At 72.8% G+C, this 44,067-nt stretch carries 43 protein-coding genes; 25 read left to right on the forward strand and 18 right to left on the reverse strand.

Annotated elements, in window-relative coordinates; translation table 11 throughout:
- Positions 1–125: 125 nt before the first annotated feature.
- Entirely contained in the window at positions 126–767 is a 642-nt protein-coding gene (locus VGI02_RS02015; protein WP_331625564.1) for a TetR/AcrR family transcriptional regulator, read from the reverse strand.
- 147 nt (positions 768–914) lie between these two features.
- Between VGI02_RS02015 and VGI02_RS02020 the strand changes: the two genes are divergently transcribed.
- Positions 915–1,373, forward strand: coding sequence for an ester cyclase (locus VGI02_RS02020; protein ID WP_331625608.1), 459 nt, complete (start codon positions 915–917; stop codon positions 1,371–1,373).
- Between the two features lie 109 nt (positions 1,374–1,482).
- Here the strand turns inward: VGI02_RS02020 and VGI02_RS02025 are convergent, their stop codons facing one another.
- Positions 1,483–2,751 (reverse strand): alpha/beta hydrolase family protein, encoded by a 1,269-nt coding sequence (locus VGI02_RS02025; RefSeq protein WP_331625565.1) that lies wholly within the window; start codon positions 2,749–2,751, stop codon positions 1,483–1,485.
- Positions 2,752–2,885: 134 nt separating this feature from the next.
- Here VGI02_RS02025 and VGI02_RS02030 point away from each other — a divergent pair, with 134 nt between their 5' ends.
- Positions 2,886–4,238, forward strand: a complete 1,353-nt coding sequence (locus VGI02_RS02030; protein ID WP_331625566.1) for a sensor histidine kinase — start codon at positions 2,886–2,888, stop codon at positions 4,236–4,238.
- Positions 4,238–4,888, forward strand: coding sequence for a response regulator transcription factor (locus VGI02_RS02035; RefSeq protein WP_331625567.1), 651 nt, complete (start codon positions 4,238–4,240; stop codon positions 4,886–4,888). Before VGI02_RS02030 ends, VGI02_RS02035 begins: the two co-directional genes overlap by 1 nt.
- 42 nt (positions 4,889–4,930) lie before the next feature.
- On the opposite strand, the gene VGI02_RS02040 is transcribed toward VGI02_RS02035, so the two are convergent.
- The 6 genes from VGI02_RS02040 to VGI02_RS02065 all read right to left on the reverse strand — a co-directional run bounded on the left by VGI02_RS02040 (position 4,931) and on the right by VGI02_RS02065 (position 11,207).
- Positions 4,931–5,596, reverse strand: coding sequence for a class I SAM-dependent methyltransferase (locus VGI02_RS02040; RefSeq protein ID WP_331625568.1), 666 nt, complete (start codon positions 5,594–5,596; stop codon positions 4,931–4,933).
- A 62-nt stretch (positions 5,597–5,658) separates the two neighbouring features.
- Complete coding sequence (locus tag VGI02_RS02045) at positions 5,659–6,666, reverse strand: alpha/beta fold hydrolase (RefSeq protein WP_331625569.1); 1,008 nt, start codon at positions 6,664–6,666, stop codon at positions 5,659–5,661.
- Positions 6,667–6,700: 34 nt separating this feature from the next.
- Entirely contained in the window at positions 6,701–7,954 is a 1,254-nt protein-coding gene (locus VGI02_RS02050) for a right-handed parallel beta-helix repeat-containing protein (protein ID WP_331625570.1), read from the reverse strand.
- A 217-nt stretch (positions 7,955–8,171) separates the two neighbouring features.
- Entirely contained in the window at positions 8,172–8,792 is a 621-nt protein-coding gene (locus tag VGI02_RS02055) for a polysaccharide deacetylase family protein (RefSeq protein WP_331625571.1), read from the reverse strand.
- 243 nt (positions 8,793–9,035) lie between these two features.
- Positions 9,036–10,643 carry a Na+/H+ antiporter gene (locus VGI02_RS02060; protein ID WP_331625572.1) on the reverse strand — a complete coding sequence of 536 codons (1,608 nt, stop codon included), beginning with the start codon at positions 10,641–10,643 and terminating at the stop codon, positions 9,036–9,038.
- Positions 10,644–10,778: 135 nt separating this feature from the next.
- Positions 10,779–11,207 (reverse strand): DUF805 domain-containing protein, encoded by a 429-nt coding sequence (locus VGI02_RS02065; RefSeq protein WP_331625573.1) that lies wholly within the window; start codon positions 11,205–11,207, stop codon positions 10,779–10,781.
- Positions 11,208–11,425: 218 nt separating this feature from the next.
- On the opposite strand from VGI02_RS02065, the gene VGI02_RS02070 reads away from it, so the two are divergent.
- Positions 11,426–12,703 carry a cytochrome P450 gene (locus VGI02_RS02070; RefSeq protein WP_331625574.1) on the forward strand — a complete coding sequence of 426 codons (1,278 nt, stop codon included), beginning with the start codon at positions 11,426–11,428 and terminating at the stop codon, positions 12,701–12,703.
- A gap of 39 nt (positions 12,704–12,742) precedes the next feature.
- Here VGI02_RS02070 and VGI02_RS02075 read toward each other — a convergent pair whose 3' ends face one another.
- Positions 12,743–13,450, reverse strand: coding sequence for a FadR/GntR family transcriptional regulator (locus tag VGI02_RS02075; protein WP_331625575.1), 708 nt, complete (start codon positions 13,448–13,450; stop codon positions 12,743–12,745).
- 161 nt (positions 13,451–13,611) lie between these two features.
- Between VGI02_RS02075 and VGI02_RS02080 the strand changes: the two genes are divergently transcribed.
- The 12 genes from VGI02_RS02080 (at position 13,612) to VGI02_RS02135 (ending at position 24,742) form a co-directional block, all read left to right on the forward strand.
- Positions 13,612–14,652 carry an amidohydrolase family protein gene (locus VGI02_RS02080; RefSeq protein WP_331625577.1) on the forward strand — a complete coding sequence of 347 codons (1,041 nt, stop codon included), beginning with the start codon at positions 13,612–13,614 and terminating at the stop codon, positions 14,650–14,652.
- Positions 14,649–15,485, forward strand: coding sequence for an alpha/beta fold hydrolase (locus VGI02_RS02085; RefSeq protein WP_331625578.1), 837 nt, complete (start codon positions 14,649–14,651; stop codon positions 15,483–15,485). The genes VGI02_RS02080 and VGI02_RS02085 overlap by 4 nt, the downstream gene beginning before the upstream one ends.
- A gap of 4 nt (positions 15,486–15,489) precedes the next feature.
- Positions 15,490–16,785 carry an aromatic ring-hydroxylating oxygenase subunit alpha gene (locus VGI02_RS02090; protein ID WP_331625579.1) on the forward strand — a complete coding sequence of 432 codons (1,296 nt, stop codon included), beginning with the start codon at positions 15,490–15,492 and terminating at the stop codon, positions 16,783–16,785.
- Positions 16,782–17,300 carry an aromatic-ring-hydroxylating dioxygenase subunit beta gene (locus VGI02_RS02095; protein WP_331625580.1) on the forward strand — a complete coding sequence of 173 codons (519 nt, stop codon included), beginning with the start codon at positions 16,782–16,784 and terminating at the stop codon, positions 17,298–17,300. Before VGI02_RS02090 ends, VGI02_RS02095 begins: the two co-directional genes overlap by 4 nt.
- A complete protein-coding gene (locus VGI02_RS02100) occupies positions 17,300–18,079 on the forward strand; it encodes an SDR family NAD(P)-dependent oxidoreductase (protein WP_331625581.1) in 780 nt (259 codons plus the stop codon). Before VGI02_RS02095 ends, VGI02_RS02100 begins: the two co-directional genes overlap by 1 nt.
- A gap of 48 nt (positions 18,080–18,127) precedes the next feature.
- On the forward strand, positions 18,128–19,252 hold the full coding sequence (locus tag VGI02_RS02105; protein WP_331625582.1) for a DODA-type extradiol aromatic ring-opening family dioxygenase: 1,125 nt from the start codon (positions 18,128–18,130) through the stop codon (positions 19,250–19,252).
- The gene (locus VGI02_RS02110) at positions 19,249–20,070 is read left to right on the forward strand and encodes a 2-keto-4-pentenoate hydratase (protein WP_331625583.1); all 822 of its coding nucleotides are present in this window, start codon (positions 19,249–19,251) and stop codon (positions 20,068–20,070) included. The genes VGI02_RS02105 and VGI02_RS02110 overlap by 4 nt, the downstream gene beginning before the upstream one ends.
- Positions 20,067–21,029: an acetaldehyde dehydrogenase (acetylating) gene (locus VGI02_RS02115; protein WP_331625584.1), complete on the forward strand. Its 963-nt coding sequence runs from the start codon at positions 20,067–20,069 to the stop codon at positions 21,027–21,029. The genes VGI02_RS02110 and VGI02_RS02115 overlap by 4 nt, the downstream gene beginning before the upstream one ends.
- Positions 21,026–22,054: a 4-hydroxy-2-oxovalerate aldolase gene (gene dmpG / locus VGI02_RS02120; protein ID WP_331625585.1), complete on the forward strand. Its 1,029-nt coding sequence runs from the start codon at positions 21,026–21,028 to the stop codon at positions 22,052–22,054. The genes VGI02_RS02115 and dmpG overlap by 4 nt, the downstream gene beginning before the upstream one ends.
- 43 nt (positions 22,055–22,097) lie before the next feature.
- The gene (locus VGI02_RS02125) at positions 22,098–22,238 is read left to right on the forward strand and encodes a hypothetical protein (protein WP_331625587.1); all 141 of its coding nucleotides are present in this window, start codon (positions 22,098–22,100) and stop codon (positions 22,236–22,238) included.
- Positions 22,239–22,318: 80 nt separating this feature from the next.
- A complete protein-coding gene (locus VGI02_RS02130) occupies positions 22,319–23,476 on the forward strand; it encodes an adenylate/guanylate cyclase domain-containing protein (protein WP_331625588.1) in 1,158 nt (385 codons plus the stop codon).
- Positions 23,477–24,436: 960 nt separating this feature from the next.
- Positions 24,437–24,742: a hypothetical protein gene (locus tag VGI02_RS02135; RefSeq protein ID WP_331625589.1), complete on the forward strand. Its 306-nt coding sequence runs from the start codon at positions 24,437–24,439 to the stop codon at positions 24,740–24,742.
- Here the strand turns inward: VGI02_RS02135 and VGI02_RS02140 are convergent.
- Complete coding sequence (locus tag VGI02_RS02140) at positions 24,684–25,184, reverse strand: DUF2255 family protein (protein WP_331625590.1); 501 nt, start codon at positions 25,182–25,184, stop codon at positions 24,684–24,686. The two genes, VGI02_RS02135 and VGI02_RS02140, sit on opposite strands and share 59 nt — an antisense overlap.
- 144 nt (positions 25,185–25,328) lie before the next feature.
- Between VGI02_RS02140 and VGI02_RS02145 the strand changes: the two genes are divergently transcribed.
- The gene (locus VGI02_RS02145; protein WP_331625591.1) at positions 25,329–26,174 is read left to right on the forward strand and encodes a PaaX family transcriptional regulator; all 846 of its coding nucleotides are present in this window, start codon (positions 25,329–25,331) and stop codon (positions 26,172–26,174) included.
- A 6-nt stretch (positions 26,175–26,180) separates the two neighbouring features.
- On the opposite strand, the gene VGI02_RS02150 is transcribed toward VGI02_RS02145, so the two are convergent.
- Complete coding sequence (locus VGI02_RS02150) at positions 26,181–26,975, reverse strand: enoyl-CoA hydratase/isomerase family protein (protein ID WP_331625592.1); 795 nt, start codon at positions 26,973–26,975, stop codon at positions 26,181–26,183.
- Between the two features lie 59 nt (positions 26,976–27,034).
- Here VGI02_RS02150 and VGI02_RS02155 point away from each other — a divergent pair, with 59 nt between their 5' ends.
- The 4 genes from VGI02_RS02155 to VGI02_RS02170 all read left to right on the forward strand — a co-directional run bounded on the left by VGI02_RS02155 (position 27,035) and on the right by VGI02_RS02170 (position 32,043).
- Positions 27,035–28,741, forward strand: a complete 1,707-nt coding sequence (locus VGI02_RS02155) for a class I adenylate-forming enzyme family protein (protein WP_331625593.1) — start codon at positions 27,035–27,037, stop codon at positions 28,739–28,741.
- A gap of 10 nt (positions 28,742–28,751) precedes the next feature.
- Positions 28,752–29,897, forward strand: a complete 1,146-nt coding sequence (locus VGI02_RS02160) for an acyl-CoA dehydrogenase family protein (protein WP_331625594.1) — start codon at positions 28,752–28,754, stop codon at positions 29,895–29,897.
- Between the two features lie 90 nt (positions 29,898–29,987).
- Positions 29,988–31,562 (forward strand): HD domain-containing phosphohydrolase, encoded by a 1,575-nt coding sequence (locus VGI02_RS02165; RefSeq protein ID WP_331625595.1) that lies wholly within the window; start codon positions 29,988–29,990, stop codon positions 31,560–31,562.
- A gap of 115 nt (positions 31,563–31,677) precedes the next feature.
- Positions 31,678–32,043, forward strand: coding sequence for a DsrE family protein (locus tag VGI02_RS02170; protein ID WP_331625596.1), 366 nt, complete (start codon positions 31,678–31,680; stop codon positions 32,041–32,043).
- On the opposite strand, the gene VGI02_RS02175 is transcribed toward VGI02_RS02170, so the two are convergent.
- Entirely contained in the window at positions 32,033–33,403 is a 1,371-nt protein-coding gene (locus VGI02_RS02175; protein ID WP_331625598.1) for an FAD-binding oxidoreductase, read from the reverse strand. The genes VGI02_RS02170 and VGI02_RS02175 overlap by 11 nt on opposite strands.
- Before the next feature lie 24 nt (positions 33,404–33,427).
- Positions 33,428–36,190, reverse strand: a complete 2,763-nt coding sequence (locus VGI02_RS02180; protein ID WP_331625599.1) for an ATP-binding protein — start codon at positions 36,188–36,190, stop codon at positions 33,428–33,430.
- Positions 36,191–36,290: 100 nt separating this feature from the next.
- Between VGI02_RS02180 and VGI02_RS02185 the strand changes: the two genes are divergently transcribed.
- Positions 36,291–36,890 (forward strand): TetR/AcrR family transcriptional regulator, encoded by a 600-nt coding sequence (locus VGI02_RS02185; RefSeq protein ID WP_331625600.1) that lies wholly within the window; start codon positions 36,291–36,293, stop codon positions 36,888–36,890.
- 77 nt (positions 36,891–36,967) lie between these two features.
- Positions 36,968–37,843, forward strand: a complete 876-nt coding sequence (locus VGI02_RS02190) for a sterol desaturase family protein (RefSeq protein ID WP_331625601.1) — start codon at positions 36,968–36,970, stop codon at positions 37,841–37,843.
- A 6-nt stretch (positions 37,844–37,849) separates the two neighbouring features.
- On the opposite strand, the gene VGI02_RS02195 is transcribed toward VGI02_RS02190, so the two are convergent.
- From VGI02_RS02195 to VGI02_RS02210, 4 genes are all read right to left on the reverse strand, one after another.
- On the reverse strand, positions 37,850–38,473 hold the full coding sequence (locus tag VGI02_RS02195; RefSeq protein WP_331625609.1) for a ribonuclease H family protein: 624 nt from the start codon (positions 38,471–38,473) through the stop codon (positions 37,850–37,852).
- Between the two features lie 107 nt (positions 38,474–38,580).
- Positions 38,581–40,713 (reverse strand): DEAD/DEAH box helicase, encoded by a 2,133-nt coding sequence (locus VGI02_RS02200; protein ID WP_331625602.1) that lies wholly within the window; start codon positions 40,711–40,713, stop codon positions 38,581–38,583.
- 369 nt (positions 40,714–41,082) lie between these two features.
- Positions 41,083–41,466 (reverse strand): PPOX class F420-dependent oxidoreductase, encoded by a 384-nt coding sequence (locus VGI02_RS02205; protein WP_331625603.1) that lies wholly within the window; start codon positions 41,464–41,466, stop codon positions 41,083–41,085.
- Positions 41,467–41,507: 41 nt separating this feature from the next.
- Positions 41,508–42,104 carry a dihydrofolate reductase family protein gene (locus VGI02_RS02210; RefSeq protein ID WP_331625604.1) on the reverse strand — a complete coding sequence of 199 codons (597 nt, stop codon included), beginning with the start codon at positions 42,102–42,104 and terminating at the stop codon, positions 41,508–41,510.
- Positions 42,105–42,194: 90 nt separating this feature from the next.
- Between VGI02_RS02210 and VGI02_RS02215 the strand changes: the two genes are divergently transcribed.
- Both VGI02_RS02215 and VGI02_RS02220 read left to right on the forward strand, forming a co-directional pair.
- A complete protein-coding gene (locus VGI02_RS02215; protein WP_331625605.1) occupies positions 42,195–42,647 on the forward strand; it encodes a winged helix-turn-helix transcriptional regulator in 453 nt (150 codons plus the stop codon).
- A gap of 99 nt (positions 42,648–42,746) precedes the next feature.
- On the forward strand, positions 42,747–43,691 hold the full coding sequence (locus tag VGI02_RS02220) for a hypothetical protein (RefSeq protein ID WP_331625606.1): 945 nt from the start codon (positions 42,747–42,749) through the stop codon (positions 43,689–43,691).
- 60 nt (positions 43,692–43,751) lie between these two features.
- Here the strand turns inward: VGI02_RS02220 and VGI02_RS02225 are convergent, their stop codons facing one another.
- Positions 43,752–43,976 (reverse strand): hypothetical protein, encoded by a 225-nt coding sequence (locus tag VGI02_RS02225; protein WP_331625607.1) that lies wholly within the window; start codon positions 43,974–43,976, stop codon positions 43,752–43,754.
- Positions 43,977–44,067 lie beyond the last annotated feature (91 nt).

The following is a 44,067-nucleotide window of genomic DNA, read 5'->3' on the forward strand; positions in this document are numbered from 1 at the left end:
CACGGCGCGTCGCAGCGGGGGTCCGCCGAGCACCGCCACGGAATGACCGCGCGCGACGAGTCGCCGGACGACGGCCAGCTCCGGGGGCACGCTCCCTCCGGCGTCCCAGACGGTGACGAGATACCTCATGGTGGTGTGCCCTTCTGATGGTTCTGACCGGTCCGGCGGTCGGTCTCGCCGTGGTCGGGCGACGTGGCCGTGGTGACGGAGTCGACGAGCGCGCCGCGGACGAGGCGTTCCATCACCCGGGTCGTCTCGGCGAGCGAGGCCCGCAGATCGCGGCGCAGCACCTTCCACAGGTAGACGTCGGTGGCGGCGTAGAGGGCGTGCACCGTGGTCCGCCGTGCGGCGCGTCCCGTGGGCAGCTCGTCGGCGAAGATCTGTTCGAGCCAGGCCTGATGGTTGATCCGGCCGGTGTGTGAGATCTCGGCGAGAGCGGGGAGGCGATGCTCGAGCTCGAGAGCCCGCACGTTGAGGTCGCCCATCAGCTCGTACTGGCGCAGCACGACTCGCACCACCGCGCGGACATCACCAGGCCGTGCGGTCGCTCGGAGGGCGTCGATCTCGGGAATGAATTCGGCGGCGAACGCCAGAAAGAGATCCTCCTTGGTCCCGAACTGATTGAGCACCGTCTGTGTGCTCACCCCGGCGTCCGCTGCGATCCCGGCGAGGGTCACATCGTCGTAGGGCGCGTCGAGGAACCGCTCCCGGGCTGCCGACACGATGCGGGCGCGGGTCTGCCCGGCGGCCTCGGCGCGCGCGGACATCCGGTACGAACGCTTCTCTTTCATTGGGATGGCAGTCAAGCGATCGCTTGGACACAAGTCAAGTCAAAGCTTGACCCCGGCGGTGCTCCGCTGTCTGATGGTGCAGGTCAGCGACGGCCCGGCGGGCCATGAGGGGGATGAGTGACGATGCAGATATCACCCGATGTCACCGATGCTGCACGCGAGGTGAACAAGAGGGCAGCTCGCCGCTTCGCGAGTGAAGTGCTCAGTCAGCACGACATGGCCGTTCTCTCGGAGCTGGTCGCGGAGGACTTCCTCGAGCAGAATCCACCGCCCGGTCAGGGACCGGGTCGGGACGGACTGCGGGATTTCCTCGGGGCGATGTTCGACGCGTTCCCCGATCTTGAATGGCATCCTCAGGAGATGGTGGCCGAAGATGATCGGGTGGCTACCTGGTCCGTCTGGAGCGGCACCCACGCGGGGGCCTTCTTCGGTGTCCCGGCGACCGGTAGGCATGTGTCGGTCGAGGCCTGGACACTCGACCGCTTCCGTGACGGGGTGATGATCGAGAGCCGGATCATCATGGACGTCATGGGGTTGATGCAGCAGCTCGGTGCCGTACCGGCACCCCCGACCGCTTCGTGAGTGAACCCGTGGGCCCGCGTCACCGATAGGTCGGATGGCCAGGCGGCCCCGCGAACCGGTTCGAGGGGCCGCCACGGCCGCGGATCAGCGGTGGGACGGAGTGCCGGGGTCAGTGCACGGCGAGCGAGGCGAACCAGGTGCGGATCACCGGCAGCGCGGCGATCGCCGTCCCGACGTGGTCGACGTCGCCCATGTCGGCGATCGTGGCCTCACCACCGTGCGCGAGGATCTGTGCGCGACAGTGCTGGGCGTTGGCGAAGACCACGTCGCGATCCGCGCGCCCGGCGAACAACTCCGTCGGCACACGGGGTGCCCATTCGCACACGTCATTGGCACTCAGGGCGGCTGCCAGCGGACCGGTCGGGTGCGCGATCAACGCCAGATACGCGGGTTGGAAGAGTTGCTGCGGCGCGGGCAGTTCGCCGGCGATCTCCGTGAACTCGTGGGTGCCGTCGAAGAGCGCGTCGATCCTGCCCGCGTACGGCGCGGTGAACACCTGTCCGGGGTCGGAATAGAGAGGGTAGAGCGTGTTCCACTCGATCGACAGGTACGCGAGATAGGCCGACGCCCGGTGGGGATCGACCGCCGCGGGATTCGTGATCGCGGGCAGTTCGGCCGCGCCGAGATCGTAGGGACCGGCCATCGGGGCCAGGGCCCGTAACCGCCACGGTCCGTTCTCCTGCTGCAGCGCCTCCCCGACCGCCATCGCCGCGGCGCCGCCCTGGGAGTGCCCTGAGAGGAGAACATCGTGCGAGAGGCGGACGCCCAGGCCGGCGGCGGCCCGATCGGCGGCGGGCAGCAGGTCGAGTGTCGCGGAGGCCTCCGACGCTGCGTGCATGAACGGGTGCGGGCCGGGTGAGGCGCCGAGGCCCAGGTAGTCGGGGGCGACGACGGCGAATCCGTCGGTGGCGAAGTAGGGCGGCGCCAGGAGGCCGTCGCCCGTCGCGTGGAACGAGGGCGCGTCCTGGGTCGCCACCACCGTGGAGTGCTCGTAGGCGACGAGGGGGAGGGCGCCGTGCGCCGCGTCCGGCAGGGCGAGCAGGGCACTGGCCACGGTCGGCGCCTGCTGCGGCGAGAGGGTGCAGTAGAGCACCCGGTACTCGTCGACGCCGGCCCGCGCCGCGCCGGGCAGATGGGCGGCGGTCAGCGCCCGGGCCACCTGGGCCTCGCCGAGGTGCGCTGTCGGCGTGGTGGACAGCAAGCGGCCTCGATCGGTGCGGGTGCATCGGTCGGCCGATGCGGGGGCTGCGGCGGACGCCGCACCGGTCGGGGCGCACGCGGTAGCGGTCAGGCTCACCATGACGGCGGCGACGGCGACGAGGGCCGCGATCACACTGCCGCGCCGCCGACGTCCGGGCCGGGCTTCTCTGCTGGTCATGGCGACGCACGGTGCTCGGCGTGAACGCCGTGAACCAGCCGGTGGCCCTCCGGAGCGGGTGGGGGACAGCCCCCACGAGACGGTGGGGGCGGACAGGCTTGGCCGGACCCGGTGTCGGGGCGAGGCTGGGTCCCATGACCGGGACGACACCGACCAGCGCCGTGATGGGAGAGGACGCCGCGACGGGCCCGCGTGCCTCGAGGCCGCGGTGGCTGCGTGAGGCGGGATATCTGGTGGCGGGGTTGCCACTGGGAGTCGCGGCGTTCGTGGTCGCCGTGGCCGGCTTCAGCGTCGGGGTGAGCACGCTGGTCGTCTGGCTGGGACTTCCGATCCTGGTCGCGACCCTGCGGGCGTGCCGCGGTCTGGCCGTCGTCGAGCGGCGGGCCACCGTCGCGGCGACCGCGCACGACCTGCCGCCGCATCACTACCGGCTCCCCGTCGGCCCTCGCCGCGATCGGGGCGTCGCGGCCGGTCTGCTCGCCCAGCTGGCCGATCCGCAGTCCTGGCGGGACCTGGTACACGCCCTGGTGGGGTTCCCGGTCCGGCTTGCCGCCGCGGTCGTCACCCTGAGCTGGGGGCTCGGTGGTCTGGGCGCTCTCCTCTCCATCACCTGGCAGTGGGCGCTGCCGCGCGACGGCGACTACCGGGGACTGCTCGATCTCGTCACCGGGATCGACTCCCGGGCCGCGGACATCGGCGTCGACACCCTGCTCGGTGCGCTCGTGCTGCTGACGTTCCCGCTGGTGGTGCGAGCCCTGGTCGCCGTCCGCGCCGGCCTGGCCCGCGGCCTGCTGACCAACCAGACCGCGGCGCTGCGCGCCCGGGCCGGCGAGCTCGCGACCGCTCGCCGCGCCGCGGTGGACGCCGAGGCGCAGACCCTGCGCCGGGTCGAGCGCGACCTGCACGACGGTCCCCAACAGCGCCTGGTCCGCCTGGACATGGACCTCGAGACCATCGGCAGGCGTCTCGACGACGACCCGGAGAAGGCGCGGCCGTTGCTCGCCGAGGCGTTGGCCCGGAACCGTGAGGCACTGGCCGAGCTCCGCGCACTCTCCCGCGGGATCGCGCCCCCGATCCTCGCCGACCGCGGCCTGGCCGAGGCCATCACTGCGGCGGCTGCGCGCTGCCCGGTCCCCGTGACCCTCGACATCACCCTGCCCGACGGTCCGCGGCCCGCCGCCGCGGTCGAGAACACCTCCTACTTCGTCGTCACCGAGGCCTTGACCAACATCGCCAAGCACTCGACGGCGTCCCGGGCCGGCGTGGTCGTGAGGGTCGACGACGACCGGATCACCGTGCAGGTCGAAGACGACGGCCGAGGAGGCGCGCACCTCGGGAAGGGCCACGGCCTGGCCGGCCTCGCCGACCGACTGGCCACGATCGAGGGCAGACTGGCCGTGACCAGCCCCGAGGGCGGGCCCACGGTCCTCACCGCGGACATCCCGCTGGCCGGGGTGGGCCAGGCCCGAGGGGAGACGTCGCGCTGATGCGCGTGGTGCTGGCGGAGGACTCCCTGCTGCTCCGGGAGGGACTCGTCCGGTTGCTCGACGAGCTCGGCGTCACCGTGGTGGCGGCTGTCGGCGACGGTCCGGAGTTGATCGACGCCGTCGACACCCACCGACCCGACGTCGCCGTGGTCGACGTGCGGATGCCCCCGACGTTCACCGACGAAGGCCTCCGTGCCGCCCTCGACATCCGCGCACGTCTTCCCGGCACGGCGATCCTCGTCCTGTCGCAGTACGTCGAGACGTCCTACGCCACGGATCTGCTGGTCCACGGCGGCGGTGTCGGATACCTGCTCAAGGACCGGGTGAGCCGCCTCGCCGACCTCTCCGACGCCCTGGACCGGATCGTCGGCGGCGGCACCGTGCTCGACCCGGAGGTCGTCTCGACCCTGTTGGCCGGCCGCGACCGGCGTGACCCCCTGGCCACGCTCACCCCCCGGGAACACGAGGTGCTCGCCTCGGTCGCCGAGGGCCGCACCAACACCGCGATCGCCAGGAGCCTGACCCTGAGCCAGGGCACCGTCGAGAAGCACATCGCGTCGATCTTCACCAAGCTCGGACTGCACACCACGTGCGACGACGACCACCGCCGCGTGCTGGCCGTCCTGACCTGGCTGGGCGTACGTCCGTGACCGCCCCTGCGCTCCCGGGGCGATGGGTGCGGTCCCGGCCGGTCAGGCGTGGGCGACGCCGGCGATCTGGGTGTTGAAGCTGACGAACGGGGAGTGCAGTCGGTACGGCTCGATCTCGACGCGGGCGAACCCGGCTGCCCGCAGCGCACCGGCCAGGTCCCGTTCGCACGAGCACCCCTCGAAGGTCCAGGCCCACGGCCGGCGCAGCGCCCGCTGGAGGGCGCGCGTGGGCGTGCCGGCCGGTGCGGCGACGTGCTCGACGAAGCGGTAGGTGCCGCCGGGCCGCAGGATGCGCCGGATCTCGGTGAGGACCTCGGCGGGGTCGGTCACGGTGCAGAGCACGAGCGAGGAGATCACGGTGTCGACGCTCCGGTCGGGGAGGCCGGTGTGCTCGGCGACCCGCTCGCGGAGATCCAGGTGCACGCCGCGGCGCGCGGCGGCGGCCCGCAGCCGCCGGTGCATGGGGAGGTTGGGTTCGACGGCGACGAGCGTCGACCCCGGGGACAGGTAGCCGAGGTTGGCGCCCACTCCGGACCCGAGCTCGACGACGGTCCGGGGTAGCTCGGCGAACACGCGCCGCTTGTGTGGGCGCAGGTGCCACTCGAGGTACGGGCCCATCACGCCGAAGAACGCGGCGTTGAAGTGTCCGCGCCCCCCGTGCACCTCGAAGCCGGTCGTCGTGGACGTGGTCGTGGGCGAAGTCGTCATGGGACGCACTCTCCGCCGACCCGGCCCGCGAGTCAGGCGTGGAACTACCCCAGTTCGAGCGCTCAGCGCTGCCCGGAGAACCACGTGGCGATCTGCGCGCGGGACCGGAATCCGAGGCGCAGCCGGATCCGTTCCACGTGCCCCTCGGCCGAGCGCTCGTCGATCCCCAGACGGGCCGCGATCTCGCGGTTCGTGCAACCTCGGCTCACCAGCTCCGCCACCTCACGCTGGCGCACCGTCAACCCGTCGGCGCGGCGCCGTGCCACGGGCAGGCCGAGGAACCGGCGGACCACACGCACCAGCTCGTCCCGGTCACCCGCGTACGGGAGGTGCGACCGGCCGGGCAGCAGCACCAGCCGGGCCCCGTCGATCCCGGCCGCCAGCGCTTCGGCCTGCGCGACGGGCGCGGCGCGGTCGCCGCTGCGGTGCACCACCAACGTCGGCGCGGCCACCTGGCCGACGAGGTCGCTGACGTCGAGCTCGTAGCTCAGCGCGAGCAGCGCCCGGGCGGTCGCCGCCGTCGAACAGGCGCGCTGGTAGCGCGCTGCCCCGGCCCGGAACGAGGGGTCGGCATCGGGGGCGAAGATGTCGGTGAGCACATCGGAGCCGAGCCCCCAGTGCGACTCGACCAGCCCCAGGACGTGCTCCCGTACGGCCGGCGGGGACAGGTCACTGCCGCGAACCCAGCCGCCGTAGAGCACCAGGCGCCGGACGGTCTCGGGATGGGCCGCGGCCCACGCCACGGCCACCGGAGCCCCCATCGAGGTGCCCATCAGGTCGAACGGTTCGCCCAGCGCCGCGGCGATCGCCCCGAGCTGCTCGAGCTCGAACGCCAACGACGCCGGGCGATCCACCGCCGCCGACAACCCGCACCCGGCGCGGTCGTAGCGTACGAGTCGACAGCCCTGCGCCAGCGACTCGTAGAGCGCCCGCTCCGCAGGCAGCTCCCAGCTCAGCCGGAGGTGCGTGAGCCACCCCGTCACGTAGACCAACGGCCTGCCCCGACCGACCGAGGCATACGCGACGACAGTGCCGTCGGCCGACACCGCCTGATCGAGCCGCTGCTCCACCGTCCGATTGTCGCCCTATCCGGCGGCGGGCCGGCTACCCCGGAAGACCAGCAGGGGCGCGGCCCGGGATGCAGAGCCCGGCCGGGGTCGACGTGCGGCCCACGTTCCTGGTCCAGGTGTCCGCCGTGCCCGCGGTGCCGGACCCGGTGGACTCGTCGGCGCAGTCGACGTCGCTGCTGCCGACCACCGCGTTGCCCGTGACGGTCACGCCCTTCGAGTCGGCGGCGAGCCGGATGCCGCGTCCGGGGGCGGTCGTCGAGCGGGTCGAGCCCTGGACGACGTTGCTGCGGATGGTGACGCTGCGGTGGTCGGCGTTGATGGAGATGCCGGTCGTCCGGTTCCGGACGACGTTGCCGTCGATGAGCAGGTTGGTGCTCGCGACGGCGCCGAACGCGGCGTTGGCCGAGATCCCGGTGCCGGTGTCGCCGGAGAGGATGTTGCGGCTGACCGTCAGGTGATCGGTGTTCCCGACGATGTAGATGATCGTGCCGTCGACCGCGGACGGGGCCTTCGTCGCCTGGTTGCCGTCGACGACGGCCCCGTCGGCGTTGTTGACGACGGCGAAGCTCGAGTCGTCCACGCTGCGGTTGGCCCGGATGACGATGCCGGTGGAGCGGTGGGCCGGGTCCGGGTCGCCGATGCTGTTCACCGCGGCGCTGGTGTGGCGCTCGAACAGGTTGTCCGAGACGGTCACGGCGTTCGCCGGTCCGGAAGTGAAGAGCACCCCGGTGCCCGAGTCGTCGCCGCCGCCGCGGTTGTTCGCGGTGAAGCGGTTCCGGGCGATCGTCGAGCGCGCCGGGCCGGTGGCGTTGACGTTCATGCCGTTGTGGTTGTCGGCGAACACGTTGTTGACGACGGTGAAGCCCGAGCCCCGGTTGAAGGCGTCGATCCCGTCGCCGCCACTGCCCGAGAACGTGAACCCGTCGACCGTCAACCCATCGACGGGACCGACCACGAACCCGCCGGTGGGGGAGGTGACCACGGACTCCTGCGCGGTGGTGGTCCGCCCCGTCCGGGCGTCGCGGCCGTACTGCGCCCCGAGCAGCCGCAGCTTCTTGGTGATGCTCACGCGGCCGGTGTAGGTCCCCGCGCAGACGTAGACCGTCGCGCCGGGCCGGGCCGCGTCGACTGCGGGCTGGATGGCCGTGAAGGTCGGCTTCGGGCAGCTCGCGGAGGGCGTCCCGACGACGACCGCACCGCGCGGCGGCGCCGCACCCGGCGCGGCCGCGCCCACCGCCGGGATCATCAGCCCGACCGCGAGGGCACCGACCGCCCCCAGGACCCCCACGCGTACCGCTCGTCCGTGAACCGCTGTCGCTCGCCCCACCACAGCCCCCCTCGTCAGGTGTCGTCCCGGGCCGTGACGGGGAGCGACCCGATGACCGGATCAGCGGTCCGCGGGAGCCCCGACGTCGTGACCTCGGGTACGACGGAGCCTGCCCCGCCGTAGTGAGAAGGCGTAGCGAGTACACCCGATCGAGCGGGAAACCATGCCATCGAGTGGGCTAGCGCTCCCCGCCCGGGCCTTGCTCCCGAACTCGGCCGTGGCCGTCGAGGAGCGCACGCAGGGTCACCGGTTGCAGTCCGCGCTGGTGCAGCATCTCGACCAGCGGCCCGAACAGACCCAGCACCGTCGGATGGTTCGCGTGGCCCAGCACGATCCCGCCCGGCCGGAACGCGTCCGAGGCCTGGGCGAGCAGGAACTCCGGGGTCACCAGCTGCGCATCGGCGTACGACCCGCTCCACATCACCAGCCGGTCGTAACCGAGGGTGGCCGCGTCATCGGCCAGGGAATCGTCGTACTGACCGTAGGGGGGCCGCCACCAGGGTCGGGCGACCGCGCGGAAGGTCGTGCCGATCCAGGCCTCATTGCGCTCGAGCTCGTCGCGCACCATGGACGTGCCGGCGCCGACGAGGCCCTGGTGGGTGAAGGTGTGGTTGATGATCTGCAGCTGTCCCCGCTCCACCAGCGGGGCGAGCGCCGCGCCGCACGGTTCCCAGGCGGGGCCGTAGACGCCGTTGGGGCTGAAGGTCAGGCAGATGCCGGTGCGCACGGCGAAGTCGGTGTAGGCGGCGACGCAGTCGACGCAGTACCCGTCGTCGACGGTGAGCGCGATCCGGTTCATCGTCGTCGGGCCCTCACTCAGGATCGCCGGGCCGCCGGCCAGCGGAGCCTCCGGCGGAGCCGGGAGAGGAGGCAGCGGCGGTCGCGGGGGAGGCGCGGTCATTGGACCCGCGTCGGCGGGTGCCGGCACGGTGCCGGTGCCCGACCCGCCGGCGAGGCCGGTCAGGACGGCGACCGCGCCCAGGCCGGAGCAGGCCCAGGAGTCGGCGGCGCGGGAGGTGTGTCCCCGGGCAGTTCATCGGCGTCAGTCGGGCTCCGTGGCGGCGGTCAACCGGATCTCCTCGGTGTCGAAGACAGTCTGCACGCGGCGCAGCACGATGTCGTCGATCGTGCCGTCGTCGCGCAGGGCGAGCACGGCCCGGCGCTTCTCGCCGAGCAGGGCGGCGCGCAGGCGCTGGTAGTCCTCCTGGTCGGCCCGGTCCCGCTCGGCGTGATCGGTGTCGCCCTCGCGGTCGGCGTCGTCGTGCAGCAGGTGGAGGTGCTCCTGGTAGTCCTCGCGGACGCGTTCGACGGCGGCGGAGGAGACCCGGAGCCGGGCGGCGGTGTCGGGCAGGGCCTCGAGGCCCGCGTGGGTGGCGGCGCGCCGCGCGAGCTGTTCCTCGGAGGCGAACCCGGAGTCCTCGGGCAGGCGCGCGAACCGCAGCACGGCGGGCAGGGTCAGGCCCTGCACGAGCAGGGTCACCAGGATGACGCCGAAGGTCACCACGATGATCAGATCGCGGCCGGGGAAGGGGCTCCCGTCGACCAGCACGGTCGGGACGGCCAGCGCGGCGGCCAGCGAGACGCCGCCGCGAAACCCGGCCCAGGCGCCGACGAGCCGCTGCCGGGCCCCGATCCGGCGGGTGCGCTGCACGGGGCGCCGGTCGATCGCGCGGATGACGTACGGGGTCGTGTAGTTCCACGCCAAGCGCGTGCCGATGACCGCGAGCGCGACGAGCCCGGCGTCGAGGACGGCCTGGCCGAGGGTGTAGCTCTGCAACGCGTCGAGCGCCCGCCGCAACTGCAGGCCGACCAGCACGAACAGGGCGCCGTCGAGCAGGAACGTGGTGATCTGCCAGAAGCCGCGGGCCTGCAGGCGGGTACGCGCCGCGGTGATCCGTGGCCCGATCCGGGCCATGCCGAGCCCGACCACGACGACGGCCAGCACCCCGGAGGCCCCGACGAGCTCGGCGAGCAGGTAGGCCGCGAACGGCGTGAGCACGTCGATGGTGTTCTCGAGCAGCCGATCGGCGGCGATGCGGCGGGCCCGGACCGACAGCCACGCGACGAGCGCCCCGGCCAGCGCTCCACCGAGGTAGGACAGCCCGAAGTGGCCCAGCGTGCCCACCCAGCTGAACGACTGTGCGCCGGTGGCCACCGCGAGGGCGACCGCGAAGACGACCAGGGCCGTGCCGTCGTTGATCAGGCTCTCCGCGCGCAGCGTGGTCAGGAACCGCCGCGGGAGCCCCGTGGCGATGGCGGTCACCGCGGTCGCGTCGGTCGGCGCGACCACTGCCCCCAGCACCCACGCGACCGGCCAGGACAACCCGAGCGCATGCCCCACCACCGCGACGACACCTGCCGTCGCCAGCACGAGGAACACCGAGGACAGCACCACCACGCGCAGATTCGCGCGGAGCTCCCGCCAGGAGGTGGTCAGGGCCTCCCAGTAGAGCAGCGCCGGCAGGAAGAGCAGCAGGACGACCTCGGGCGGCAGGGCCACGCCGGCGGTCCACGGCACGAAGCCGAGCGGCACGCCGCCTACCAGCAGCACCAGCGGGGCGGCGAGGCGCAGCCTTCGCGCGACGACGCTCAGGACCAGGACCGCAGCGAGCACGACGACGAGGACCTCGAGCAGGTGCGCGTCCTGCATCGACCACGTCCTTCCGCGGCGCACGGGTTCGCGGCGCCGGAGGGCGGCAGGTGCTCACGCACCACGTCCCGGCGGGCCCGTGCGGGCCCGCCGGGACGTGCCTGCGGCCGGGGATCTATCTGGCGTGACGCCAGGTCAGACCGGCGTGGCGGGGTGGCCGGCCTGGTCGTCGGTCATGGTGACGAGCTTGGGGTCGGGGCCGAACCGGTTGGGACCGCGGGTGCCCTCGATGCACATGAAGACGAGCATGACGATCGAGCCGACCACCGGGATCAGCTGGATGAAGAACCACCAGCCCGAGCGGTCGGTGTCGTGCAGCCGGCGCACCGTCACCGCGATGGTCGGGATCAGCACGGCGAGGCCGTAGATCCCGCCGAGGATGCCGGGGCTGTAGGAGGCCATCCCGCCCGTGGCGTAGACGTTGGCCGTGCCGGTCGCGGTGTCGATGATCCCGAGCACGATCGAGATGAGGGCGTTGATCAGGATGAACATCCAGAACTCCGTCCGGCGCGCGCGCCCGCCGAAGTCGGCGTACTGCTTCAGTGCCTTGAGGTACCACTGCATGGCTGCTGCCTTTCACGGAGTGTCGTCTTTGGGCGGGGAAGCTCCGCCATGTCGGACTCGATGAGAGTAGTCCGATCACGTGTGGTGAGAAACACCCGCGATCGGCTAGTTCCAAAGCGTTATCCGGGGGCTGCGCGCGCGTTGCCGCCGGTGGTTCATCCCGCAGCGCCGGGAGGTGCTCCGTGATGGGCTGAGACCGAGCGCGGGGGAGGGGGCCGATGGACCTGATCCGGGACCTGCGGCTGGGTGGTCGCCTGGCGGTGATGCGCGGCGGCGGCCGGGTGCTCGCGCTGGCCGGTGACCCGGTGCTGCGACTGATGTACCGGCCGTGGATCGACGACCCGCACGCTGTCCACCGGCGGTTGCGTGCGGGACCGCAGCCCTACGCCAGCCGCAGCGGGGTGATGGTCGTGGCGACCGCGCAGGCGTGCCAGGAGGTGGTGCGTGACCGTCGCTACGGTGTCCGCACCCGCGCCGGCGGCACCCCGGGCGGCGCGACGGACGGGGTGCGGGATCCGCTGCTCGAGCCGGTCGACCTCTCCGTCCTGGGCCTCGACCCCCCGGACCACACCCGGCTGCGGCGCGTGGTGGCCCCGGTCTTCGCCCCGGCGAGGATCGCGGCCCGGGAGGACCTCGTCGTCCGGACCGCAACGCGACTGGTCGACGATGCCGCCCGGCAGGACCGGTTCGACCTCGTCGCCGACATCGCGGTCCCGCTGCCGGTCGCGATCATCGCCGACATCCTCGGCGTGCCCGACGCGGACGCGGACGCCTTCGCCCACTGGGGCAGGGCGGTCGGGGCCGGGCTCGGCGGCGTCCGCTCGCTGCGTGCGCTGCACCGCCTCGAACGCGCGGTCGTCGCCCTGCGGGCCCTGATGGCGGACCTGCTCGCCCGCCGTCGCCGCGCCGGCCACGGCGGTACCGACGGCGACGTCCTGGATCGGCTCGCCGCCGAGGACGTCCCCGACGACGAGGCGGTCAGCCTGGCCGTGCTGCTGCTGCTCGCGGGGTTCGAGACGACCAGCGGACTGATCGGGAACGCCGTCGCCGCCATGCTCGACGCGGAGGAACCGTGGCACCAGCTGGTGGGCGACCCGCCGTCGGCCGCGGCGGCGGTCGTCGAGGAGACCCTGCGCTTCGACCCGCCCGTGCAGTTCACCGCCCGCGTGCCGCACCTCGAGGTGGAGCTCGGCGCCCGGACCCTCGCTCCGGACACCACCGTGCTCGCGATGCTCGCTGCCGCCGGGCGGGACCCGGCTGTGCACACCGACCCCGACACCTTCGATCCGACGCGTCCGACGGCCGCCGAGCACCTCGCGTTCTCCGGCGGCATCCACTTCTGCCTCGGTGCCCCCCTGGCCCGACTCGAGGCACGCGTCGCCCTCGCCGAGCTGGCCGGCCGGATGCCGCGGCTGCGCCGGCTGCCCGGTGCCGCGCGACGTCGCTCGTTGCTCCTGAGCGAGTTCGCGCAGTTCCCGCTCGACGCCGGCCGGTGAACCGGACCGTCTCCGCGGCGGGGGTGTAGCGGGGCGTGGTCAGTCGTCGAGGCGTTGGAGGTCGCCGCCGTGAAGCTTGACCAGTTTGTGCATGGTCTCGGTGTCACCGTCGCTGATCGCCCGGACCATGCCCTCGTGCAGCTCCAGCGAGTGCGACACGCGAGACTCGGCCGGCTCGACGAACGACGCCCGGACCATCCCGTTGCGGAGCAGGGCGACGACGGTCTCGTAGAGCCCGACCGCGACGGAGATGCCGCTGGCGCGGGCGATCGCATGGTGCAGGCGCATGCTGGCGTCGAGGTAGCTGCGGGGGTCGCCGCGGTGGCTCCGCATGTCCTCGAGGGCCCAGGCCATGGACCGCACGTCCTCGGGGCCTGCCCGGTGGACGGCCAGCGCGGCGAACGCGTCGTCGAAGAAGGTGCGGGCGGCGAAGAGGTCCCGGGGATCCTTGACGGCGGTGGAGAACCAGACGTCGATGGCGCCGAGGCGGACCTGGGCCGGCGTCCCGGCGACGAACACCCCGCCGGACGGTCCGGGACGCACGGTGATCAGGCCGCGGTCGCGCAGCAGCCGCAACGCCTCGTCCATCGCCGAGGGACTCGCGCCGTGGCGGGCGATGAGCTCGGTGCGGAGGCCGAGCCGCGCGCCGGCCTCGAGGCCGTGCTCGGCGACCTCTTCCTGCATGGCCTCGGCGATGCGCTCGGCACGGGATCCCTGCGCCCGGGGGCCGGTCGGGGTGTCCATCATCGGGCTCTCCTACGACGACCGGGGATCACCAGCGGAAACTGGATGAAGGATAACCCATGATCTCCGGCCGTTGCCGAAACTCTTCGCAGACCTCTTGATATCTTCGTGAAGGTTTCGTACTTTGCTGTGGTCCAGGTCGCATCGACGCGGAGGGGATCCTCATGGGCAGTGGACCGGGTTCCGGTGCCGTCGACTGGCACACCCACGCTGTCTCGCCGGACCTGGAGGCTCCCGACCGGCAGGACGCGGACTACGCGTGGCCCGTCGCCGAACGCGTCGACGCCACCCGCGCGACGATGTGGGTGGGCCGCCGGCGTTATCGCGAGATCGACGACCGGTGCTGGTCCGCGAGCCGCCGCATCGCCGACATGGACGCCGAGGGCGTCGCGGTCCAGGTCGTCTCCCCGATGCCGGTGACGTTGTGTCACGACGCCCCTCCCGGTGGAGCGGCCGCGCTGGCGCGGGCCCAGAACGAGTTCTTCGCCGCCCTGGTCGCCGAGGCCCCGGACCGGTTCCGGGCCCTCGGCGCGGTGCCGCTGCAGGACGTGGACGCCGCCGTGGCCGAGCTGCGCCGCTGCGTGCTCGAGCTCGGCTTCCCGGGGGTCGAGGTCGGCACCCGGGTCGGGCCGCTCGAGCTCGCCGATCCCTCGTTCGACCCGTTCTTCGAGGCCGCCGACGAGCTGGGTGCGGTGGTGTTCGTCCACCCGGTGGACGAGACCCTCGACCCGCGGCTGGCCGCCATGGGGGTGGCGTTCGGGGCGGGGATGCCGAACGAGACCGCGGTCGCCGGTGCCGGGCTGCTCACCGCGGGAACACTGGTCGGCCGACCGGACGTGCGGGTGTGCCTGGCCCACGGCGGCGGGGCGCTCCCCGCGATCCTGCCGCGCGTCACCAAGGGCCAGAACATCGCCGCCGCGGCGGCGGGCCGCGGACCGGTTCCCGAGGCGGACACCGCGCTCGCCCGCGCCGGCCGGCTGTGGGCCGATTCGCTGACCTACGACGCCACCAGCCTGCGCCTGGTCCTCGACCGGTTCGGCGAGGGCCACGTGGTGCTGGGCACCGACTACCCCTTCGCCGCCCGCGAGGCACCGGCCGGTGCCGTGCTGCACGACCTCGACCCCAGCCTGGGTGCCCGGATCAGCGCCGTGAACGGGGAGACCCTGATGACCCGCACCACCGCCGGAGAACTGGAGCCACGATGACCACGACGGCCGACGTCAGTGCTGGCCTCTACACCGAGGTGCGCGGGGTGCGCACCCACTATCACGACGCGGGCACCGGCGATCCGGTGATCATGCTGCACGGTTCCGGGCCCGGGGTGTCGGCGTGGGCGAACTGGCGGCTGAACCTGCCCGTGCTGGCCGACCGGTTCCGGGTGCTCGCCCCGGACATCGTCGGCTTCGGCCACACCGAGCGGCCCGACGACGTCCGCTACTCGCTGCGCAGCTGGACCGACCACGTCTGGGACTTCGCCGACGCGATGGGCCTCGAGCGCTTCTCCCTGGTCGGCAACTCGCTCGGTGGGCGGATCAGCCTGGAGATGGCCGCCGAGCGGCCCGAGCGGATCTCGCGGATGGTCCTCATGGGCTCTCCCGGCGTCGGCATGACGATCACCGAGGGACTCAAGGCGCTGCGCGCGTACGAGCCCTCGCACGACAACATGCGGTCGTTGCTCAAGAACAACTTCGCGGTGGATCCGGATCTGATCACCGAGGACCTGGTGCGCGACCGGTACGAGGCCAGTGCCGCGCCCGGCGCGCACGAGGCGTACACCGCGATGTTCAACGACCCGAAGCACGCGGGCGGTGATCTCGGCATCACCGAGGACCAGGTCCGCGCCACCTCGACCCCGGCCCTGCTGGTGCACGGCCGCGAGGACCGCGTCGTCCCGACCGAGGTGTCCTGGACGATGGTCAACCTGCTGCCGGAGGCCGACCTGCACGTGTTCGCCCGCTGCGGGCACTGGACCCAGATCGAGCGGGCCGACGAGTTCAACGCCGTGGTCGGGGACTACCTCGGCCGCGCGGGGAAGTGATCACATGACACTGCTGAACGACCCCCCGGGCGGGCTGATCACCGGCACCGGCTCCCGGCTGGTGGCCGAGGAGCCCGAGCGCTTCCGTGTGCACCGCGACGCCATGACCTCGCCGGACATCCTCTCCGACGAACAAGCAAAGATCTTCAACCACAACTGGCTCTACGTCGGCCACGAGTCGGAGGTCGCGAACCCGGGCGACTACGTCCGGCGGCGGGTCGGTGGCAGGCCCCTGTTCATGGTGCGCGGCGCCAAGAGCAAGAACATCAACGTCTTCCACAACTCGTGCACCCACCGCGGCGCGGTCGTGTGCCGACAGGATCAGGGCAACGCGAAGGTCTTCCAGTGCTTCTACCACGCCTGGACCTTCGACTCGGAGGGCAAGCTCTCCGGCGTTCCCGACCGTGACGCCTACGGCGGGAATCTCGACTGGGAGGCCCTGCGCCTCAAGCAGGTCGCCCGGGTGGAGTCCTACCGCGGGTTCGTCTTCTGCTGCTACGACCCCGACGTCGTCGGGCTCGAGGAGTACCTCGCCGGTGCGAAGGACTACCTCGACCTGATCATCGATGCGGCCCCGGCCGACATGGAGATCGTCCGCGGCACCAACGAGTACGGCATGGAGGCGAACTGGAAGCTGCTGGTCGAGAACTCGATCGACGGCTACCACGCGGTGTCGACCCACGACACGTACTTCAAGTACCTGGTCGCGCTTGGCACCGACCTCTCGGTGGGGGTCAAGGGCACCGCGCACGACCTCGGCAACGGGCACGCCGTCCTGGAGTACGAGGCGCCGTGGGGCCGCCCGGTGGCCAAGTGGGAGCCGCTGTTCGGCGAGGACGCCAAGGAGTCGATCCAGGGGCAGCGGCAGACCCTCGTCGACCGGTTCGGTGAGGAGCGCGCCCACCGTATGGCCGACCTCAACCGGAACATGCTGATCTACCCGAACCTGGTCGTGAACGACATCATGGCGCTGACCGTGCGGACGTTCATGCCGACCGCGCCGAACCGCATGGAGATCACCGCGTGGGAGATGGCCCCGCGCGAGGAGCAGGCCGACGTCCGGCAGCGACGGCTCGACAGCTTCCTGACCTTCCTCGGCCCGGGCGGGTTCGCCACCCCCGACGACATCGAGGCGCTGGAGTCGTGCCAGCAGGGCTTCGCCAGCGGCGGCGTCGAGTGGAACGACATCTCCCGCGGTATGACGCGGGAGCCCGAGGCCAACGACGAGGCCCAGATGCGGGCGTTCTGGCGACGCTGGCGCGACGACATGGACCGCGACGACCTCCGGGTCATGCCGTGAGCGCCCCCGCCGACGGGGCCACCCGCACGGTGACCCGCGCCGAGGTGGAGGACCTGCTCTTCCTCGAGGCCGAGCTGCTCGACACCTGGGAGCTCGACACCTGGCTGACCCTCTACACCGAGGACAGCCACTACGTCGTCCCCGCCACCGACACCCACGACGGCGACCCCTCCACCGACCTGGTGCTGATCGACGACAACCGCCTGCGGATGACGCTGCGGGTGGAGCGCCTGAACAGCCGCAAGGCCCACCGCGAATACCCGCACTCGAACCTGCGGCACCTGGTGGGCAACGTCCGCGTCGGAGCCGCCGAGGGCCCGTCGGACGATCCCGAGTTCCCGGTGCGGGCGAACTTCATCGTCTGGCGGGCGCGCAACGGCAAGGACGTGAGCTTCGTCGGGAGCTACGAGTACCGGCTCGTCGAGCGCGACGGGCAGCTCCGTATCCGCTCCAAGCGGGTCATGCTTGACATGACCAGCCTCCGGCCCGCCAACGACGTCGCGATCATCCTGTGATGCCGGAGCCGGAGCCGGGGGCCCTCGAGGGCCGGGTCGCGGTGGTCACCGGCGGGGCGACCGGCATCGGCCGCGCGATCAGCACCCGACTCTCCGCCGACGGCGCGGCCGTGCTCGTCGCCGGGCTCGACAAGGCCGAGGTCGACGACGCCGTCGTCGCCCTGGGCCCCGCCTCCGAGGGCTTCGTGGGCGACCTCGCCCAGCCCGGGGTCGCCGAGGACCTGCACGCCACCGCCACGCGGGTGTTCGGCGCCGTCGACGTGCTGGTCAACAACGCAGGCGGCGGCGTCATCCGGCCGACGCTGGAGCACACCGAGGAGACCCTGCAGGCCACGATCACCAACAACCTCTGGACGACCCTGCGCTGTTGTCTGGCGTTCCTGCCGGCGATGCGTGACCGCCGCTACGGGCGGATCGTCAACATCGGAGCGGAGTCTGTGCGCAACGGCCTGACCGACCACGCGGTCTACAACGCGGCGAAGGGCGGCGTGCATGCGCTGGCCTCCGGGCTGGCGCGCGAGTTCGCGACCGACGGCATCACGGTCAACGTCGTCGCCCCGTCCTACGTCCGCACCGACGCCCTCGACGCCGCGATCGCCGCCGGCCGGGCACCCGCCCGGCTGGGGACCGTGGTCGACGACGCCGTGTCCTGGATTCCGATGGGCCGCGCAGGCGAGGTCGACGAGGTCGCCGCCGCGGTGGCGTGGCTCGCCCGCGAGGACTCCCGGTTCGTGACCGGGCAGGTCCTCGGCGTCAACGGCGGAAGCAGCATGCAGTGATCGCCGGGCCCGACGGTCACGACGTCACCCGGCTCTAGGAGGAAGACGATGGCGGAGATCCTCGGCCTGGGCATGACCCACTACCCGCTGCTGGCCGGCCGCGACGAGAACATGGCCGGTCTGCTGCGCGGCACCCTGCGCGACCCGGACATCCCCGCAGAGGAGAAGGACCCGTCGCGGTGGCCGGCCGGCATGCAGGCCGAATGGGGCGACGACGAAGGACGCGCCGCGGCCCCGGGCCACCGTGCGGACCTGGTGGAGCACCTCGACCGCTGCCGGAAGGCCGTCGACGATTTCGCTCCCGACGCGATCGTCGTCTGGGGCGACGACCAGTACGAGAACTTCCGCGAGGAGGTCGTTCCGCCGTTCTGCGTCCTGGCCTACGACGACATCGACGTGCACCCGTTCGAGGTGATGAACGAGTTCGGCAACCCGAACGCCTGGGGCCTGGCCGACGACATGACGTTCACGCTGCACGGCAACCGCTCGTGGTCGCGCACGCTGACCGACCGGCTCATCGGCAGCGGATTCGACATGGCGTACTCCTACCGCAAGCGCGAGGGGGCGCACTTCCCGCACGCCATCGCCAACACCCAGCTGTTCCTGGACTACCACCACGCCGGCCGCGAGTTCGACGTGCCGATCATCCCGATCACGGTGAACTGCTACGGCAGGCACGCGATCGCCCGCCGTGGCGGACTCGCGAAGTTCGCCGAGATCTGGCAGGAGGAGACCGACCCGTCGGGCCCCTCGCCCGCGCGCTGCATGGAGCTCGGGCGCGGTGTGGCGCGGGCGCTGGCCGCCGACGACCGTCGCTATGTGTTCGTGGCGTCGTCGAGCTGGTCGCACGCGTTCCTCACCGACAAGCTGTGGCACATCCGGCCCGACACCGCGGCCGACATGGAGCTCTACGACGCCTTCATCGCCGGGGACTACGAGCGCTGGCGCCGTACGACCGGCACGGACGTCGTCGACGCGGGCCAGCACGAGATGCTGAACTGGTTCTGCCTGCTCGGGGCGATGGAGGAGCTCGGCGCGCCGCTGAACTGGTCGACGATGGTGACCACGGACGTCTTCAACTCCAACAAGTGCTTCGCGCTGTTCGACCCGGTCTCGACCGACGCCGCGCACCGGTCCACGGCCACCGGGACCACGCCGGCGGTGTCGGCGTGACCGCGCCGACGATCGGGAGCCGGGAAGCGATCCGGCACGCCGCGGAGCGCATCGATCACGCGACCCGCACCGCGACGCCCTGCCTGCCGGTGCGCGACCTGATCGGCAGCACCGACGTGGACGCCGCCTACGCGGTCCAGTCCCTGCTTCGCGACGGGGCCACCGCCTCCGGACGCCGCGTGGTCGGCCACAAGATCGGGCTGACCGCGCCCGCGGTACAGCGCCAGCTCGGCGTCGACCGCCCCGACTTCGGCGTCCTGTACGAGGACATGTCCTACGGATCGGGCGACACGATCCCCCTCGACCGGTTACTGCAGCCCAAGATCGAGGCCGAGGTGGCCTTCGAGCTCGGGGCCGACCTCGACGGGTCCGTCGACCTCGACACCGTGCGCGCCGCGGTCCGCCGGGTCCTGCCTGCACTGGAGATCGTCGACTCCCGCATCGCCGGGTGGGACATCACCTTCGGCGACACGGTGGCCGACAACGCCTCGTCCGGCCTGTACGTGCTCGGCGAGAACACCGCCGGTACCCACGACCCGGTCGTGCTCGATCTCCCCGCGCTGTCCATGTCCCTGACGAAGGACGGTGGGCAGGCGTCCGAGGGCACGGGCGCCGACTGCCTCGGTGACCCCCTGGCGGCCCTGCACTGGCTGGCCGTCGAGGCCCACCGCCACGGCGACCCGCTCCGTGCCGGGCAGATCGTGCTGTCCGGCGCGCTCGGCCCGATGGTGCCGGTCGGACCCGGGGCCACGGTGGACGCCGAGATCCGCGGCCTGGGATCGGTCTCCTGCACGTTCAGCAGAGGGGAGGACGCATGAGCACCAAGGTGGCGATCATCGGCTCGGGCAACATCGGCACCGACCTGATGATCAAGATCAAGCGGCTCTCGAAGCATCTCGAGGTCGTCGCCCTCGTCGGGATCGACCCCGGGTCCGACGGGCTGGCCCGCGCCCGGCGGCTCGGTGTCGCCGCGGTCGACACCGGCGTCGAGGGGCTCACCGCACTCGACGGGTTCGACGAGATCGAGATCGTGTTCGACGCGACGTCGGCGAAGGCCCACCGGGCGAACGCCGAGGTCCTGGGGCCGCGCGGCAAGCGGCTCGTGGACCTCACGCCCGCCGCGATCGGGCCCTACGTCGTGCCGGCGGTCAACCTCGAGAGCCTCGTCGACGCCGACGCCCCGAACGTCAACATGGTGACCTGCGGCGGGCAGGCGACCATCCCGATCGTCGCCGCGATCTCGTCGGTCGCCCCCGTCCCCTACGGCGAGATCGTCGCGTCGATCGCCTCGAAGTCGGCGGGGCCCGGGACCCGGGCCAACATCGACGAGTTCACCGAGACCACCTCGGCCGCCATCGAGCGCGTCGGCGGGGCGGCCCGGGGCAAGGCGATCATCGTCCTCAATCCCGCCGAACCGCCGCTGATCATGCGGGACACGGTGCTGTGCCTGGTCGACGCCGCCGACCTCGACCACGAGACCTTCGCCGCCCAGGTCACCGCGGCCGTCGAGGCCATGGTCAAGAAGGTGGCCGAGTACGTGCCGGGCTACCGCCTCAAGCAGGCGGTCCAGGTCCGTCCCCTCGACCCCGACGAGTCCGTGGACACCCTCCTGCCGGAGGCCGCGTCGCGGCCCTCCCACCAGGTGTCGGTCTTCCTCGAGGTCGAGGGCGCCGCGCACTACCTCCCGGCCTACGCCGGGAACCTCGACATCATGACCTCCGCCGCGCTCCGGGTCGGCGAGGAGATCGCCGCCGCCGGGACGGGAGACACCCGATGACCGACCGCCTCTACATCCAGGACGTCACGCTGCGCGACGGCATGCACGCGATCCGGCACCGGATGGCTCCGGACGCCGTCGCGCGCATCACCACCGCCCTCGCCGCCGCCGGGGTCGACGCGATCGAGGTCTCCCACGGCGACGGGCTGGCGGGGGCGTCGCTGACCTACGGCCCCGGGTCGAACACCGACTGGGAGTGGATCACCGCGGCGGCCGAGGCCCTCGATGCGGCCGAGAACTCGCCGGTGCTCACGACGCTGCTGCTGCCGGGTATCGGCACCATCGCCGAGCTCCGGCGCGCGCACGAGCTCGGGGTGCGCTCGGTGCGGGTGGCCACGCACTGCACCGAGGCCGACGTCGCCGCCCAGCACATCGAGACGGCGCGCGGGCTGGGCATGGACGTCTCGGGCTTCCTCATGATGTCCCACATGACGTCGGCCTCCGACCTCGCGAAGCAGGCGTCGCTCATGGAGTCCTACGGCGCGCACTGCGTCTACATCACCGACTCCGGCGGCCGCCTGACCATGGGCGACGTCCGCGACCGCGTGCGGGCCTACCGCGACGTGCTCGACGCGCGCACCGAGATCGGCGTCCACGCCCACGAGAACCTGTCGCTGTCGGTGGCCAATTCGGTGACCGCCGTCGAGGAGGGCGTCATCCGGGTCGACGCGTCCCTGGCGGGTCAGGGCGCCGGGGCAGGCAACACGCCGATCGAGGCGTTCGTCGCGGTCGCCGACTGCCTGGGCTGGGATCACGGCTGCGACCTGTTCGCCCTGCAGGACGCCGCCGACGACCTCGTCCGACCGCTGCAGGACCGCCCGGTGCGGGTCGATCGCGAGACCCTGACCCTCGGCTACGCCGGGGTCTACGGCAGCTTCCTGCGCCACGCCGAGCGCACCGCGGCCTACTACGAGCTCGACACCCGCGAGCTACTGGTCGAGGTCGGCCGGCGTGGTCTGGTCGGCGGCCAGGAAGACATGATCGCCGACGTCGCCCTCGACCTCCTGGCGGCCCGGACCGGCTGATCGACCGGGTCCGCCGCAGCCGACCGCCGCAGCGAGGCCGTCGGTGCCGAACCCGCTCGATCCCCACACCTCGGAGAAGGAGCCCTCGGTGCCCTATCGCGTCGTCATGATCGGCGCGGGCCCGGCGAACGGCCACCGTCCGACCCCGGCCCGGCAGGGCGACGGTCAGGCCCGGCAACGGTGATCAGGTGGCCGGCAGCGCTCATCCGCGCCGTCGTCCCCGAGGCCGGGGGGCACGCGACGGGGCGGTGGTGGTCCCGGCCCATGCCCCGGCCCGTGCGCCGAGCCGCGGCCGCAGCGATCATCACCCAGGCGGGCCTGCTCGACGATCTCGAGGGCACCGCCCGGCGCCGGCGTTCCGCACTCCTGGCCGCGCTCTACGACGACGGGATGACGATCTTTGAGCTGCGTCAGGCGGTCGAGGATCGCCGGCTCGTGACCGCCGCGCTGCACCGGGCCCTGGAGCCCGAACGGCCCCGACACACCCTGAACGACATCGCCGATCGCACCTCCGTCGACGTGGCGCGGATCGCCCGGTGGTTCCGGGCCTTCGAACGCCCGGTCACCGACGACCCCGAGGCCCGGATCTACAGTGACGAGGACCTGGATGTCGCCCGGCGGTTGGACGATTACCACCGGCTCGGTCTCACCGAGCAGGAGATCCTCCCTGTCGCCCGGGCCGTCGGCCGCGGTCTGACCGGAATGGCCGACGCGATCGCCGACATCCTCGGCTCGCGTTTCCTCGTGGAGGAGCCCGATCCCGGTGAGGCGCTGGACTACGGGATCGAGATCCGGCGGATCGCCCAGCGCGACGGGCTGCACCTGGCCCATCTCCTGTCGCGGAGCCTGGCCGAGAGAATCGGCTCGCATGTCGTGGCGGCGGCGGACGCCACGTCGGGAGCCCGGGCGGGCATGCGGACGGTGGCCGTCGGGTTCGCCGACATCGTGGGGTTCACCGCGCTCGGAGAGCAGCTGAGCGCGACCGAGCTGTGCGACCTGGCCGACCACCTCGCCGCCAGTACCCACGAGGTCCTGACGCCTCCGGTCCGGCTGAGCAAGACCATCGGGGACGCCGTCATGCTGGTCTCTCCCGACCCGAACGCCCTGGTCGGAGTCTGTCTCGCCCTCGCCCGGGTCTGGCACTCGAGTGCTGAGCCCTCCCGGCCGGCGCTCCGGATCGGCCTGGCGTGGGGGACCGCGATCCCCCACGGCGGAGACTGGTTCGGTTCTCCCGTCAACCTCGCGAGCCGGATCACCGCGGCCGCGCGACCCGGCACCATCCTGGCGGACGACGATCTACGGGACGCGTGCTCGCCCGGCGACGGCGGCGCGGCGGTGTGGACCCCCGCGTTCAGACGCCGCCTGAAGGGCTTCCCGCAACGTCGTCAGCTCCACCGGGTTGACCGGAAGCCTGTCGGCTAGAGGACTTCGTGCACGTACAGCGTGAGGTCGCCGCCGAGCGACACCTTCTCGGTGCACCGCGTCCGGACCGTGGGGTGCCCATCGAGATAGGGCTCGACGAGGTTGCGAGCGGTGGCCGGCGGCGATCTGTGACTCCAGCGAGGCCAGACGATAGATGTCCTTCAGCATCTCGCCGAGCGTCAGAGTCCACGCCGCATTCGTCTCGGCCGGGCTCCCGCGGATACTTGAACTCGAGCGCGACACCGGGAGGGTCGCCGATGACCAGGTCCACGGCGCTCCGATTGAGCGTCGAGTGCCGCCATTCGGGCTACAGACGTCCCGCGGGCACGCCACTGTCGACCAGAGCCCGCACCGTGGAGAAGCGGACGACGTCCTGGGTCAGGAGACGGTCCAGGCCACCCTGACGAAATCCGGTCAACTCGGTCGCTACGGCAGCCCACACCTCCGGCCACTCGACCTGGCTCTCGTCCCGCACGGCGTCGATCGACGCGGGTGCGGGTGCACAGACAGGGGTCTCCCGACGTCGGAAGAGCTTCACCGTCCCACCGCCATGGTTCCTCCTGTGGTCGTCGCGTCCGACGTTCCTTCGGGGAGTGCCGGCCCCCCCCGGTTACAGGACCCGCGCCCGTACCCCCGGCGGGCTCGCCTCCGCGGTCCCGCCGCGTGTCGGGTGAGCACGATGCGTAGCAGTACCGAAGGTTGCGCACGCCATCATTCGTTCTCGTTGTCGGAGATGCCGTAGGCCGAATCGGGCAAACAGTCAATCGAGGCCGGGCGTGGTGGAAGAATAAAGGCAGGCCATCGAGGCCACCACACATCTCGGCCGGAAAAGGATCCACCATGTCTTCCCCGTCGCTCGCCCAGCGAGCTGACACCGCCAATTCGGAGACCCACGTCACTTCTGAGGTCCTCGCAGTTCCCGAGCAGCGGATCGATTCGTCCCCGCAGCCGGAAGTCCTCGTGATCAGTGTCCGCGCCGACGAGCGCGGAGCGTCCGAGGCAGTGCGGTGGGCGGAGCAGGTCGGGGGAGCGGGCGCGAAGGCCGTCGTCGCCAGCGACGCACAACTCGAGAAGCAGGTCGACGCCGCGCAGCGGGTCCTCGTGCTCGACCCCGGAGCGATCGCCGCGTGGCGTGGCTTCGGTGCGAGGGCGACGTCGCGGGAGCGGCTGGCGCTGGTGGCACGTCTCGCCGACCGCTTCGATCACGTCACCTGGGCCTCCAGCCGGCCCAAGGCCGCGCAGTGGGTCCGGAGCGCCCAGGAGTAGCGCCTCCGCTACCCGGGACGACCTCCGGCTCCCCTCCCGGACACTGCACGCGTGGTTCCGGGACGAGCCGCAGGGTGGAGGCGGCAGCCGCGTCCGAGACCATCGAGTCGAGGGTCGAGCGGCCGTAGCGTCCGTACTTCGCGCGATACGAGGCGTCGACGTCCGCGCGCAGCTCTGCCGGACCGGCGCCGACGTCCTCGACAGCCACGTCGGTCTCCACACCGGGGACGCTGATGCGTGCTCGACGTGTCCGCAGGGCACCGCCGAACCAGCCGGTCTCCCGTCGGCGCCAGGTGCGCACGTACACCGTCCCGCCGGCGCGGACGACCCAGATGGGCAACGGTCGACGCGGGGAGCCGTCCTCGCGCCGGACGGCGATCCGCAGCTCGTCGGCCGTGTCGATCCGGTCCAGCTGCTCCGTGGTCCACGCGCTGATCATCATTGCACGGTAGGACCTCAACTGCTGTCAAGGTCAACCGTGAGGCGGCGACGACCGGGCAGAGGCACCGTGGTGGACGCGGCGTGATCGGCGAGTCCCTCCCGTGATCGGCCTGCTCCCGCGGGACGGCTGCGGCAGACTTTCCGGGTGGGCAGCGGCAACCTCGGTGGCGTCCGTCGTCGCCGGCGTATGTCGCTGCACAGCGCCGGGTCGGCGGTCCTGATCGTGTTCGGTGAGCTCGCTCCCGCCGCCGCGGTGTCGACGGCGACGCTGGTGGACGCGCTGACGACCGTCGGTCACGAGCCGCACGCGGCCCGCCAGGCCCTGGTGCGCGGCCGCCGCGCGGGATGGCTGGAGGTCGACCACGGCGCCCGTACCGCGCGGTGGTCGCTCAGCGACGAGGGACGACGGGTGGTCGACGACGGAATCCGTCGGGTCGAGGCGCTGGCCACCGAGTCGACCGAGTGGGACCGGCGGTGGCTGGTTCTCCTCGTCTCGGTCCCGCAGCCGCTGCGCTCCGTGCGCCCGCGGCTCTACCGGGCGTTGTGCTGGGCGGGATTCGGCTCGCCGGCCCCGGGGGTGTGGGTCTCGCCGCGCCCCGACCACGAGGCCGCGGCGGGCCGGGCCGTGGACCGTTTGGGTCTCGGCGCGACCACGATGTCGTTCGTGGGGTCCGCGGCCGGGGTCGGCCTCTCGGACGAGGAGATCGTCGAGCGGGCGTGGTCGCTGGACGAGGTGGACCGACGGTACGGGGCGCTCGTGGCCGATTTCGCCGCGCGCAGCCCCGCCGACGGCCCGGCCGCCCTGCGCGATCTGCTCGCGCTCGACCAGGAGCTGCAGGCCCTGCCTGCGGTCGATCCCCAGCTGCCCGCCTCGCTCACCGGCCCGCGCTCCGCCCGGGAATCGGCCGCCGAATTGCTGGCCGTCCGTCAGGCGTGGCGGAGCCCCGCTCTCGCCTACTGGCGGGCGCTCGACCACGCGGACGGGACCTGAGCTCCCTCAGGAGCCCGTGTAGCGCGGCTCGCGACGCTCGCGGAAGGCGGCCCGTCCCTCGGCCCAGTCGTCCGTGGTGACCAGCGTCTGCTGCAGGCCCGCCTCGAGCTCCATCTGGTCGGCGAGAGACCGCCGCGACCAGGCTCGGATGGCCGCCTTGGTGGCGGCGTACGCGCGCGTCGGCCCCGTCGCGAGCCGCTCGGCGAGGTCGCCTGCCGTCCCGGCGACCTCCGCCGTCGGCCGCACCCGGCTGACCAGGCCGAGACGCTGACACTCGGCCGCCTCGATCGGATCGGCGAGCAGCATCAGCTCGGTCGCCCGGGCCGGCCCGACCAGCTCGGCGAGCAGCCCCGTCGCCGCGACGTCGGGCATCAGGCCGATCCGCGTGAACCTGAACTGCAGGTAGGTGTCCTCGGCCATCACGGCGATGTCGGCGGCCAGGGCGAGGCAGGCGCCGGCGCCGATGGCCGGACCGTGTACGGCGGCCACCACCGGCTGCGGCAGGTCGAGCAACGCGAGGAAGGCCGGGTGGAATCGTCGGCGCAGCACCGACCGCAGGTCGTCCCGCCCGTCCCCGGTGGTCGGGAAGCCGGCCACGAGATCGGCGCCGGCGCAGAAGACCGTGCCGGCTCCCGTGAGGACCACGGCCCTGACGTCGGGGCGGGCCGCGAGGTCGGAGAACGCCGCGGCCATCCCGTCGCCGAGGGTGTCGTCCCACGCGTTGCGGGCGCCGGGCCGGTTCAGCTCGACACGGGCGACGCCCGACTCTGTGACATCAACGTTGACCACGTCATTCGTCATGTCTAGCGTCCTACCATCGCTGCCGACGCGGTGACAGCTCTCACCGAGGATCCGTGCGAGTGGCGAATGGAATGCGCGCGGAGGTGGCCATGGGTCTCGACGTCGAGACGTTGCACGGTCGGCGGGCGACCGACCCGGTCCACCGGATGGTGGTCGGCGACGTCCTGGAACGGCTCACGTGGAGCCGTCCCGATCACGAGGCGATCGTCGGGTGGAGCGGGGCGTACGCCGACCCGGCGTTCGCCCGGCTGACCTACCGCGAGACGGACCGGCTCGCGAACCGGGTGGCGCACGCGCTGCTCGCCGCGGGCCTGCGGCGCAGCGACCGGGTCCTGCTCTACTGCGAGAACTCGGTCGAGGCGGTGCTGGTCATGATCGGCATCGCGAAGGCCGGGCTCGTCTGCGTGCCGGTGAACCCGCTCCTCGCCCCGGACGTGCTGTCCTCGGCGATCGCGCACGTGGAGCCGTCGTTCGCGATCGTCGACGCCGAGATGTGGCCCACGGGGCAGGCGGCGTTCGGGCGCGCCGGGCTCGCGCCTGCGGTGACCATCACTCTCGGCGGCGGGCCGGTACCGGGCACGGTGTCGTTCTCCGACTGGGTCGCCGACCGTCCCGACACCGCGCCGGAGCCCGAGGTGGCGCTGCACGCGGACGACATCTGGATCATGTTGTTCACCTCGGGCACGACGGCCCTGCCCAAGGCCGCCATGTGCAGTCACACCTACTCCTACATGGCGGCGTTCTCCTTCGTCGGGCCGCTCACCCGCGGCGTGCGGCACGACCACGACATGCGCCTCGCGACCTTCCTGCCGATCGTCTACCACTGCGGGCACAACGCGGGCGTGCTGCCTGCGTTCTTCACCGGCGGCACCGTCGTGCTCGGCAGGCGGTTCGAGCCCACCCAGGTGTGCGCGGCGATCACCCAGGAGCGGGTCACCGCGCTGTGGGCGGGCGCGCCGCGGTTCCTCGAGCTGATGGTGGGCGCCGCCGAGGCGGACCCGGCCGTCGACCTCGGCAGCCTGAAGCTCGGGATGTTCGCGTGGGGCGCGATGCACGGCGACGTGGCCCGGCGGCTCCGCGCGCTGTGCGGTGAGGAGCTCCAGCTGCTCGAGGTCTTCGGCCAGAGCGAGGCGATGTCCTGCTTCCGCTTCTGGCTCGATGAGCACCCCGAGAAGGTCGAGGCCTCCGGGGGCGTCGTCAACCACGTCGGGGTCCCGAACCCCGTCCTCGCGGCCGACATCCAGACCGCCGACGGCGAGAGCCTCCTCGGCGTCGTCGGGGTGCCGGGCGAGGCGGTCTACCGGTCGCCGGTGGTCGCGGCCGGGTACTACCGCAACGCCGAGGCCACGGCCGAGACGTTCCGCGACGGGTGGTTCCGCTCCGGGGACAGCTGCCAGTACGAGCCCGACGGCCAGCAGATCCTCGTCGACCGCTACAAGGACGTCATCAAGACCGGCGGCGAGAACGTCGCCAGCGTGCGGGTCGAGGCGGTGCTCGACCAGCACCCCGACGTCGCCCGGTCCGCGGTCATCGGCGTGCCCGATCCGCACTGGGGCGAGATGGTCGTCGCCGTCGTGATCCCGGCCGAGGGTCGCGCCCCCGACCGGTCCGAGCTCATCGCCTTCTGCCGTGCCCGGCTCGCCGGCTACGAGACCCCCAAGCGGATCGAGTTCGTCGACGCCTTCCCGGAGACCGTCGGCGCGAAGATCCTCAAGTACAAGCTCCGCGAGCGGTTCGCGACTCCCGCCGCCGACGCGGGGCACTGAGGGACGCCGGGTGGACTACGCCCTCACCGCCGAGCAGGAGGCCTTCCGCGCCGCGCTGCGACGGTTCGCGACCGACCGGTTGGCTCCGCACTACCGGGCGGACGACCTCAGCGGTGACATGGCGCCGACGATCCGCGCGGACATGGCGGGGATGGGCCTGCTCGGGCTGCGCCTGCCGTCGCGCTTCGGCGGGCAGGACGCCGAGGCGGAGACAGTCGGCGTAGCCGTCGAGGAGCTGTCCCGGGCCAACATCAACGCGGCCTACCTCGTGCTGTCCACCGCGCTGGTCGGCGACATCCTGCTCGCGGCCGCCACCCCGGGCCAGCAGGAGGCGTGGCTGCCCGGCATCGCGGACGGCTCCACCCTGCCCGCGCTCGCGCTGACCGAGCCGGGGCACGGGTCGGACGCCGCGGCGATCGACCTGGTCGCCCGACCCGACGGCGACGGCTGGACCCTGCACGGCGAGAAGACGTCGATCTCGCTGGCGCACCTCGCCGACACCGTCGTGGTGTTCGCACGGACCGGCGGCCCCGGAGCCCGCGGGGTGAGCGCGTTCCACCTGCCCCTGACCCGGCCGGGCCTGGCGATCACCCGCCTCGGCGACGTCGCCAACCGGGCGGCGGGGCGCTGCTCGCTGTACTTCGACGGCGTACGGGTCGGTCGCGACGAGATCGTCGGCCCGGAGAACGGGGCCTTCGGAGCGCTGATGCGGGGGTTCGAGTACTCCCGGGCGATCATCGGGCTGATGGCCCTCGGCGTGGCCGGCGCCGCTCTCGACGACGCCCTCGAGTACGCGAGGACCCGGGAGACGTTCGGGGCCCCGATCGGGACCCGCCAGGGCGTGGCCTTCCCCCTCGTCGAGTACGCGACCCAGGTCGCCGGGGCTCGGCACCTCTGCTTCGAGGCGTTGTGGCGCAAGGACCGCGGACTCGACCACACCACCCAGGCGAACATGGTCAAGTGGTGGGCCCCCAAGCTCGCGGTGGAGACCGTCCACCAGTGCCTGCTGACGTTCGGCCACGCCGCCTGGTCCGACGACAACCCGCAGGCGCAGCGGCTGCGGGACGCGATGGGGTTCGAGATCGCCGACGGCACCGCCCAGATCGCCAAGCTCGTCGTGGCCCGGGCGCTCCTCGGACGCGCCTGCGCGCCCTGACCCCGCCATTCGGTCGAGTGGTGGGCCCGGCGCCGTGACGCCGTGTCCGCTGGACCGCTCCGTCGGGCCCGGCGCTCCTATGCTTCGGACGTGGGAGCGGGGGAGCGGAACGGCGGCGTCAGCCTCGCCGATCTGCTCGGCACGTTCTCGCTGGCCACCGATCTCGGCCTGGGTCAGCCGATGGAGCACGTGCTGCGCTCGTGGTGGATCGCCGGCCGGATCGGCGAGCACATGGGTCTCGGTGAGGCCGAGCGCGCGGATCTCTACTACACCGCCGTCCTGGCCTGGGTGGGGTGCGTGGCCGACACCCCGGAGGTCGCGAGCTGGTTCGGCGACGACATCGCCTTCCGGGCCGACAGCTTCGGGGTGGACTTCTCCGGGCTCCCCGCGATGGCGTTCATGGTCCAGCACGCCGGTGCGGGGAGCTCCCCGTGGCACCGGCTCCGCCTGGCGACCACCCTCGTGGCCACCGGCGGACGAGGCGTCGAGCGCGGACTCGCGTCGCATTGCGTGTCCACCTCGACGATGGCCGAGCGGCTCGGACTCAGTGCGCGGGTGGGCGACGGGCTGCGTCAGTTCTTCTCCCGGTGGGACGGCACGGGCGTGCCCGACGGCGTGGGTGGTGACCGGATCGCGCGCTCGATGCGGCTCTTCCACCTGGCCGACGTGGTCGAGGTGTTCCACCGCACGGCGGGTGTCGAGGCGGCCGTCGACGTGGCCCGGGTCCGTCGGGGGACCAAGTTCGACCCGGTGATCGTCGACGTCTTCTGCGCGGCCGCTCCGGAGGTGCTGGCCGACCTCACCGACGACCTCGATCTCCTCGCGGTGGTCGCCGGCGACCCCGTCCTGCAGCAGCCTCTCGTGGGCCGGGGCCTGGACGACGCCCTGGAGGTCGTGGCCGACTTCACCGATCTCCGCTCGTCCTACCGCGCCGGGCATTCGCGCGGCGTCGCCCGGCTGGCCGGCCGGGCCGCCGACGCGGCGGGTCTCCCCGCCGGCGACGTGGAGGCCGTGCGGCGCGCCGGGCTGCTGCACGACGTCGGCCTGCACGGCGTCCCCGCGTCGATCCTGGACAAGCCCGGACCGCTGACCGCGACGGAGAGCGAGCGCCTCCGCGCCAACTCGTACTACACCGAGCGGATGCTCGCCCGCCCTCCGGCGCTGGCCCGGTTGGCCGAGATCGCGAGCCTGTCCCACGAGCGCCTCGACGGTTCCGGGTACCACCGGGGCCTGACCGGTGCGGCGCTGCCGGCGACGGCGCGCATCCTGGCCGCCGCCGACGCCTTCCACGCCATGACCGAGCCCCGCCCGCACCGGCCCGCTCTCTCCAGCAGGGAGGCCACCGCGGCGCTGCGGCACGACGTGCGGGCCGGACGGCTCGCCCCGGACGCGGTGGACGCGGTGCTCACGGCCGCGGGCGCCGCCCGCCCGCGTCGGCGCACCGGACCGGCGGGACTCACGCCGCGTGAGGTCGAGGTGCTCGTCCTGATCGCGCGCGGCGCGTCGACCCGGCAGGTCGCGCGACGCCTGGGCATCGCACCGAAGACCGCGGGCACCCACATCGAGCGCATCTACGGCAAGACCGGGGTCTCGACCCGGTCCGGCGCCGCGCTCGCCGCTGTCGCGCACGGCCTCCTCGACACCCTCGGGCCGCTCGATCCGTAGGGAGAACTCCGGACGACGCGGCCCGCGGGAGTTCCTACCGTTCTGACCAGCGACGACGACGTTCCTTCACGGTGTCCTTCCCGACCCGGCGTCGTCGGTCCGCAGGAGGAAGACGATGACGAACAAGGCCGTGATCAGCCTGACGACCGGCTTGGAGGACCCGGAGAAGGTGACCGTCGCGTTCCTCGTGGCCGTCGGCGCCGCGGAGACCGGACGCCCCACGCTGATGTTCCTCACCAAGGAGGCGGTCCGGCTGGGTCTCGACGGCACCGCCGTCGGTGTCGCCTGCGACGGGTGCCCACCGCTGGCCGAGCTGGTGAAGCGATACCAGGCCGCCGGTGGTGAGTACTTCGTCTGCCCGATCTGTTTCCACGCCAAGCACCTCGATGAGCAGGCGCTGATCGCGGGTGCGGCGGTGAAGGGCACCGTGCCGATGTGGGAGTGGATCGGGGACGAGGGCGCCACGACCTTCAGCTACTGACCACCTCGGCGGCCGGTCGGGGCGCGATGTTCTGGTTGAGCCGGAAGACGTTGTCGGGGTCCCAGGTCGACTTCAGCGCGGCGAGGCGACCGTGGTTCGTGCCGTAGGCGGCGCGGGTGCGGTCCGGGCCCTCGGCGCCGAGGTTGTTGGCGTAGACGGCGTCCGCGAGGTGTGGCGCGAGGGCGTCGTAGGCGCGGCGGCCCCACGCGATGTTGCGGTCGTCGTGACCCGGGCCGTCCCACTGCCCGAGCAGCAGCAGGTCGTACTGCGGGACGCGGTGGGGGAAGGCGGTCGCCGCCGCCGGCATCCGGGCGGCGGCGCCGCGCAGGCCCTGGAGCCCGATCCCGCTGGCCGCGGAGGGCATGTTCGGCACGTGGTCGAGGAGGGCCCCGACGGCGTCGTCGGTGAGCTCACGCAGGTAACCCGACTTCCAGTAGTGCCGCCGGCCACGGGGGTACCCGGCGTCGGGTGCGCTCTGCCAGGTGGCGAGGGGCATCAGGGTCACGGAGTCGGCCGTGGGCTGCGCGACGGAGCGCAGCGGGGCCAGGGCCCGCTCGCCCTCGGCGGGGTCGCCGCACCAGCAGACGCCGATCGAGATCACCGGCCCGGCGTGCGGGTCGCGGGAGAGCGACACGGCCGTGGTGAGCTCGTCGGGTGCCGAGCCGACCAGCTCGTCGTGGAATCGCAGGACGGACCGGGCCGACGACCACGGCCAGGACAGGCCACCTGCGAGGACCGGACCGACCCGGTGCAGCCGATAGGTGAACGCGGTGACGACGCCGAAGTTGCCCCCGCCTCCGCGCAGGCCCCAGAGCAGGTCCTGATGGTGGTCGGCGTCGACGTGCCGGACCTGGCCGTCAGCGGTGACGATCTCGGCGGCGAGCAGGTTGTCGCAGGTCAGTCCGTACCGTCCGGCGAGCCACCCGAGCCCGCCCCCGAGGGTGAGCCCCGCGATCCCCGTCCCCGACATGACCCCGAGCGGGGTGGCCAGGCCTGCCTGCTGGGTCGCCCGGTCGAGGTCACCGAGCAGGCACCCGGGTCCGGCCACCGCGGTGCGCTCCGTCGGGTCGACGCGCACGGCCGTCATCAGGGAGAGGTCCAGCATCACGCCGCCGTCGCAGACTGCGCTGCCGGCGACGTTGTGCCCGCCCCCGCGGACGGAGAGCGCGAGACCGCGCTCCCGCGCGAGCGCGATGCCGCGGGCGACGTCGTCGGCGCTGCGGCAGCGGACGATGGCCGCGGGCCGTCGGTCGATCATGGCGTTGAACACCGACCGTGCGGTGTCGTAGCCGGGATCGCCGGCCCGCAGGACGTCGGCGGGGAAGTCGGTGGGCAGCTCGAGGCTCGTGGTCGTGGTCATGCCGCAGGAGCCTCGACCGGTCGGCTAATCGGCCGCTAACTCATGCTCGTGGCCTGGGGAGAGGGCGGCCAGGGCCTCGAGGGTCGAGGCCATGCCTGTCCGGTGGTCGATGCGCCGATGAATCCGGAGGGCCTCCTCGAGGTAGGCCCGGGCGCGCTCGGCGTCTCCGCGCGTGACGGCGATCCGGCCCTGGAGCGCGAGCGCCGACGCCTCACCCTCCCGGTACCCGACGAGCCGGTAGTGGGTGAGGGCGGTGTCCACGAGCCGGCCTGCCTCCGCCGGGGCACCCCATCGGTGCTCCACGGAGGCCAGGACGTCGTGGGCGAGCCCGAGCGCGAGGTCCTCGGTGACCTCGGCGGCGTGGGCCGCCGCGCGGAGGGCGAGAGCGCGCGCCGCGTCGGGCTCGGCGCGGTCGCGGTGCAGCCGGGCGAGCTGCGCCTCCGCCATCGACGCCCGCCACACATCCCCGCCCGCCAGGGACGCCGCGACGGCGTCCTCGTAGCGCTGCTGGGCGCGATCGAAGCGGCCGCGGGCCCAGTCGACCGTGGCGCGCAGCGCCTGCGCGTCGCCCTCCCAGCGTCGGTCCCCGGACCGGACGGCCAGGAGGTGCTGCTCGGCGGCGGCGGCCTCGGTGTCGTCGAACTCGCCCCGACCCAGGTGCAGCAACGAGCTGGCGGAGAGCAGGGCCATGCGCTCGGGCCGTTCCGGTGCGAGCACCGCCAGCCCGGCCGTGAGCCAGCGCAGCCCCTCGCCGCGCGATCCGCGGACGTCCCAGTAATGCCAGAGGTCGCCGGCGAGCCCGACCAGGACCTCGGCGTGGCCGGAGGGACCGGCCGCCCACTCCAGGGCGGCACGGAAGTTGTCCCGCTCCGTGTGCAGCCCGTCGAGCCGGCGCCCCGCCCCGCGTCGGTGCAGGTGGGGGGCCGCGTGGCGCGCGAGGGCCAGATAGTGGTGGGCGTGACGGCGCCGCAACGCGGCGAGTTCATCGTCCGTCAGCTGGGTGCGGGCGAACTCGCGGGTGGACTCCAGCATCCGGTAGCGCCACCGCTCGTCGGAGGACTCCTCGAGCTGGATCAGGCTCGTCTCCACCAGCTCACCCATCACGTGCGTCGGGTCGTCGCCCGGGTCGGACGTGACGGCGCGGACCGCCTCCGCGTCGAAGCCCGCGGGGAACACCCCGAGGCGCCGGAAGAGCTGGGCCTCCCGGTCGTCGAGCAGGTCCCGGCTCCAGGCGATCGTGGCCGCCAGGCTGCCGTGCCGGGAGGGCGCGGGGTGTCGGGCCGACGGCGCCAGCAGCCGGAACCGGTCGTGCAGAGCGGCCGAGAGCGCGTGCGGTGACATCGACGACGCGCGGGCCGCGGCGAGCTCGATGGCCAGGGGCAGACCGTCGAGACGACGGCAGATGTCGGCGATCGTCGGTTCGTTCTCCGCCGTGAGCGCGAAGCCCGGGCGCACCGCGGCGGCGCGGTCGGCGAAGAGCCGCACCGCGGCGTACCGCCCGCCCCGGCCCGACGGGATCTCCGGGGACGGCACGGGGAGCGGGTCGAGGAGGTGGAGCCGCTCGCCGGGAATCGCCATCCGCTCGCGGCTGGTCGCCAGGACCCGGAGGAGGGGGTGGGCGTCCAGGACCTCGCGGACGAACCCCGCGCACCGGTCGAGGACGTGCTCCGCGTTGTCCAGGACCAGCAGGACGGCCTCGTCGGTGAGACCGGCCGCGACCGCGGCGGCGAGGCGCGCGCCGCTGACCCGGATCCCGACCGCGTCGGCGACCGTGTCGTCGAATCCGGCGCCCGAGGACGCGCGCGCGAGGTCGACGAACACGCTCGCCGTCCGACCTCGGCGTCCGACCTCCACGGCGAGCCGCGTCTTGCCCGACCCGCCGGGACCGGTCACGGTCACCAGCCGGTGCTCGCCCAGGAGCGCACCGAGCCGGGCGAGGTCGTCGTCCCGGCCGACGAAGGAGCTGACCGGGGTCGGCAGGGCCTGCGGCCGCCGTGGAGGCTCCGGCCGCGGCGTGTCGTCGCCGCGGCGGATGGCGGACCCGATCTCCCGCAGGGCCGGCGACGGCTCCACGCCCAGGGCGTCGGCGAGGACCACGCGGACGCGCTCGAAGACCCGCAGCGCATCGCCGGCCCGGTCGATGCGCCGGAGAGCCACCATCAGACTCCCGGCCGCTCGCTCGCGAGCCGGATCGGCCGCGACGACGGGTTCCAGGATGCTCACGGCGCGACCGGGATCGCCGCACGCGAGCTCGGCCTCCGCGAGCAGTTCGGCGCCCTGGACCCGGAGCTCCTCGAGGCGGGTCGCCTCGTCCTGCGCGAACGGTTGCCCGATCCCGTCGTAGGCCGGTCCCCGCCACAGCGCGAGTGCCTCTCGGAGGAGCTGGGCGGCGCGGGCAGGCGACGACCCCGCGATCGGCCGCGCCTCGGCCAGCAACCGCTCGAACTCCGCGGCGTCGAGGACCACGTCGGGTGCCACCGCGTACCGGCCACCGCACAGCGGGAGGAAGCGGCCGGGCTCCGTTCCCCGGCCCGGATCGGCCATCGTCCGCAGCCGACGGACCGCCCCGTGGACCATCGTGGCGGCGCTCGCCGGGGCCTGCTCGCCCCACACGGCGGTGACCAGATCCTCGACCGACCGAGGACGCGCGGGGTCGACGAGCACGGCCGCGAGCACCTCGGCGGTGCGGCGGCCCCCGACCGGGTACGACCGGGCGCCCCGGACGAGGACGAGCTCTCCGAGCACGCCGCAGCGCAGTGGCGCATCGACCGGCTCGCGGGCCCTCACGAGGCCAGGATCGCCCCCGCCCGACGGCGAGGCCAGCCTCACCGGAGGGAGAAGCGATGAAGCGGTTGTGCGGGGAGCGGTACCCGTACCCTCCGTCGTCGTGGCGAAAGCGGGGACGAAGAAGGTCTCGCGCGCCGACCGGGAGGAACAGATCCTCGGCCTGGCGCTCGAGGAGTTCGGCCAGCGGGGCCACGCCCACGTCTCGGTCGCGGAGATCGCCCACCGCGCCGACATCTCGAAGCCGCTGATCTACAGCTACTTCGGTTCCCGGGACGGTCTCGCCTCGGCCTGCGTGCGTCGGGCCGGGGACCTGCTCGTGCGGGGCGTCGCCGCCGCCCGGGTCGACGCCCAGGCCGGCAGGCAGGCGCTGGACACCTTCGCGGCGATCTTCGCCGTCCTGGACGGCTGCCGGCACGCCTGGTCGGTGCTCTACGACCCGACGATCCCGCGCGGGAGCGAGCTCCACGGGCTCGCCCGCGGGTACCGGGCCGAACTGGCCGCGATGGGTGCCGCGGGAACCGCCGACGTCCTGCGCCGGGCCGGCAACGCCGATCCGCTCGACCACGATCTGCTCAGTCGGGTCTGGCAGCACTCGGTCAACGCGGTCGTGAGCTGGTGGCTCGAGCACCCCGAGCTGGACGCCGAGGCGATGGAGGCGCGGTGTGCCCGTGTCCTCGTCGCGATGGGCAACCCGATCTGAGGCGTCGCCCTGGGATCGCTTGACCCGGGGAAATGACTCTGCGGTAACTTACCCGAGAGTCACGATGGGAGCGCGCCATGCCGTCCTCGGTCTGGGACCAGATCAACACGCCGCTGCTCTACGCCCTGCCGTTCTTCGTGCTGTTCATCCTCGTCGAGGTGGCGGCCGTCCGGCACGCCGCGCGCGAGGACCTGCGCGGCTACGAGGCCCGGGACGCGCGCACGAGCATCACCATGGGCGCCGGCTCGCTGGTCTTCTCGACGGTGCTCAAGACGGTGTCCCTCGTGGTCTACGTCTTCCTGTGGACCTACCTCGCGCCGTGGCACGTCCCTGCGGACACCTGGTGGAGCTGGCTGCTGCTGATCGTGGCCGTCGACCTGGCGTGGTACGTCACGCACCGGTTCTCACACCGCGTCCGCTTCGCCTGGGCCGGCCACCAGGCGCACCATTCCAGCGAGTACTTCAACCTGAGCACCGCGGTGCGACAGAAGTGGAACCCCTGGGTGGAGGGCCTCTTCTGGCTGCCGCTGCCCCTGCTCGGATTCACCCCGTGGACGATCTACATCGCGTTCTCGGTGAATCTCGTGTACCAGTTCTTCATCCACACCGAGACCGTCGACCGGCTGCCCCGTCCGGTCGAGTTCGTCATGAACACCCCGTCGCACCACCGCGTGCACCACGGCAGCGACCCCGAGTACCTGGACCGCAACTACGGCGGCATCCTCATCGTCTGGGACCGGCTCTTCGGCACCTTCGTCGAGGAACGGCAGCGACCGCGGTACGGGCTGACCACGCCGGTGGAGACCTACAACGTCTTCCGGCTGCAGTACGGTGAGTACGCGACCATGATCGCCGACGTCCGTGCGGCCCGCGGGGTGCGCGCCAAGCTCGGTCACGTCTTCGGCCCGCCAGGGTGGCGGCCCGAGGGGGCCCCACGCGTGCCGCAGGGCTGACGGCCGCTACGAGGCGGACACCGACTTCGACTGCTCCACGGCGAGCCGGTCCACCAGGTCGTTCATCTCGTCGCCCGAGTGCCCCTTGGTCCACCGGAAGGAGACGTCGCCCCGCTCGTTCACGGTGGTGATGAGGGGCTCCCAGAGATCCCGGCTGACCACCGGCTTCTTCGCGCTGGTCACCCACCCCCGCGCGATCCAGCCCTTCCACCATCCGTCGCGGAAGCAGTTGACGACGTAGGTCGAGTCGCTGACGACGACGAGCGGCCCCTCCAGCGCCCGGACCGCCTCGAGAGCCGCCCGGATCTCCATGCGCTGGTTGGTCGTCCCGGGCTCGCCGCCGCTGGCCTGCCGGCCGTCGCGGGTCGCCCAGGCCCAGCCGCCGGGACCCGGGTTGCCCGAGCACGCCCCGTCGGTCCACACCTCGAGGGCGCCCTCGGCGGCGGGCATGTCCGGGCGTGGCGCCTTCTTCGTCTTCGCCGAGCCGCTGGGCTTCGTCGTCGTGCCCGACGCCGGCGCGGACCCGGCGCACGCCTCGTGCGCCCACCGTTCACCGGACCGCGCGATCTGCTCGCCGGGCTGGACGGGCGAGGCGCAGACCCCGCAGGTGGTCGCGTACTTCGCGGTCATCGGCACCGGATCATGGTAGGCGGCCGGCCCACCCCCACCGAGTGGACCTCAGCGGCTGCGGCGAGAGCCTCGGGTGTCCACTCGGTGGGGTCAGGCACTCGGCCGGGTCAGGACAGGGCCTCGGTCAGCAGCGCGACGAGCGCCCCGTGCTGCGCGTCCGCTGACGAGCCGACCTCCTCGTCGGACCCGTCGAGGGCCTGCGCGGCGAGGCCCGCCTTGTCGTCGATCAGCCCGGCGATCCGGGCGTCGATCGTCTGCGCCGCGAGGATGCGCCACGCGGTGACCGGCTCGGACTGCCCGATGCGGTGGCTGCGGTCGATCGCCTGGGTCTGCTCCGCCGCGGTCCAGGGCAGCTCCGCGAGCACGATGTTGGAGGCGACCTGGAGGTTGATGCCCACGCCGGCCGCGGTCAGCGAGCACACCGCGACGCTGACGTCCGGGTCCTCGACGAAGGCGTCGATGTTCCGCTGCCGCGCGGTGGAGGTCTGGTCGCCGCGGATCGAGGAGAACCGGACCCCCTGCTTGGTGAACGTCTCCTCGGCCTCGTCCATCACGTCGATGTGCTTGGCGAAGAAGACGACCTTGCCGGCACTGCGCGCCAGTTGGGCGGCGTAGTCGGCGGCGAGGGCGGCCTTCGCCCGGCCGATGCGGCGCATCATGCTGAACACGTTGTCGCCGTTGGGGGAGCCGGCCGCGTCCTTCTGCTCCCACGTGGCCACGCGGCGCACGAGGTCGTGGTCGATGCCCTCGACGGGACCGGAGCCCCGGGCGGCGAGGGCGTCGGAGTACCGGCGGACCATGCGCTGCGCGAGGTCGCGCTCGGCGGCCCGGATCGAGCGGCCGGTCGGCCCGTCCAGCTCGACCGGGAGGTCGGCGATCCGGCGCGGGGGGATGTCGGCGGCCACATCGACCTTGCGGCGGCGGACGATGCCGAGGTCGACGACGCACTGGCGCGCGGCGGCGGAGAAGCCTGCGTCGGCGGGGGTCAGGCCGGTGGCGGTCAGGGTGTCCATCAGCTCGGCGAGCGGCTTCTTGTCGTCGATCCAGCCGAGGAACTCCCAGATCGCCAGGAAGTCCTCGATGTCGTTGATCAGCGGGGTGCCGGTGAGGGCCATCAGCAGCGGGTTCGCCGTGAACGACCGGATCCGCTCGGAGAGCCCCAGGACGTGCTGCGAGCGCTGGGATCCCTTGTTCTTGATGAAGTGCGCCTCGTCGACGACCATCCCGCGGAAGCCGAACTCGCCGAGCCAGCCCACGTGCCGGTCGAGGACCTCGTAGTTGACGACGACGATGTCGGCGAAGCCGTCGATGGAGTCGCCGTTGCCGTGGATCGCGGTGGCCTTGCGGCGCGGCGTCCACAGACCTGCTTCACGCAACCAGTTGGTCTTCACGACGTTCGGCACGACGACGAGCAGCGGGAAGGCCTTCGCCGTCTCCGCGGCGAGCAGGGCCTGCGCGGTCTTGCCGAGGCCGGGCTCGTCGGCGAGGAGGAACGTCCGGTGGCCCTCGGCGGCCGCGGCCACCAACTGGGCCTGGTGGGGCATGAGCTCCTGCCGGCCGGGTGCCCGTCGCGACGACGGACCGGGCAGGGTCATCGACGTCGACGCCCCGGTCCCCGCCCGCTCGAACGACCGCAGCAGCGGGCCGAGGAGCTCCCAGCCCGACAGCCGGGACGGGCGCGCCGCGCTCGGGCGCGCGGCCGAGAAGTCCGGGGCGAGGAACGGGTTGGACATCTGCCGCGAGACGACCGACTGCGGCACCACGCCGGGCTTGGCGGGCGCGGCCGGCGCATCCTCGGGCGGCGGGGCCTCCTCGACGGGCGCCGACTCGACACCCGCCCGGCGCAACATGTCGCGCTCGAGCGCCCGGGCGTCGTCGGAGACGACGGCGTCCTCGCCCAGCAGCGCCAGCAGACCGGCGTCACGCACGGCGTTCTTCGCGAGGGACGTCGCGAGGTCGTCCAGCCGCTTGAGCCGCTCGGCCCGGCGCGAGTCGCTGATCTCCGCCGCGCGGATCCGGGCGCGCTCGTTGCGGAGCAGGAGCGCGGTCGCCTGGAACTTCGTGCGCGTCGCGGGGGTCACCCGACCCCTTCCGAGGGCGGTCTGCACCTCCCGCACGGCGTCCGAGAGCACGGACATGACGTCCTCGCGCTTGCGGGCGCCGCCACGCCGCCGGTCCGGGGCGGGGGCCCCGCCGCCACGGCGACCCCTGGCGTTCTGGGGCTGGCCTCGACGAGCCACGTACCTCCTCAGGAACGCCCGACACGCGAGTGCCGGGCCTCGTGCTGCTGTGGGCGGGGGTCGCGGACAGATGCGACCCACGGCTCCGCGGGAGAACACCCCGGAACCGAACGCCCTGCGCACCGAGGGCGGCACCGATCGACGGTGACGGCGTCACCGCAGAACCGACCGTGCCGCACGGACAATGCGCCAGGTGCCCAACTTCCCGTCCATAGTACCGCGCGCTGACCGGAGGGCCACCCGGCGCGCCGGATTGTCGAGCAGTCAGCTCGGCGGGTGTCGTGGAGGTGGCTGAGGACCGGAGCCGGCACGCCACGGGATGCGCTCTCGGTGGGCTCGGGGGCCGCCGGGGACGCCATCGGGAGGGGGTCAGCCGACGCCCACCCGCTGACGTTCGGGCTCGACGACCGCGACCACGCGCTCCTGCGACCGCGGGTACGGCGCACCGATGTACTTCGTGGAGATCTGGTCGATGATCTCCCAGGCCGCGTCACCGTCGAGCCATTCGACGACGCGGCCGCGGACGACGACCGGCGTGAACGGGTCGTCGGCGGGCGCCAGGGACAGGGCCACCCTGGGGTCGTGGCGCAGGTTGCGGGCTTTGACCGACCCCGGGCCGGTCAGGAAGACGATCTGGTCGCCGCGCGTACCGACCCAGAGCGGGACGGAGTGCGGGGACCCGTCCGGGGCGACGGTGGCGAGGTGGGCGAGCGGGGTGGCGTCGAAGTGGCGGCGGACGTCGGGCTCGAGCATGGTCCGGTCTCCTGTCGTGGGTGGTGGCGAGTCGGGGTGGGTCAGCGCTCGACGGCGTAGTGCAGGTGGGTGACGCCCGGGGCGGGCACGGCCTCCACGAGTCGGAGCGCGACGTGCTCGGGCAGCTCCCGGAAGAACGGCCGTCCGGTGCCGAGCAGGATCGGGATCTGGTGGAGGACGAGTTCGTCGACGAGTCCGGCGGTCAGCGCCTCGGTCACGACGCCACCGCCCATGAGCGCGACGTCCTTGTCGCCCGCCGCCTGACGGGCCGCGGCGACGGCGTCCTCGATCCCGGTGGTGACCAGCGTCTGCCTGCCCGTCATCCGCGGAGCGGGCCGGTGGCTGAGCACGAAGAGCGGCGCCGTCGGGTGCGGGCCGCCGTCGTCGCCGAACCGGCCGGAGTCCTCGTAGGTGTTGCGACCGGCGACGGAGGCACCCACCCGCCCGGCGAACGCATCGAAGATCCGGGCGCTGGGCCCGCTGAGCCGGAACCCGTCGAACACCTCGCTCGGCGTGTCACCGTCGAAGTACCAGTCGAACAACACCGACCCGTCGCCCAGACCGCGGCCGTCGCCGGGATCGCGACCGGTGATGTACCCGTCGACCGAGACCGAGAGGGCGCTGAAGACCTTGCTCATCACTGGTGTCCTTTCGAGGTTCCTTCAAGAGACTCCAGGACCGTAGCAGGCTAAGTTCCTTGAGGGAACTCCAACGCGTAGACTCGCGTCATGCAGCGCACCGATTTCAGCGGGATGGCCTGTTCCATCGCGCGGACCCTGGACGTGATCGGAGAGCCGTGGTCGCCCCTGGTCCTGCGCGACGTCTACGTCGGGCTGAGCCGGTTCGACCAGCTCCAGGCCGATCTCGGGATCTCGCGCAAGGTGCTGACCGAGCGGCTCAACCATCTCGTCGAGCACGGCGTGCTCGAGCGCCGCCCGTACGACACCAGGCCGCGCTTCGAGTACCACCTCACCGAGAAGGGCACCGAGCTCGTCGACCTGCTCATGGTCATGGTCGGCTGGGGGGACCGGTGGCTCGCGGGCGAGGCGGGCCCACCGGTGCTCTACCGCCACCACGCCTGCGGCGAGATCAGCGGCGTCGACCTGCGCTGCACCCACTGCGGCGAGCCGATGCACGCGGGCGACGTCGATCCGCTGCCGGGGCCCGGGGCCGCGGCCTGACGTCGCGGCCTGACGTCGCGGCCTGACACCGGAGCCGGCCGTCGTGGCCGTACCGGAAAAGGCGTGGCAGCCCGCGGGCGAGCCGCCGACGATGGGCTCATGGGATCGGGTGACTTCGAGCAGCGGCTCGTGCGGCGGGACGTGCTCCGCGTCGCCGAGGTGCTCGCGGAGGAGGCCCGGGGCGGCGATCCGGCCGCGTCCGCGGAGTCCCGCGTCCGGATCGGGGCGGCGCTGCTCGTCGGCCGGTCGGGCGATGCCGACCTCCGGGCCGCACTCCGTCCGGTGTTCGCTGTGGCCGTCCCCGACCAGCGCGCGCTCATCGCGCTGGGGGACATCGACTCGTGGCTGCGCGACGGTCGCATCGCCCGGGGCTGGTGGGCCCGGGCGGCGGCAGGCCCCGACCCGGAGCTCGCCGCCCTCGGCGCCTGGCGTGAGGCCCGGGCCCACCTGCGGGGCGGACGCGACGACGACGCCGTGCCGCTCCTGGTGCAGGCCGACGAGGCGGGCGTCGCGGCAGCGTCGCTCGCCCTGGGGCGGATCCTGGCGGATCGCGATGACGACGAGGCCGCGGCCGGCCTGCTCCGGCGCTCCGGATCCGACGAGGGCGCGCTGCGGCTGGCCGAGCTCCGCCTCCGCGCCGACGACGTCGACAGCGCCGAGGACGAGATCGCCGGGCTCAGCGCGACGCCACGGACTCCGGGGTCGATCGACCTGCCCGCCTGGGAGCACGCGGTGCGCGGTGAGATCGCGTTCCGCCGTGGGTTCCTGGAGGACGCGGAGGCATTCCTGTCGGGGGCCCGCAACGCCCCCGGCGATCGGGGTCGGCACGTCGAACTGCGGCTCGCGCAGATCGCCATCGCCGACGGCGACGCGTCCGGGGCCTACTCGTGGACGACCCTCCTCGCCCACGGCTCCGGGCCCGAGGCCGACCAGGCCCGCCTGCTCATGAGGCTCCACCGCGACCTGATCGCGGAGGGCGCCCCCGTGCCCCAGGAGGAAGCCCCCATGATCGACGGGGACGTGGAGGACGAGGAGGAGGACTGACGCCCGTCGGGGCGCGCCGTCGCACCGGCCTCGGAAGCGGCGCGGAGGCCGGTCCGGGGGTCAGCCGGCGGCGCGGTGCCAGCGCACGACCTTGATGACGACGTCGTCGAGCTGCTCGGCGTCGAGCTCGTGGCGTCGCCGGTCCGCCTCGACGGCGGCGCCGATGCCGTCGAACGGGCCGTGGGCGTCGACCGCGCCGGTGTCCGGGTCGGAGACGACGACCAGGTAGCCGTCACACGCGTCGATGTCGTGCACCCGCTCGAGCAGCACTTCGGTGATCGTCACGGTGGTCCTCTCGCGATCTCGTCGTTATCTGCCCGTGATGTCGTCCGGGACGCCCTCGGCGTTACAGGCGACGTGACCGCCGTTCGGGTGG

The organism is Actinomycetospora sp. (genome assembly GCF_036497245.1).
Taxonomy (GTDB): domain Bacteria; phylum Actinomycetota; class Actinomycetes; order Mycobacteriales; family Pseudonocardiaceae; genus Actinomycetospora.

Bases quoted from the DNA above. Each gene is read 5' to 3' on its own strand.
- VGI02_RS02215 (WP_331625605.1), top strand. From the start codon at position 42,195: ATGCAGCGCACCGATTTCAGCGGGATGGCCTGTTCCATCGCGCGGACC.
- VGI02_RS02130 (WP_331625588.1), top strand. From the start codon at position 22,319: ATGCCCCGGCCCGTGCGCCGAGCCGCGGCCGCAGCGATCATCACCCAG.
- VGI02_RS02015 (WP_331625564.1), bottom strand. From the start codon at position 767: ATGTCCGCGCGCGCCGAGGCCGCCGGGCAGACCCGCGCCCGCATCGTG.
- VGI02_RS02090 (WP_331625579.1), top strand. From the start codon at position 15,490: ATGACACTGCTGAACGACCCCCCGGGCGGGCTGATCACCGGCACCGGC.
- VGI02_RS02190 (WP_331625601.1), top strand. From the start codon at position 36,968: ATGCCGTCCTCGGTCTGGGACCAGATCAACACGCCGCTGCTCTACGCC.
- VGI02_RS02060 (WP_331625572.1), bottom strand. From the start codon at position 10,643: ATGCAGGACGCGCACCTGCTCGAGGTCCTCGTCGTCGTGCTCGCTGCG.
- VGI02_RS02055 (WP_331625571.1), bottom strand. From the start codon at position 8,792: ATGAACCGGATCGCGCTCACCGTCGACGACGGGTACTGCGTCGACTGC.
- VGI02_RS02210 (WP_331625604.1), bottom strand. From the start codon at position 42,104: ATGAGCAAGGTCTTCAGCGCCCTCTCGGTCTCGGTCGACGGGTACATC.
- VGI02_RS02025 (WP_331625565.1), bottom strand. From the start codon at position 2,751: ATGACCAGCAGAGAAGCCCGGCCCGGACGTCGGCGGCGCGGCAGTGTG.
- VGI02_RS02020 (WP_331625608.1), top strand. From the start codon at position 915: ATGCAGATATCACCCGATGTCACCGATGCTGCACGCGAGGTGAACAAG.
- VGI02_RS02175 (WP_331625598.1), bottom strand. From the start codon at position 33,403: ATGACCACGACCACGAGCCTCGAGCTGCCCACCGACTTCCCCGCCGAC.
- VGI02_RS02065 (WP_331625573.1), bottom strand. From the start codon at position 11,207: ATGCAGTGGTACCTCAAGGCACTGAAGCAGTACGCCGACTTCGGCGGG.
- VGI02_RS02115 (WP_331625584.1), top strand. From the start codon at position 20,067: ATGAGCACCAAGGTGGCGATCATCGGCTCGGGCAACATCGGCACCGAC.
- VGI02_RS02030 (WP_331625566.1), top strand. From the start codon at position 2,886: ATGACCGGGACGACACCGACCAGCGCCGTGATGGGAGAGGACGCCGCG.
- VGI02_RS02220 (WP_331625606.1), top strand. From the start codon at position 42,747: ATGGGATCGGGTGACTTCGAGCAGCGGCTCGTGCGGCGGGACGTGCTC.
- VGI02_RS02040 (WP_331625568.1), bottom strand. From the start codon at position 5,596: ATGACGACTTCGCCCACGACCACGTCCACGACGACCGGCTTCGAGGTG.
- VGI02_RS02100 (WP_331625581.1), top strand. From the start codon at position 17,300: ATGCCGGAGCCGGAGCCGGGGGCCCTCGAGGGCCGGGTCGCGGTGGTC.
- VGI02_RS02035 (WP_331625567.1), top strand. From the start codon at position 4,238: ATGCGCGTGGTGCTGGCGGAGGACTCCCTGCTGCTCCGGGAGGGACTC.
- VGI02_RS02085 (WP_331625578.1), top strand. From the start codon at position 14,649: ATGACCACGACGGCCGACGTCAGTGCTGGCCTCTACACCGAGGTGCGC.
- VGI02_RS02205 (WP_331625603.1), bottom strand. From the start codon at position 41,466: ATGCTCGAGCCCGACGTCCGCCGCCACTTCGACGCCACCCCGCTCGCC.
- VGI02_RS02150 (WP_331625592.1), bottom strand. From the start codon at position 26,975: ATGACGAATGACGTGGTCAACGTTGATGTCACAGAGTCGGGCGTCGCC.
- VGI02_RS02070 (WP_331625574.1), top strand. From the start codon at position 11,426: ATGGACCTGATCCGGGACCTGCGGCTGGGTGGTCGCCTGGCGGTGATG.
- VGI02_RS02140 (WP_331625590.1), bottom strand. From the start codon at position 25,184: ATGATGATCAGCGCGTGGACCACGGAGCAGCTGGACCGGATCGACACG.
- VGI02_RS02075 (WP_331625575.1), bottom strand. From the start codon at position 13,450: ATGATGGACACCCCGACCGGCCCCCGGGCGCAGGGATCCCGTGCCGAG.
- VGI02_RS02080 (WP_331625577.1), top strand. From the start codon at position 13,612: ATGGGCAGTGGACCGGGTTCCGGTGCCGTCGACTGGCACACCCACGCT.
- VGI02_RS02195 (WP_331625609.1), bottom strand. From the start codon at position 38,473: ATGACCGCGAAGTACGCGACCACCTGCGGGGTCTGCGCCTCGCCCGTC.
- dmpG (WP_331625585.1), top strand. From the start codon at position 21,026: ATGACCGACCGCCTCTACATCCAGGACGTCACGCTGCGCGACGGCATG.
- VGI02_RS02170 (WP_331625596.1), top strand. From the start codon at position 31,678: ATGACGAACAAGGCCGTGATCAGCCTGACGACCGGCTTGGAGGACCCG.
- VGI02_RS02105 (WP_331625582.1), top strand. From the start codon at position 18,128: ATGGCGGAGATCCTCGGCCTGGGCATGACCCACTACCCGCTGCTGGCC.